The 57671-nt window shown below is 56.7% G+C and carries 51 protein-coding genes and 2 tRNA genes (2 of these 53 cut by a window edge); 30 read left to right on the top strand and 23 right to left on the bottom strand.

The genetic code is table 11. The features are described 5' to 3' along the window. Both typA and thiI read right to left on the bottom strand, forming a co-directional pair. Window positions 1-1312: the 5' portion of a translational GTPase TypA gene (gene typA, locus TU86_RS12440; protein WP_048364608.1), read on the bottom strand. The gene continues 509 nt to the left of window position 1, outside the view; 1312 of the gene's 1821 nt are visible here — the first part of the coding sequence; the start codon lies at window positions 1310-1312; its stop codon lies beyond the left edge, outside the window. A 140-nt stretch (window positions 1313-1452) separates the two neighbouring features. After that, entirely contained in the window at window positions 1453-2907 is a 1455-nt protein-coding gene (gene thiI / locus TU86_RS12445) for a tRNA uracil 4-sulfurtransferase ThiI (protein ID WP_048364609.1), read from the bottom strand. A gap of 335 nt (window positions 2908-3242) precedes the next feature. On the opposite strand from thiI, the gene glnA reads away from it, so the two are divergent. From glnA to ntrC, 4 genes are all read left to right on the top strand, one after another. Continuing rightward, window positions 3243-4649 (top strand): glutamate--ammonia ligase, encoded by a 1407-nt coding sequence (gene glnA, locus TU86_RS12450; RefSeq protein ID WP_048364610.1) that lies wholly within the window; start codon window positions 3243-3245, stop codon window positions 4647-4649. A 185-nt stretch (window positions 4650-4834) separates the two neighbouring features. Continuing rightward, the gene (locus TU86_RS12455; RefSeq protein ID WP_048364611.1) at window positions 4835-5257 is read left to right on the top strand and encodes a cupin domain-containing protein; all 423 of its coding nucleotides are present in this window, start codon (window positions 4835-4837) and stop codon (window positions 5255-5257) included. A gap of 398 nt (window positions 5258-5655) precedes the next feature. Further along, a complete protein-coding gene (gene glnL, locus TU86_RS12460) occupies window positions 5656-6741 on the top strand; it encodes a nitrogen regulation protein NR(II) (protein ID WP_048364612.1) in 1086 nt (361 codons plus the stop codon). Continuing rightward, window positions 6738-8171 carry a nitrogen regulation protein NR(I) gene (ntrC, locus tag TU86_RS12465; protein ID WP_048364613.1) on the top strand — a complete coding sequence of 478 codons (1434 nt, stop codon included), beginning with the start codon at window positions 6738-6740 and terminating at the stop codon, window positions 8169-8171. Before glnL ends, ntrC begins: the two co-directional genes overlap by 4 nt. 369 nt (window positions 8172-8540) lie before the next feature. Here the strand turns inward: ntrC and TU86_RS12470 are convergent, their stop codons facing one another. Next, complete coding sequence (locus TU86_RS12470) at window positions 8541-8978, bottom strand: hypothetical protein (RefSeq protein WP_048364614.1); 438 nt, start codon at window positions 8976-8978, stop codon at window positions 8541-8543. Between TU86_RS12470 and trmL the strand changes: the two genes are divergently transcribed. Then, complete coding sequence (gene trmL / locus TU86_RS12475; protein ID WP_048364615.1) at window positions 8977-9432, top strand: tRNA (uridine(34)/cytosine(34)/5-carboxymethylaminomethyluridine(34)-2'-O)-methyltransferase TrmL; 456 nt, start codon at window positions 8977-8979, stop codon at window positions 9430-9432. The genes TU86_RS12470 and trmL overlap by 2 nt on opposite strands. Before the next feature lie 65 nt (window positions 9433-9497). Here the strand turns inward: trmL and secB are convergent, their stop codons facing one another. Genes secB through TU86_RS12490 form a run of 3 tightly spaced genes read right to left on the bottom strand, consistent with a single transcriptional unit; the run spans window position 9498 to window position 10692 of the window. Further along, window positions 9498-9980, bottom strand: coding sequence for a protein-export chaperone SecB (secB, locus tag TU86_RS12480; RefSeq protein WP_048364616.1), 483 nt, complete (start codon window positions 9978-9980; stop codon window positions 9498-9500). 41 nt (window positions 9981-10021) lie between these two features. Beyond that, complete coding sequence (gene grxC, locus TU86_RS12485) at window positions 10022-10276, bottom strand: glutaredoxin 3 (RefSeq protein ID WP_048364617.1); 255 nt, start codon at window positions 10274-10276, stop codon at window positions 10022-10024. A gap of 2 nt (window positions 10277-10278) precedes the next feature. Next, on the bottom strand, window positions 10279-10692 hold the full coding sequence (locus TU86_RS12490; protein ID WP_048364618.1) for a rhodanese-like domain-containing protein: 414 nt from the start codon (window positions 10690-10692) through the stop codon (window positions 10279-10281). Window positions 10693-10841: 149 nt separating this feature from the next. Between TU86_RS12490 and gpmI the strand changes: the two genes are divergently transcribed. The 4 genes from gpmI to TU86_RS12510 all read left to right on the top strand — a co-directional run bounded on the left by gpmI (window position 10842) and on the right by TU86_RS12510 (window position 15995). Next, window positions 10842-12374, top strand: coding sequence for a 2,3-bisphosphoglycerate-independent phosphoglycerate mutase (gpmI, locus tag TU86_RS12495; protein ID WP_048364619.1), 1533 nt, complete (start codon window positions 10842-10844; stop codon window positions 12372-12374). A gap of 195 nt (window positions 12375-12569) precedes the next feature. Then, entirely contained in the window at window positions 12570-13856 is a 1287-nt protein-coding gene (locus TU86_RS12500; protein ID WP_048364620.1) for a murein hydrolase activator EnvC family protein, read from the top strand. A gap of 35 nt (window positions 13857-13891) precedes the next feature. Then, entirely contained in the window at window positions 13892-15205 is a 1314-nt protein-coding gene (locus tag TU86_RS12505) for a S41 family peptidase (protein ID WP_048364621.1), read from the top strand. Window position 15206: 1 nt separating this feature from the next. After that, complete coding sequence (locus tag TU86_RS12510; protein ID WP_048364622.1) at window positions 15207-15995, top strand: divergent polysaccharide deacetylase family protein; 789 nt, start codon at window positions 15207-15209, stop codon at window positions 15993-15995. A gap of 88 nt (window positions 15996-16083) precedes the next feature. On the opposite strand, the gene TU86_RS12515 is transcribed toward TU86_RS12510, so the two are convergent. Further along, on the bottom strand, window positions 16084-16839 hold the full coding sequence (locus TU86_RS12515; protein ID WP_048364623.1) for a substrate-binding periplasmic protein: 756 nt from the start codon (window positions 16837-16839) through the stop codon (window positions 16084-16086). Window positions 16840-17837: 998 nt separating this feature from the next. Between TU86_RS12515 and TU86_RS12520 the strand changes: the two genes are divergently transcribed. Further along, entirely contained in the window at window positions 17838-21044 is a 3207-nt protein-coding gene (locus tag TU86_RS12520; RefSeq protein WP_048364624.1) for a hypothetical protein, read from the top strand. A gap of 143 nt (window positions 21045-21187) precedes the next feature. On the opposite strand, the gene hisF is transcribed toward TU86_RS12520, so the two are convergent. The 5 genes from hisF to hisB are packed head-to-tail and all read right to left on the bottom strand — an operon-like array spanning window position 21188 to window position 24234. Beyond that, on the bottom strand, window positions 21188-21958 hold the full coding sequence (gene hisF, locus TU86_RS12525; protein ID WP_048364625.1) for an imidazole glycerol phosphate synthase subunit HisF: 771 nt from the start codon (window positions 21956-21958) through the stop codon (window positions 21188-21190). 10 nt (window positions 21959-21968) lie between these two features. Then, on the bottom strand, window positions 21969-22706 hold the full coding sequence (gene hisA, locus TU86_RS12530) for a 1-(5-phosphoribosyl)-5-[(5-phosphoribosylamino)methylideneamino]imidazole-4-carboxamide isomerase (RefSeq protein WP_048364626.1): 738 nt from the start codon (window positions 22704-22706) through the stop codon (window positions 21969-21971). 39 nt (window positions 22707-22745) lie between these two features. Beyond that, entirely contained in the window at window positions 22746-23003 is a 258-nt protein-coding gene (locus TU86_RS12535) for a DUF2164 domain-containing protein (RefSeq protein WP_048364627.1), read from the bottom strand. Beyond that, window positions 23003-23641 (bottom strand): imidazole glycerol phosphate synthase subunit HisH, encoded by a 639-nt coding sequence (hisH, locus tag TU86_RS12540; RefSeq protein WP_048364628.1) that lies wholly within the window; start codon window positions 23639-23641, stop codon window positions 23003-23005. The genes TU86_RS12535 and hisH overlap by 1 nt, the downstream gene beginning before the upstream one ends. Continuing rightward, the gene (gene hisB / locus TU86_RS12545) at window positions 23641-24234 is read right to left on the bottom strand and encodes an imidazoleglycerol-phosphate dehydratase HisB (RefSeq protein ID WP_019411757.1); all 594 of its coding nucleotides are present in this window, start codon (window positions 24232-24234) and stop codon (window positions 23641-23643) included. Before hisB ends, hisH begins: the two co-directional genes overlap by 1 nt. 282 nt (window positions 24235-24516) lie before the next feature. Between hisB and TU86_RS12550 the strand changes: the two genes are divergently transcribed. Beyond that, the gene (locus tag TU86_RS12550) at window positions 24517-25167 is read left to right on the top strand and encodes a hypothetical protein (protein WP_048364629.1); all 651 of its coding nucleotides are present in this window, start codon (window positions 24517-24519) and stop codon (window positions 25165-25167) included. A gap of 454 nt (window positions 25168-25621) precedes the next feature. Here the strand turns inward: TU86_RS12550 and TU86_RS12555 are convergent, their stop codons facing one another. After that, the gene (locus tag TU86_RS12555) at window positions 25622-27283 is read right to left on the bottom strand and encodes an OFA family MFS transporter (protein ID WP_048364630.1); all 1662 of its coding nucleotides are present in this window, start codon (window positions 27281-27283) and stop codon (window positions 25622-25624) included. 366 nt (window positions 27284-27649) lie between these two features. Between TU86_RS12555 and TU86_RS12560 the strand changes: the two genes are divergently transcribed. The 6 genes from TU86_RS12560 to TU86_RS12585 all read left to right on the top strand — a co-directional run bounded on the left by TU86_RS12560 (window position 27650) and on the right by TU86_RS12585 (window position 33016). Continuing rightward, on the top strand, window positions 27650-29869 hold the full coding sequence (locus tag TU86_RS12560; RefSeq protein ID WP_048364631.1) for an AsmA family protein: 2220 nt from the start codon (window positions 27650-27652) through the stop codon (window positions 29867-29869). Then, complete coding sequence (gene mutY, locus TU86_RS12565) at window positions 29866-30933, top strand: A/G-specific adenine glycosylase (RefSeq protein WP_048364632.1); 1068 nt, start codon at window positions 29866-29868, stop codon at window positions 30931-30933. Before TU86_RS12560 ends, mutY begins: the two co-directional genes overlap by 4 nt. Beyond that, complete coding sequence (locus TU86_RS12570) at window positions 30930-31202, top strand: oxidative damage protection protein (protein WP_048364633.1); 273 nt, start codon at window positions 30930-30932, stop codon at window positions 31200-31202. The genes mutY and TU86_RS12570 overlap by 4 nt, the downstream gene beginning before the upstream one ends. Window positions 31203-31306: 104 nt before the next feature. After that, window positions 31307-31382: transfer RNA gene (locus TU86_RS12575), tRNA-Phe, on the top strand. A 243-nt stretch (window positions 31383-31625) separates the two neighbouring features. After that, complete coding sequence (locus TU86_RS12580) at window positions 31626-32096, top strand: hypothetical protein (RefSeq protein WP_048364634.1); 471 nt, start codon at window positions 31626-31628, stop codon at window positions 32094-32096. Between the two features lie 5 nt (window positions 32097-32101). Further along, a complete protein-coding gene (locus TU86_RS12585) occupies window positions 32102-33016 on the top strand; it encodes an alpha/beta hydrolase family protein (protein WP_173426986.1) in 915 nt (304 codons plus the stop codon). A 188-nt stretch (window positions 33017-33204) separates the two neighbouring features. On the opposite strand, the gene TU86_RS22470 is transcribed toward TU86_RS12585, so the two are convergent. Beyond that, entirely contained in the window at window positions 33205-33453 is a 249-nt protein-coding gene (locus TU86_RS22470; RefSeq protein WP_048400717.1) for a DUF1272 domain-containing protein, read from the bottom strand. Window positions 33454-33667: 214 nt separating this feature from the next. On the opposite strand from TU86_RS22470, the gene TU86_RS12590 reads away from it, so the two are divergent. Together TU86_RS12590 and TU86_RS12595 are read left to right on the top strand one after the other, a co-directional pair. Further along, window positions 33668-34273, top strand: a complete 606-nt coding sequence (locus TU86_RS12590; protein ID WP_048364760.1) for a biliverdin-producing heme oxygenase — start codon at window positions 33668-33670, stop codon at window positions 34271-34273. After that, window positions 34270-36507: an ATP-binding protein gene (locus TU86_RS12595; protein ID WP_048364636.1), complete on the top strand. Its 2238-nt coding sequence runs from the start codon at window positions 34270-34272 to the stop codon at window positions 36505-36507. Before TU86_RS12590 ends, TU86_RS12595 begins: the two co-directional genes overlap by 4 nt. Before the next feature lie 125 nt (window positions 36508-36632). Here the strand turns inward: TU86_RS12595 and gltS are convergent, their stop codons facing one another. The 4 genes from gltS to gabP all read right to left on the bottom strand — a co-directional run bounded on the left by gltS (window position 36633) and on the right by gabP (window position 41168). After that, window positions 36633-37841, bottom strand: a complete 1209-nt coding sequence (gltS, locus tag TU86_RS12600) for a sodium/glutamate symporter (RefSeq protein WP_048364637.1) — start codon at window positions 37839-37841, stop codon at window positions 36633-36635. A 57-nt stretch (window positions 37842-37898) separates the two neighbouring features. Further along, on the bottom strand, window positions 37899-38837 hold the full coding sequence (gene hutG, locus TU86_RS12605) for a formimidoylglutamase (RefSeq protein ID WP_048364638.1): 939 nt from the start codon (window positions 38835-38837) through the stop codon (window positions 37899-37901). A 19-nt stretch (window positions 38838-38856) separates the two neighbouring features. Next, a complete protein-coding gene (locus TU86_RS12610; protein WP_048364639.1) occupies window positions 38857-39582 on the bottom strand; it encodes an IclR family transcriptional regulator in 726 nt (241 codons plus the stop codon). Between the two features lie 194 nt (window positions 39583-39776). Beyond that, window positions 39777-41168, bottom strand: coding sequence for a GABA permease (gene gabP, locus TU86_RS12615; RefSeq protein WP_048364640.1), 1392 nt, complete (start codon window positions 41166-41168; stop codon window positions 39777-39779). Window positions 41169-41712: 544 nt separating this feature from the next. On the opposite strand from gabP, the gene TU86_RS12620 reads away from it, so the two are divergent. From TU86_RS12620 to TU86_RS12640, 5 genes are read left to right on the top strand one after another with little or no spacing between them, the layout of a single operon-like run. After that, on the top strand, window positions 41713-42486 hold the full coding sequence (locus TU86_RS12620) for an ABC transporter ATP-binding protein (protein ID WP_048364641.1): 774 nt from the start codon (window positions 41713-41715) through the stop codon (window positions 42484-42486). 13 nt (window positions 42487-42499) lie between these two features. Beyond that, a complete protein-coding gene (locus tag TU86_RS12625) occupies window positions 42500-43255 on the top strand; it encodes an ABC transporter substrate-binding protein (protein ID WP_048364642.1) in 756 nt (251 codons plus the stop codon). 58 nt (window positions 43256-43313) lie between these two features. Continuing rightward, complete coding sequence (locus TU86_RS12630) at window positions 43314-44006, top strand: ABC transporter permease (RefSeq protein WP_048364643.1); 693 nt, start codon at window positions 43314-43316, stop codon at window positions 44004-44006. Further along, entirely contained in the window at window positions 44006-44695 is a 690-nt protein-coding gene (locus tag TU86_RS12635; RefSeq protein ID WP_048364644.1) for an ABC transporter permease, read from the top strand. The genes TU86_RS12630 and TU86_RS12635 overlap by 1 nt, the downstream gene beginning before the upstream one ends. Next, window positions 44676-45947: a methyltransferase gene (locus TU86_RS12640; RefSeq protein WP_048364645.1), complete on the top strand. Its 1272-nt coding sequence runs from the start codon at window positions 44676-44678 to the stop codon at window positions 45945-45947. The genes TU86_RS12635 and TU86_RS12640 overlap by 20 nt, the downstream gene beginning before the upstream one ends. Here the strand turns inward: TU86_RS12640 and uraH are convergent. Both uraH and TU86_RS12650 read right to left on the bottom strand, forming a co-directional pair. Then, window positions 45910-46320, bottom strand: coding sequence for a hydroxyisourate hydrolase (uraH, locus tag TU86_RS12645; RefSeq protein ID WP_048364646.1), 411 nt, complete (start codon window positions 46318-46320; stop codon window positions 45910-45912). The genes TU86_RS12640 and uraH overlap by 38 nt on opposite strands. Before the next feature lie 24 nt (window positions 46321-46344). Continuing rightward, on the bottom strand, window positions 46345-46824 hold the full coding sequence (locus TU86_RS12650; RefSeq protein WP_048364647.1) for a GlcG/HbpS family heme-binding protein: 480 nt from the start codon (window positions 46822-46824) through the stop codon (window positions 46345-46347). Window positions 46825-46959: 135 nt separating this feature from the next. On the opposite strand from TU86_RS12650, the gene TU86_RS12655 reads away from it, so the two are divergent. From TU86_RS12655 to TU86_RS12685, 6 genes are all read left to right on the top strand, one after another. Next, a complete protein-coding gene (locus TU86_RS12655; protein ID WP_048364648.1) occupies window positions 46960-47634 on the top strand; it encodes a heavy metal response regulator transcription factor in 675 nt (224 codons plus the stop codon). Continuing rightward, window positions 47627-49018 carry a heavy metal sensor histidine kinase gene (locus TU86_RS12660; protein ID WP_048364649.1) on the top strand — a complete coding sequence of 464 codons (1392 nt, stop codon included), beginning with the start codon at window positions 47627-47629 and terminating at the stop codon, window positions 49016-49018. The genes TU86_RS12655 and TU86_RS12660 overlap by 8 nt, the downstream gene beginning before the upstream one ends. 72 nt (window positions 49019-49090) lie before the next feature. Then, window positions 49091-49166, top strand: a tRNA-Thr gene (locus TU86_RS12665). Between the two features lie 172 nt (window positions 49167-49338). Further along, complete coding sequence (locus TU86_RS12670; protein ID WP_048364650.1) at window positions 49339-50661, top strand: tyrosine-type recombinase/integrase; 1323 nt, start codon at window positions 49339-49341, stop codon at window positions 50659-50661. A 908-nt stretch (window positions 50662-51569) separates the two neighbouring features. Beyond that, window positions 51570-52550 carry an integrase domain-containing protein gene (locus TU86_RS12680; protein WP_048364652.1) on the top strand — a complete coding sequence of 327 codons (981 nt, stop codon included), beginning with the start codon at window positions 51570-51572 and terminating at the stop codon, window positions 52548-52550. Continuing rightward, a complete protein-coding gene (locus tag TU86_RS12685) occupies window positions 52547-52831 on the top strand; it encodes a hypothetical protein (RefSeq protein ID WP_048364653.1) in 285 nt (94 codons plus the stop codon). The genes TU86_RS12680 and TU86_RS12685 overlap by 4 nt, the downstream gene beginning before the upstream one ends. A 189-nt stretch (window positions 52832-53020) precedes the next feature. Here TU86_RS12685 and TU86_RS12690 read toward each other — a convergent pair whose 3' ends face one another. The 3 genes from TU86_RS12690 to TU86_RS12700 all read right to left on the bottom strand — a co-directional run. Continuing rightward, on the bottom strand, window positions 53021-55189 hold the full coding sequence (locus TU86_RS12690; RefSeq protein ID WP_048364654.1) for a family 16 glycosylhydrolase: 2169 nt from the start codon (window positions 55187-55189) through the stop codon (window positions 53021-53023). Beyond that, entirely contained in the window at window positions 55186-56034 is an 849-nt protein-coding gene (locus TU86_RS12695) for a glycosyltransferase family 32 protein (RefSeq protein WP_048364655.1), read from the bottom strand. The genes TU86_RS12690 and TU86_RS12695 overlap by 4 nt, the downstream gene beginning before the upstream one ends. A 135-nt stretch (window positions 56035-56169) precedes the next feature. Continuing rightward, a protein-coding gene (locus TU86_RS12700; RefSeq protein ID WP_048364656.1) for an AAA family ATPase crosses the window boundary here: on the bottom strand, window positions 56170-57671 show its 3' portion. 826 nt of this gene lie beyond the right edge of the window; the window shows 1502 of its 2328 coding nt (coding positions 827-2328); the start codon falls outside the window, past its right edge — the gene reads right to left on this strand; the stop codon is at window positions 56170-56172.

Here is a 57671-nt window from a genome sequence, read left to right on the forward strand (position 1 = left end):
GCACACGGCCTTTGCCATCCGGCACCATGTTGGTCAGGTCGCCTTTACGCAGACCCATCTCTTCCATCACCTTGCCCTGAGATTCTTCAGGCAGGTCGATGGTGACGTTTTCGAACGGTTCGTGCTTAACGCCGTCAACCAGGCGGATGATCACTTCTGGACGACCAACGCCCATTTCGAAGCCTTCACGACGCATGGTTTCGATCAGTACGGACAAGTGCAGCTCGCCACGGCCCGATACTTTGAATTTGTCAGCCGAGTCGCCTTCTTCAACGCGCAGTGCAACGTTGTACAGCAGCTCTTTGTCCAGACGTTCCTTGATGTTACGGGACGTCACGAACTTGCCTTCTTTACCGCAGAAAGGCGAGTCGTTTACCTGGAAGGTCATGGAAACGGTTGGCTCGTCAACGGTCAACGGCTTCATCGCTTCAACGTTCAGCGGATCACACAGGGTGTCGGAGATGAACAGCGAATCCATACCGCTGATGCACACGATGTCGCCTGCCGAAGCTTCTTCAACGTCTACACGGTGCAGACCGTGGTGACCCATCAGCTTCAGGATACGACCGTTGCGGCGCTTGCCGTCAGCGTCGATGGCAACCACCGGGGTGTTCGGCTTGACGCGACCACGAGCGATACGGCCAACGCCGATAATGCCCAGGAAGCTGTTGTAGTCCAGTGCCGAGATTTGCATCTGGAACGGACCATCACGGTCAACTTGCGGTGCTGGTACGTTGTCGACAATCGACTGGTACAGCGGGGTCATGTCTTCAGCCATGTCGGTGTGGTCAAGACCAGCAATACCGTTCAGGGCAGAGGCATAAACCACTTTGAAGTCCAGCTGTTCTTCGGTAGCACCCAGGTTGTCGAACAGGTCGAAGATCTGATCCAGAACCCAGTCCGGACGCGCGCCTGGACGGTCAACCTTGTTGATTACCACGATTGGACGCAGGCCGGCTTCGAACGCCTTCTTGGTCACGAAACGGGTTTGCGGCATAGGGCCGTCTTGAGCGTCAACCAGCAGCAGAACGGAGTCAACCATCGACATTACGCGTTCTACTTCACCGCCGAAGTCGGCGTGGCCCGGGGTGTCCACGATGTTGATGTGGTAGCCGTTCCAGTTGATCGCGGTGTTCTTGGCAAGAATGGTAATGCCGCGCTCTTTTTCCTGGTCGTTGGAGTCCATCACGCGCTCGTCGTTGAGCTCGTTGCGCTCCAGAGTGCCGGATTGACGCAAGAGTTTGTCTACCAGGGTGGTTTTACCGTGGTCAACGTGAGCAATGATGGCGATGTTACGTAGATTTTCGATCACTTGTGTATCTCGATCAGAGGATTCGGTGTGCTGACTGAGTCCAGGCAGCGATTAACAGTAGAGTCCGTGCAAACCATTACAGCTTGACGGCGGCGTCGGGGGGCCGGTGACGCAGGCCACAGGCATACAGCCCCGGGCTCTTAGCTCGGTCGATAAACGCGCACATTGGCATGTCCCTCACTGAGCAAATGGTGAGCATGCAGGCGACTCATCACGCCTTTGTCGCAATACAACAGGTACTGACGGGTATCATCCAGTTCCTTGAAGCGGCTGTTCAAAGCATAGAACGGCAACGCTTGTACTTCGATGCCAGCCAGTTCCAGCGGTCGATCTTCCTGGTCATCCGGGTGACGGATGTCGATGACGATCTGGCCCGCCAGCACGTCGCTGACTTCTTCGACTTGCAAGTCCTGGCCCAATTCATCGATTACCCGATCAATCGGCACCAGTTTGGCCCGCTCAAGCGCACGCTCAAGCACGGCCATATCAAACTGTTGTTCTTCATACTCCACGCGGTTGCGCTTGGCGTGGGTCTTGGGGTTGACCGAAATCACCCCGCAATATTCAGGCATATGCTTGGCAAAATCGGCCGTACCGATTTCAACCGCCTGATCAATGATGTCTTGCTTGTGGCTGACGATCAGCGGACGCAACACCAATTTGTCTGTAGCCGAGTCGATCAGCGACAAGTTGGGCAGTGTCTGGCTCGAAACCTGAGAAATCGCTTCTCCGGTGACCAACACCTCGATGTCGAGTCGCTCAGCAATACGGGTAGCAGCGCGCAACATCATACGCTTCAAAATGACGCCCATATGACTGTTATCGACTTTGCCGAGAATTTCGCCCAAAACTTCTTCGAACGGAACACTGACAAACAGCACGCGCTGGGAGCTGCCGTACTTCTTCCATATATAGTGCGCGACTTCCATCACGCCCAATTCATGGGCGCGCCCGCCCAGATTGAAGAAGCAGAAGTGGCTCATCAAGCCGCGACGCATGACCTGGTAAGCCGCCACGGTAGAGTCGAAACCACCGGACATCAGCACCAGGGTCTGTTCAAGCGCACCCAACGGGAAGCCGCCAATACTGTCGTGCTGGCTGTGAATCACAAACAACCGTTGGTCGCGAATTTCGATTCGGACTTCGATTTCCGGGTTTTTCAGCGAGATTCCGGCCGCACCGCACTCGCGACGCAGCTTGCTGCCCACGTATTTCTCGATTTCCATCGAGGTAAATGGGTGCTTGCCAGCGCGTTTGCAACGCACCGAAAAAACCTTGCCGGCCAGCGACTCGCCAAAGTGCAATTTGCACTTTTCTACCACGTCGTCGAAGTCGCCCAACGGGTACTCATCCACCTGAAGAAAATGCGCAATGCCTGGCATGCAGCTCAGGCGCGCAGTCATTTCTTTCAAGGCTTTGGGGTCGCTCACGCGCGTTTGCAGCTCGATGTTGTCCCACACACCCGTCACCACCACAGCCGGGTCAAGATCGCGGAGCACAGCACGGATGTTTTTAGCCAATTGACGGACAAAACGCATCCGAACCGGACGGCTCTTGATAGTGATTTCGGGGAAGACTTTAACGATTAGTTTCATGAAAACAGCGCGCGAGCAGCCTGCCAAAAAAGGGGGGCGCGGATTATAGCGGAAATTGCTCAAGGTTTAACCAGTTATCGTACAAACGGTTTTGCGCGCACCAAAATAGAGCAAAACCACGGTTTTTCGCTTCATTTGAGTGCGATAACGGACGCTAATCGGTAGGCTGCACCGCTTACCGGCTTGAGTTTGGCGCATTACACCCAACTCGGGGCACTGGCATGCAATTTGCTCCCTTGTGAGGCAGGTTGCCTTGGCAGAGTATTCGCGCCGGCATCAAGCACATTACTAAGGGCGCACCACTACTACCCGCCCGAAGCCACCCCGGAGGACATATGTCGAAGTCGGTTCAACTCATCAAAGATCATGACGTCAAGTGGATTGATCTGCGCTTCACGGACACCAAAGGTACTCAACACCACGTGACCATGCCGGCTCGTGATGCGCTGGATGAAAACTTCTTCACCGACGGCAAAATGTTCGACGGCTCCTCCATTGCGGGCTGGAAAGGTATCGAAGCGTCCGACATGATCCTGCTGCCAGACGACAGCACGGCCGTTCTGGACCCGTTCACCGAACAGCCAACGCTGATCCTGGTGTGCGACATCATCGAGCCTTCGACCATGCAAGGCTATGACCGCGACCCGCGCGCTATCGCCAACCGTGCCGAGGAATACCTGAAGTCCACCGGTATCGGTGACACCGTGTTCGTGGGCCCGGAGCCTGAGTTCTTCATCTTCGACGAAGTGAAGTTCAAGTCCGACATTTCCGGTTCCATGTTCAAGATCTACTCCGAACAAGGTTCGTGGATGTCCGACCAGGACGTAGAAGGCGGCAACCGTGGCCACCGTCCAGGCATCAAAGGCGGCTACTTCCCGGTGCCACCGTTCGACCATGACCACGAAATCCGTACCTCCATGTGCAACGCCATGGAAGAAATGGGTCTGGTTATCGAAGTTCACCACCACGAAGTGGCAACCGCAGGCCAGAACGAAATCGGCGTGCAGTTCAACACCCTGGTGAAGAAGGCTGACGAAGTTCAGACCCTCAAATACTGCGTACACAACGTGGCTGACGCCTACGGCCGTACCGCGACCTTCATGCCCAAGCCTCTGTACGGCGACAACGGCTCGGGTATGCACGTCCACATGTCCATCTCCAAAGATGGCAAAAACACCTTCGCAGGCGAAGGTTATGCCGGCCTGTCCGACACCGCCCTTTACTTCATCGGCGGCATCATCAAGCACGGTAAAGCACTGAACGGCTTCACCAACCCGGCTACCAACTCCTACAAGCGTCTGGTGCCAGGTTTCGAAGCGCCGGTCATGCTGGCCTACTCGGCCCGCAACCGCTCTGCCTCGATCCGCATCCCTTACGTGTCCAGCCCTAAAGCTCGCCGTATCGAAGCGCGTTTCCCGGACCCGGCTGCCAACCCGTACCTGTGCTTCGCAGCCCTGATGATGGCTGGCCTGGACGGCATCCAGAACAAGATCCACCCGGGCGACGCTGCTGACAAAAACTTGTACGACCTGCCGCCTGAAGAGGCCAAAGAGATCCCGCAAGTGTGTGGCAGCCTGAAAGAAGCCCTGGAAGAGCTGGACAAAGGTCGTGCGTTCCTGACCAAAGGCGGCGTTTTCAGCGACGATTTCATCGACGCTTACATCGCCCTGAAAAGCGAAGAAGAAATCAAAGTGCGCACCTTCGTGCACCCTCTGGAATACGAGCTGTACTACAGCTGCTGATCCCGTCACCCCGGTGATCGCCGCGTGATGTAAAAAAACCTCCTTCGGGAGGTTTTTTATGCCCGCGGTCTTACGCACATCCCATCCTTTACTCGCACGCCATATTGCTTCGACTGACAGCCATTGCATGCCTCCCTGCGTAGTTTGAGCGCCTCATACGCGTTTAATCACCTCAGGACTCGCCCATGCTGCCAGCACGCCTTATCAAGCCCTTATTCTTCGCCACCCTCTGTACGAGCCTGCTGGGCTGTACGCATGGCCCCCAGGAAGTCCAGACCGAACAACTGCTCAAAACCAGCCACTCCTGGGATGGCACAGCCTATGAGACCTACCCCGGTACAACCCCAGAACTCACGGTCCTGAAAATAACCATTCCCGCCAACACCACGCTCAAGTGGCATACCCACCCCATGCCCAACGTGGCGTATGTGCTCAGCGGCGAGTTAATGGTTGAAACCCGCAGCGGCCATCAAACCCGGCTTAAACCCGGACAAGTACTGCCCGAACTGGTGAATATTCCACACCGTGGTACGAGCGGTAACAGCCCCGTGGAACTGATTGTTTTCTATGCAGGCGCTCCCGGCTTACCCCTCTCGAAACCCGACTGATCTCACCCTCCGCGGCCATCCGCCCCTGCTGATGTCAAAACGTGAACAACACATGACTGGCCGACAGCGGGATGTGGCCGTTGCCGTCACGGATGGGCAAGCCGCCCCCGGCCATACAGTGATCAACATCAAGCTAACGACCTTCTGCCCCATGAACATGCAGCCGAGACTGAAACCTTTCACTTGATTTGCACTATATTGGTGCAATAGAAACATCACCGCCCACCTCGCCAGCCCAATTTGGTTCAAAACGACTCACTCCGTGAGCATCTACACCCTGTTGATGAGCTGTAACGTCTTATTTCAGGCGATTAGCGCTTCTTTTCAGAGCCTTGGTTTGGTTTTTGCATTTTCCTTGTCTCAGCGTGTAACCCACGCACGTAATCCGGGATCGGCCCATGATCATCAGTGATGCCTTGCACCGACTGCTACTCGACAATCTGACCACCGCAACCCTGTTGCTCAATGCCGACTTGCGCCTTGAGTACATGAACCCGGCGGCAGAGATGCTATTGGCCATCAGCGGTCAACGCAGCCACGGGCAATTCATCAGCGAATTGTTTACCGAGTCCACTGAAGCCCTGCATTCATTACGTCAAGCCGTTGAGCAAGCGCACCCTTTCACCAAGCGTGAAGCCATGCTGACCTCGCTCACGGGGCAAACCTTGACCGTGGATTACGCCGTGACACCGATCTTGAGTGCCGGCACGACCTTGCTGCTGCTCGAAGTACACCCCCGCGATCGCCTGCTGCGCATCACTAAAGAAGAAGCCCAGCTGTCCAAGCAAGAGACCAGCAAAATGCTGGTGCGCGGCCTGGCTCACGAAATCAAGAACCCCTTGGGCGGCATTCGTGGCGCGGCCCAACTCTTGGCCCGTCAACTGCCCGACGAAGGCTTGCGCGACTACACCAACGTCATCATCGAAGAGGCTGACCGCCTGCGTAACCTGGTGGACCGCATGCTGGGATCCAACAAATTGCCTTCGCTGGCCATGACCAACGTGCATGAAGTGCTGGAGCGCGTGTGCAATCTGGTCGAAGCCGAGACACAGGGCGGCATCACCCTGGTGCGCGATTACGATCCCAGCCTGCCCGACCTGCTGATCGACCGCGAACAGATGATTCAGGCTGTGCTCAATATCGTGCGCAATGCGATGCAGGCCATTGGCAGCCAAAACGAACTGCGGCTGGGGCGCATCAGCCTGCGCACGCGGGCCATGCGTCAGTTCACCATTGGCCACATCCGCCATCGCCTGGTGACCAAAATCGAAATCATCGACAACGGGCCGGGCATCCCGGCCGAGCTGCAAGACACCCTCTTCTTCCCTATGGTCAGCGGCCGCCCCGACGGTACCGGGCTGGGCCTGGCCATCACCCAGAACATCATCAGTCAGCACCAGGGGTTGATCGAGTGTGAAAGCCACCCTGGCCACACGCTCTTTTCGATCTTTCTGCCACTGGAACAAGGAGCCGCATCGACATGAGCCGAAGTGAAACCGTGTGGATCGTCGACGACGACCGTTCAATCCGCTGGGTCCTGGAAAAAGCCTTGCAGCAGGAAGGCATGACCACACAAAGCTTCGACAGCGCCGATGGGGTGATGAGTCGTCTGGCTCGCCAGCAACCCGACGTGATCATTTCCGACATCCGCATGCCCGGTGCCAGCGGCCTGGACTTGCTGGCCAAGATCCGCGAACAGCACCCGCGCTTGCCGGTGATCATCATGACGGCACACTCCGATCTGGACAGCGCCGTGGCGTCCTATCAGGGCGGCGCATTTGAATACTTGCCCAAGCCATTTGACGTTGATGAAGCCGTGTCGCTGGTCAAGCGCGCCAACCAGCACGCCCAAGAGCAACAAGGCTTAGCCGTGGCGCCCACGCTGGCACGCACCCCGGAGATCATTGGCGAAGCCCCCGCGATGCAAGAAGTGTTTCGCGCCATTGGCCGCTTGAGCCATTCCAACATCACCGTACTGATCAACGGCGAGTCGGGCACCGGTAAAGAGCTGGTTGCCCATGCGCTGCATCGCCACAGCCCGCGTGCTGCCTCGCCGTTTATTGCGTTGAATATGGCGGCCATTCCTAAAGACCTGATGGAGTCCGAGCTGTTCGGCCACGAGAAAGGCGCGTTTACCGGTGCTGCCAACTTACGCCGCGGGCGCTTTGAGCAGGCTGACGGCGGGACCTTGTTTCTGGATGAAATCGGCGACATGCCTGCCGACACACAAACCCGACTGCTGCGGGTTCTGGCTGATGGCGAGTTCTATCGCGTGGGCGGGCACACTCCGGTCAAGGTCGACGTGCGCATCATTGCGGCCACGCATCAGAATCTCGAAACACTGGTGCAGGCAGGCAAGTTTCGTGAAGACTTGTTTCACCGCCTGAACGTGATCCGCATCCATATACCGCGCCTGTCGGATCGACGCGAAGACATCCCGACGCTGGCCCGCCACTTTCTCAGCAGCGCGGCGCAAGAGCTGTCGGTGGAGCCAAAACTGCTGAAGACCGAGACCGAGCAATACCTGAAAAACCTGCCGTGGCCGGGCAACGTGCGCCAACTCGAAAACACCTGCCGCTGGATCACCGTGATGGCATCCGGGCGCGAAGTGCATATCAGCGATTTGCCGCCCGAATTGCTCAACCTCCAGCAAGACGCATCTCCCGTGACCAACTGGGAACACGCACTGCGTCAGTGGGCCGATCAAGCGTTAGCCCGTGGTCAATCCAACCTGCTGGACAGTGCGGTGCCAACATTTGAACGCATCATGATCGAGACTGCCCTCAAACACACCGCGGGCCGCCGTCGCGATGCCGCCGTGTTGCTGGGCTGGGGCCGCAACACCCTGACCCGCAAGATCAAAGAACTGGGCATGAAGATCGACGGCGACGAGGAGGATGCTGACGAAGCTTAAGGCAGATCAAAAGCCCCTCACCCCAGCCCTCTCCCTGCGGGAGAGGGCTGGGGTGAGGGCGTTTTTGAACACGGCTGCACCATTAACGCGCACAGCTCTGGCTCAAGGGTTCCAGCCGCAGCCGCCCCTCAAACCTGCTCCACAGACAAAAAGCCCCGGAATCCGGGGCTTTGCATTTGCATAAGACATTTTCGACAAAAAATCTAAAACTGGCACGCGCCCTGCAATAACCCTGACAACGCTTTAGGGGACCCTGGTACAGGCAGGCCAGGACTCCCCACTTTTACACCCGCAGCCTTGATGCCCCGCGCATCAACGCGCAGCCGTTTTGGGGAACCCGGTACAGGCAGGCCGGCATTCCCTCTTTTATTACTCGCGCAGGTTCACCTGCAACCGCCAGCGGCCATCCTGTGGCGCTCCGGCCCAGTCGCCTTGCAGGGCACGGGCCGCCACCAACGTCAGCAGCACCCCCCCATCGGTGCGCTGCACCCGCCAATTCACATCTTTGCCATTGAGCTTGAACTGACCGTTCTGCGCCTTACCCTGCGCATCGAACAGCAAGCCGACTGTGCCATCGACCATTTCACCGTGCAGTTTGGGCTCATCGCTGAACCACACCACCAACGCCCCCGGCAAGACCTCAACCTGCTGCAACTGCACAGGCTCAGGCGTCGTCAGCCGGCCGATCATCATCCCGACCATAAACCCCACAATCGCCAAAGAACCTAAAACACGCGGCCAGAGTTTAGGTCGCGGGTCCTCTTCGGGAGTAGAATCCTCGCCATCTTTAAGTTCGGAGCCGTGCATGTTTCACGTCATCCTTTTTCAACCAGAAATTCCGCCGAATACCGGCAACATTATCAGGCTGTGCGCCAACAGCGGCTGCCACCTGCATTTGATTGAACCCATCGGCTTTGAACTCGACGACAAGCGCTTGCGCCGCGCCGGGCTCGATTACCACGAGTATGCGCCACTCAAGCGTCACGCCGACCTGGCCAGTTGCCTTGAACACCTGGGGCATCCGCGCTTGTTTGCGTTTACCACCAAAGGTTCGAAGCCATTCCATGACGCGCAGTTTGCCGAAGGTGATGCTTTTATCTTCGGCCCTGAGAGTCGTGGCTTGCCGCCCGAGGTGCTGGATGCGCTGGACGGCGAACACCGCCTGCGCTTGCCAATGCGCGAAGGCTGCCGCAGCCTGAACCTGTCCAACACCGTGGCTGTCGCCGTGTACGAAGCCTGGCGCCAGTTAGGCTTCAAGTAAGCACACAGCTTCAACGCCCAATAAAAAAGCGCCTTACGGCGCTTTTTCAATCCAGCAGCGGCTGTTTATTGAACAGTCGGCGTGCCTTCTTCTTGCATGCGTTGCAGCTCTTGCGCGTACAGGGCATCGAAGTTCACCGGGGACAGCATCAGCGCCGGGAACGAGCCACGGGTGACCAGGCTGTCCAGGGTTTCGCGTGCGTACGGGAACAGGATGTTGGGGCAGAACGCGCCCAGCGTGTGGTTCATCGAACCCGCATCCAAGTTTTTGATCAGGAAGATGCCAGCCTGTTGCACTTCAGCGATGAACGCCACTTCGTCAGCATTCTTGACCGTGACCGACAAGGTCAGGACCACTTCGTGGAAATCACCTTCGAGCGGCTTCTGACGCGTGTTCAAGTCCAGAGCCACGGTCGGCTCCCACTGCTGACGGAAGATTGCCGGGCTTTTCGGCGCTTCGAACGACAGGTCACGCACATAGATACGCTGCAACGAGAATTGTGGAGAAGTATCGTCTTCAGTCGCAGCGGTATTCTGTTGGTCAGTCATCACAGATCCTTGTTGATCTTGGGGCTTATAGAGAATGAGAGTCAGACGTTCAGCAGCGCATCCAATTTACCGGCGCGCTCCAAAGCAAACAGGTCATCGCATCCACCAACATGCTGGTCGCCGATCCAGATTTGCGGCACCGAGGTGCGACCCGCTTTCTGGGCCATCTCGGCACGCGCCTGAGGCTTGCCGTCGACTTTGATTTCTTCAAAGGCAACGCCCTTCTTCTCAAGCAAGGCCTTGGCCCGCATGCAGTAAGGGCAATAGTCGCTGGAGTAAACGATGACCTTGGACATAGTTACTTCACCACAGGCAGGTTATCGGCGCGCCAGCTGGCGATACCACCGGACAGCTTGGCGGCGTTGTAGCCGGCCTTGAGCAATTCACGGGCGTGGGAGCCAGAATGCTGGCCCTGGGCATCGACCAGAATGATGGTTTTGCCCTTGTGCTTGTCCAGCTCGGCAATGCGCGCCATCAGCTTGTCTTGCGGGATGTTCAATGCACCCACGATGTGGCCGGCGGCAAAATCCTTGGCCGGACGAATATCAATCACCACACCTTCGTCGCGGTTAACCAGACCGGTCAACTCGCCGGTGCTGATGCTACGTCCGCCACGGCTCATTTCGTGGGCAATCAACAACGCCAGCAGGATGACAAACGCGCCCACCAACAGGTAGTGAGAAGTGGCAAATGCAATCAGGTGATCAACCATCAGAAGGTTCCAGGGTCGTAAAATGTGGGCCAGTATACACAGCCGCCTTGGTCGGCCAAACCCCGCCCGGCGGTGACGCCACATGAACTTCGCTTTAAACTGCCCGTCTTCTGCATACCTTCTTTTTAAACCAGCCACGAGTGGGATCTATGACTACCACGCCTAAACCTTTGGTCCTGATCATCCTGGATGGCTTCGGTCACAGTGAAAGCCACGACTACAACGCCGTTTATTCAGCCAAGAAACCGGTGCTCGATCGCCTTTGTGCAAGCATGCCCAATGGCCTGATCTCAGGTTCGGGCATGGATGTCGGCCTGCCGGACGGGCAAATGGGCAACTCCGAGGTCGGCCACATGAACCTGGGCGCTGGCCGCGTGGTGTATCAAGACTTCACCCGTGTTACCAAGTCGATCCGCGACGGCGAGTTTTTCGAAAACCCGACCCTTTGCGCCGCCGTCGACAAAGCCGTCGCCAATGGCAAGGCCGTGCATATTCTGGGCCTGCTGTCTGAGGGTGGCGTTCACAGCCATCAAGACCACCTCGTGGCAATGGCCGAGCTGGCGTACAAGCGTGGTGCCGAAAAAATCTACCTGCACGCCTTCCTCGATGGCCGTGACACACCGCCTAAAAGCGCCGCGTCCTCTATAGAGCTATTGGACGAAGCCTTCAAAGATCTCGGCAAAGGCCGCATCGCCAGCCTGATCGGCCGCTATTTCGCTATGGACCGCGACAACCGTTGGGACCGTGTCGAGCAAGCCTACAACCTGATCGTTGACGGCAAAGGCGAGTTCAACGCCGCCACCGCGCAAGAAGGTCTTGAAGCCGCTTATGCCCGTGGCGAAAGCGACGAGTTTGTCAAAGCCACCACCCTGGGCGAGCCGGTCAAGGTCGAAGACGGCGACGCGGTGGTGTTCATGAACTTCCGCGCCGACCGCGCCCGCGAGCTGAGCCGCGTGTTCGTCGAGGACGACTTCAAAGCATTCCCACGTGTGCGCCAGCCAAAACTGGCCGGTTTCGTGATGCTGACTCAATACGCCGCCAGCATCCCGGCGCCCAGCGCGTTTGCGCCGGGCAGCCTGGAAAACGTGCTGGGCGATTACCTGGCCAAAAACGGTAAAACCCAACTGCGGATTGCCGAAACCGAGAAATACGCCCACGTCACCTTCTTCTTTTCCGGTGGGCGCGAAGAACCGTTCCCCGGCGAAGAACGCATTCTGATCCCGTCGCCTAAAGTCGCCACCTACGACTTGCAGCCAGAAATGAGCGCGCCCGAAGTCACCGACAAAATTGTCGATGCCATCGAACATCAACGGTATGACGTGATCGTGGTCAACTACGCCAACGGCGACATGGTCGGCCACAGCGGCGTGTTTGATGCAGCGGTCAAAGCGGTTGAGTGCCTGGACGCCTGCGTGGGCCGTATCGTTGAAGCGCTGGAAAAAGTCGGCGGCGAAGCCCTGATCACAGCCGACCATGGCAACGTCGAACAGATGGAAGACGAGTCCACCGGCCAGGCGCACACCGCTCACACCTGCGAGCCGGTGCCGTTTATTTATGTCGGCAAGCGCAAGTTCAAGGTTCGCGACGGCGGTGTACTGGCCGACGTGGCCCCCACCATGCTCAAACTGCTGGATATGGAAAAACCAGCAGAAATGACCGGCACCTCTATTTTGGTGGACTAATGTAAACCTTGTGATCGCTGCCACAGGCGACGAACAAGGCTGCCCGCCCGCCACGTCATCGCGTGGGTTTGAGAAGACGGGCAGCTGCGCTGCCCTTCGCAGCCTGCGCCAGCGACTATTTCATCTCACGGATTTCTCATACTCAACGAGGGCGGGCATACTAGGCCGTCCCATTCCCCAGGTGTCGCCCGCCCCATGCTCCGCGCCCTTATAGCCCTGACTCTCACGTGCCTGCTGCAACCGGCCTTTGCCGATGAGCGCGCGCAAACCCAACAACAGCTCGACGCCACGCGCCAGGATATCGGCGAGCTGAAAAAGCTCCTCGGCAAACTCCAGGCAGAAAAGTCCAGCGTGCAAAAAGACCTGCGCGGCACCGAGACAGAAATCGGCAAGCTGGAAAAACAGGTGGAGGAACTGCAAAAAGAACTAAAAAAGAGTGAAGGCGAGCTGCTGCGCCTTGATAGTGAGAAAAAAAAACTCAACAGCGCAAAAGTTGAACAGCAACGCCTGATCGCCATTCAGGCCCGTGCCGCGTATCAAGGCGGTCGTCAGGAATACCTGAAAATGCTGCTCAACCAACAAAACCCAGAAAAGTTCGCCCGCACCCTCACCTATTACGACTACCTGAGCCAGGCCCGCCTGGAGCAGCTCAAGGGGTTCAATGAAACCCTGCGCCAACTGGCCAACGTTGAAGCGGATATCAACCTGCAACAGGCCCAGTTGCTGACGCAAAAAAGCAGCCTGGACAGCCAGCGCGCCGAACTCGACAAAGTGAAGGCTGAACGTCAGCAAGTGCTGGCCAAGCTCAGTACCGACGTCAAAGATCGCGACCAAAAATTGCAGGCCCGCGAGCAGGATCAGGCCGATCTGGCTAAAGTCCTCAAGACCATTGAAGAGACACTGGCACGCCAGGCTCGCGAAGCCGAAGCCGCGCGCCAAAAAGCCCTGCTCGCTCAACAAGAAGCCGAGCGCAAACGCCAACGCGAGGCTGAATCGGTTGTGACCGACGCCCCGCGTAAACCCGTCAAATCCACACCCGGCGCATTGGTTTCAAGCGCCGGCGTTTCATACGGCGGGCCTTTTTCTCAGGCGCGGGGAAAACTTCCTTGGCCAGTTGATGGTCGACTGCTTGCACGCTTTGGTGAAACCCGCGGCGATGATGCCCGTACCAAGTGGGACGGGGTCATGATCAGTGCGGGAGCAGGCACCCAAGTGCACGCCGTACACGGCGGTCGCGTAGTGTTTGCCGACTGGCTGCGCGGCGCTGGCCAACTGGTGATTCTGGACCACGGCAACGGCTACCTGAGCTTGTATGGCCACAACCAGACACTGCTCAAGTCTGCCGGCGACATTGTTAAAGCCGGGGAAGTGATTTCCACCGTGGGCAACAGCGGTGGCCAAGCCACTGCGGCGCTGTATTTTGCTATTCGTCAGCAGGGCCGCCCCAGCGACCCTGCACAATGGTGCCGTGCTCAAGGATGAGCCCATCACCTTTAATACGTAGGAGTTCGTTCAACATGCCGCATTTGTCCCGCCTCAACTCGCTGGCCCTGACGATCGCCCTGGTGATTGCCGCGCCTTTGGCACTGGCCGCCGGGCAAGCCGCCCAGCCAGTCGCCGCAGCCAGCGCCAAGGCCCCGCTGCCACTGGATGAGCTGCGCACCTTCGCCGAGGTCATGGACCGAATCAAAGCGGCGTATGTTGAACCGGTCGACGACAAAACCCTGCTGGAGAACGCTATCAAAGGCATGCTCAGCAACCTCGACCCGCACTCCGCGTATCTGGGCCCTGAAGACTTCGCCGAGCTGCAAGAAAGCACCAGCGGCGAATTTGGCGGGCTGGGGATCGAAGTCGGCACCGAAGACGGCAATATCAAGATTGTCTCGCCTATCGACGACACGCCTGCCAGCAAAGCCGGCATCCAGGCCGGCGACTTTATCGTCAAGATCAATGGCCAGCCCACACGCGGCCTGACCATGACCGAAGCCGTGGACAAAATGCGTGGCAAAGTCGGGCAAAAAATCACGCTTACGCTGGTGCGCAATGGCGGCACACCGTTTGATGTGACCTTGACCCGCGCCAATATTCAGGTCAAAAGCGTTAAGTCTCAGCTGCTCGAGGACGGCTACGGTTATATCCGCATCACCCAGTTCCAGGTCAAGACCGGCGAAGAAGTCGCCTCAGCCCTGTCCAAGTTGCGCCGCGAAAACGGTAACAAGAAGCTCAAGGGCATCATCCTCGACCTGCGCAACAACCCCGGCGGCGTGCTGCAATCGGCCGTTGAAGTGGTCGACCACTTCATCACCAAAGGGCTGATCGTTTACACCAAAGGCCGGATCGCCAATTCCGAATTGCGTTTCTCGGCCACCGGTAAAGACCTCAGCGAGAACGTGCCGCTGGTGGTGTTGATCAACGGTGGCAGCGCCTCGGCTTCAGAAATTGTCGCCGGTGCCTTGCAAGACCAAAAACGCGGCGTGGTGATGGGCACCACCAGTTTCGGTAAGGGTTCGGTACAAACCGTACTGCCACTGAACAATGACCGCGCCCTGAAAATCACCACCGCGCTGTACTTCACGCCCAACGGACGCTCGATTCAGGCGCAGGGCATCGTGCCGGACATCGAAGTCAGCCGCGCCAAAATCACCCGCGAGCAAGACACCGAGTACTTCAAAGAGGCCGACCTGCAAGGTCACTTGGGCAATGGCAATGGCGGTGTCGACAAGCCAACGGGTTCCAGCCCTAAAGCCAAGCCAATGCCGCAGGATGACGACTTCCAGTTGAGCCAGGCCCTGAGCCTGCTCAAGGGCCTGAGCATTACGCGCGGCAATTGAGATGCGTTTTTCGCTGCTCATCAGCCTGCTTTGCTGCCTGATCGGTGCCGCCCACGCGGCGCCGGCCAGCCCTCCAGCCGCCCCGCACAAGGCTTATTTGAGCCTGATCATTGATGACCTGGGGCAAAACCTGCCACGCGACCGCCGCGTGCTGGGCTTGCCCGGCCCGGTCACTGCTGCCGTGATGCCCGACACCCCGCACGCGGCCCAATTTGCCCGTGAAACTTACAAAGCCGGAAAAATCGTAATCCTGCACATGCCTATGGACCCGGCGACGGGGCCGTTTGCCTGGCACCCCGACTTACCCGTCGAAGAACTCGAAAAACGCCTCAATGCGGCCTTCAAGGCCGTGCCGTATACCAGTGGCATCAACAACCACATGGGCAGCCGCATGACCTCCCAGCCGCAGGCGATGGCCTGGCTGATGGGCGACTTGCAGCGCCGTCACAAATTCTTCGTCGACAGCCGTACCAGCGCACAAACGGTGGCGGCGGCCCAAGCACAAAAAATTGGTTTGGCCAGCGTCTCGCGGGATGTGTTTCTGGACGACGTACGCACCGAGCAAGCCATCACCACACAACTTGAAACCGCCATCAAACTGGCCAGGAAACAAGGCTCGGCGGTCATGATTGGCCACCCCTACCCGCAAACCCTGGCAGTGCTTGAGCGTGAACTGCCCAAGCTCAAGGCCCAAGGCATTGACTGGATCGACATTCGGCAAATGATCGGCGTGCGCAGCAACAAAGCGATGGCCGGGCATGGTGAAAATGGCGTGTATCGCCAGCCATAAGTACCGCACATACCCTGTAGGCGTTGCCAAGGCACGCAAGCTGCAACCGGTCGTAAACCCATCGCTGCGCTACCGGCTTTTTCGAGCGTTACAGGTACTTGGCAACGATCTTTTCGACCACACCTTCAGCGCGCAGCTCATTCAGCGCTTTTTGCAGCTTGGCCACTACGGCATCCGGCACTTCTTTATTCAACGCCAGATACAACTCAGCCTGATTGAAACGCAGCACCGTCTTGAACCCTGAAATTCCGACCTGACGCGCTAAAAAACGCCCCGCCGGATCGCCTGTGGCCCAGAGGTCAATCTGCCCGGCTTGCAGTTTTTTCGCGTTGTCCTGATCGCGCAACACGATCACCGGGCTCAGCCCTTTTTGCTCCAGTGACAATGCAATGACATCGCCTTTGTAGGCGCCGATGCGGTATTGGCTGGCTTGCTCCAGAGACGTGACGGTGATCGGGCTGTCACCGCGTGCCAGCAGCACCCAGTCATCTGGCCCAATGGGGCCGACCCATTTGAACAGGGCTTCGCGCTCTGGCACGCGCGCCGTTACAAATACCCCGTAGCCGGGGTTTTCAAGGGCGAGGCGATAAATGCGCTCCCATGGAAAGCGCAAGGTCATGCTGTAGGAAATACCGGCCCGTTTGAAAGTTTCGCGCAGTACATCGACGGCGATGCCTTCGATATTTTCGTTTTGCGCAAAGTTTTTGCCATTTTTCGCCATGTTGTAGGGCGGAAAATTCTCTGTCAGCAAGACCATCGAATAAGCCGAGCTTTCGGCGGCTGAGGCCGCATTCGCCAACAGCAGTGAAAGGCTGGCGAAGACTGGCAAAAGACGTTTGAACATACGGGCAACCTAAATCCATGGCGTGCCCAAGAGTGCCGCGAGCACGCCATGCTGTCCAGTCGCCTTTGGACTCAGTCTTTTTTACGCACTGCCAGCGTGCATCCGTCGCTAACCCTATTTAACTCACTCAACGCGTCGCATTGACCTGATTTAATGCCGCGAGTGATTTTGAAGGAAAGAAACAATGACTTACTCGCAGGTCAACCTGATGTTTATTAACGTCCACCCCTTTTTATTGCTGACGTTAAGTACGCCCTATTCATACACCACGGCCCATGCCTCTGAGTCCCCTTACACTGGTAGACGCCCTGTACATTTTTCAGCACAAGTCGATCATTCTGAAAAGGCGCGATGATTGAAAACAATCATGAATTAAGCGCAAAAAAAGTGTGATGACTCGACCCCACTTGATTGAGCGAGTTTCAGGCAGCGAGGGCATCATAAAGCGGAGAGCACTTCAGACCATTCTTAAGTGATAGGCCACTCCCTAAGAACTCGTTGGATGGGCTATAGGCCGCAGCCAGTCAAAGCTATAGCAATAAGGGCAGCTCTACTGAGGACAGTTCGGCATACCAACATTTGTAAACTCATGGGCGGACATAGAGCAGGGGTTCTTACTACGGAACAACCACCCATAACTTCGCCACTCAACTGTGAAATTCACACAAATATGAGACCGGAGTTCCTCAATGATCACGTCACTCACACCCCCTGCTTCCCATCATCCTTACCCAACAACATCACCTGAAAAAAAAGTCGAAAAAGCCCTGAGTCCCACACTCAACACCGCCAATAATGCAGACGCTGAGCCCCAGTCCAACGCAACACACCAGGCACCCCCTTTCGCCTCTCAACCCTTGCCCCCTCCCCGAGTCCGGCGGAGTCCGAACCCTGAGACAGATCGAGAATTACCCTCTTCATCACCCTCCTCCCCCTCCAGGCAACGGACTCAGAATGGAGCCACCTCTGGGTCGAGAAACATATCAAAATGGGCGTCTGTGGCCACGCATGAGGAGTACCACGCTCCAGACGCAACTAAAATCGCAATTAAAAACGCACTCGTACAGGCATATAAACACGTCATCCAAAAAACAAATGCCTATGCCCAAGCAAAAGCAACAAATAACGTTGCCGAACTTTCTAAAAGCCCGGCTTACTGGAAAAGAGTCACCTCAACGAGCGACAGCCTGCGAGATAGGCGGATTACCCTGCCCACCGACTCTCCCCTGCAACTCAATGGCGAGCCAATGGCTGGAAAACAAATTAGCCTGGAGCAATGTATTCTCGCCAACGACTGGATCCTGCCTCAAAACCTCGCGGATATTCAAAACCTCGCAAACGCCTTATCCCGGCCCCCGCTTCAATCTGCACCCTACGGTAACTTCGGTGGGGGACTGTCCTGGTCTGCGCCACCTTTGAGCCAAGAGATGAAAAAAAACATCCTGGCATCGGTGAGAAACAACGCCATAGCGCTCGACGAGTTTGAATATCTGCGCCGCAGCAAAGATGCACTGGGTTATCTGACACAGTCACGGCAATGGTCGCCCGAAGAGTTGAGCGACCCACGTGCATTTCTGACTAACCTCCTCAACACCCCTGAAGCCTATGCATTGGGTAAAGCCCTTCAAACCCAATTCAAAGGCGCACCCTCAGCGACCAGCATTAACGATTGGGCCATGACAGCCATTGCCATCGGTATCGACGCAAAGAGCATCCTCGACCCGGACAACAGCACCAACAAGGTCGCAGGCTTTGATCTTTCAAGCCTCGACCTCGGGGGTAAACCTCTGCGCGAGGTGGTCAAGGCACTCACTGAACACTTGGCGAATCCTGAAACGCCCGCTGCTGACTTTGCGCCTGTCAGAGCCTATGCGTTATTAGCCCGTCATGCGCCGGAACTGCTGGTAAAAGAGGTTCCGGATAGCGTGACCTACGGCTCACCAAGCTGGATCAGCCTGAAGGCTGCCGTCGCCCGAATAGAGGCGCAAGCGCCTGGCCAGGCGTTGAGCATGAATTACGGAAAAATCATGCAATACGCCAACATCTCGCCCATTACAGCGGCCGAGAAACAGGTCGAACAACAGGCCTCTCTACAGGCCATGATGTATTGGGCGATCAACGAGGGCATCCTCAAGAAAAACGACAACAACCGCTACACCGCTGCACAGGTTGAGCACGTACGAGGAAAAGCCAAAGAGCGATTCATTGCCTTAGAAAAAGCATCTTCGGCGAAAGACACTGAGTTACTTACACGGGAAGACATGGCCGTTAAGATACTAAAAGAAAAGTTTGGAGAGGGTATTGATTTCAAGAAAAAATGCATCATACCCATTGAAAACTGGAACCACCTTAAAGGTCCTTACTCGGTCATTGATCTTGTTCTTTCGGGTGAACTTTCCCGTGGCATTTTTCGATCATTCGACACCACAATCCCTGTCGACACGATTGCCCGGAGTCGCCATGAAATTCCTGATATTCAAGAGGCTTTCAAAAAATCCTTCTCCCACTATTACGAGGGCAAAAAAAACGCCACCTCCACCGCCGTTCGACACCTTATATCCCAACTTCCGCTGAAAGACCGTGAGCGTCTGGAGTTTGGGGCTATTAAAGTATATGAACAACACAATGCCACCAGTTCGATCAGTAACCTCGGACTAAACGGTTTTGGTGATACAACACCTGGGCGATACGGCGTTCAACGGAGCCTTGACGAAAACCACCTTGGATTAATGATAGAAACCCGGTACGACGGCAAAACCTACCACTACGAAATCAACCCCCCACAAGGTTTTATTCGCCCCATCACACACTTTAAGCCGGGGTTACAGGGTGAGTGGACAAAACTGCCCCCCAAGGACAACAACAGCTTTTCAAACTATACGACGTACTCAAATAAGGAGATAAATGAAGTTCACGCCAAAAGCGACGCAGAACGCCGCCAGCGTGAATCCACCCCAAAAACCGACGAGCCGCTCCAATCGTTCAACAGCAGCCGAACGCAATACATTGCCCAGCTCATGGCGAATAAGTTCTTCCCGAATGACAGCCGGAATTTATTCGAACAAACCCAAGGCCTCACTACCTTGGACACCGAAGTCACTGACTTTGAAAAAATCCAGAACTTCACACGCATCATCGTCCCCTTCGCATCGGCCATTCACAGTTTTTCAAAAGGTCATACTCGGGACGGGGTTGAGAGTCTGGTGCTGGACATTTTTGGATTTTTATTCGTGGGCGCCAAAGCCGCTGGCGGAATAGCCAAAGTGGCAGGCCAGGCTGGCAGCTTCGCCAGCAAAATTCAAAAAGGGGCGAATATCCTGAGCCGGGCGGTGGCCAGCGGAGCCAACCCATTTTCTGGCGGGAGAGCGCTATTTTCCGGCACCGTAAAGCTGGTGAATACGGGAGCATCCCTGGCCAATCAAGGTTTCCAATTCCTTCGTCGTGGAGCCAATAGTGCGGACCTTCTTTCGCCGATTAAAAGAACCGACGTTATCGAGGGAAGCATTAAAACTACAAACAATGCCGACCCCCTAAAAGTGATCGCAAAACGCGATGACTCAGGCCTCTTATATGCCTACGACCCAAAAACCGAAAACCTCTTTGGGCCACCTCTGAAAAACTTCCAGCCCGACAATACGTTCAGCACATTGCAAACGAACGCACAAAAACTGCCTGTGCCGGCACCTGTAAAGCCTGCCCTCCCGGCACACACATCACAGCCAGTTGATATTTTCATGGGGAACTCGCAGACCCTTAACCAGGGCAACGAATCAATACTGACGACTCGCAGTCTGACCGATTGCTCGGCCATCGCGGTGCTGACGGACTGGGATGGCAAAGTTTATCGCACAAGAACACTGATGCACTTGAGCGGTAGCAACGTGGAGCACGGATTAATAGGTGAAGATGCATCAAAACTGCTGAGCTCATTAGACGGCTCTTTGAACCGTGGAGGAAAAGTCATTCTGGTGGCCGGCATAGACTCTCATTCCACTGTCGGAATGGGGATTATCATTGGGCAAACGACGAATAACCAACGGCCGCTGATGAGCTTGTTAAAAGATCGAGAAGGTGTTTCCGTCACCGTGGCCAGCTCACTGGGCGTCAGTATTTACCCCGATGGAACATTCAAGCTGATAGAGGATACGGGTAAAGGGGTATTTACCAAGGAGATGCTCAAGCCTGTGTATGACTTCATAGACTAAGCCCCTCAAACTACGCACGAATTTCTCTGTAAGCGCTGTCGAGCACCCACGAGGCTCTACATCGCTTACCGTTGATTGTTATACCCCTCAGCGCAGCACTGTCAGCGCCAGAACAAAGGACGCTGACAGTTGCAACAGTCGGCCTAACGCACCACGATCCCGCGTTCAGCCATGTACGCTTTGGCCTCAGGCACGGTGTATTCGCCAAAGTGGAAAATACTCGCCGCCAATACTGCACTGGCGTGACCTTCAAGGATGCCGTCAGCCAAATGCTGCAAGTTGCCGACGCCGCCCGAAGCAATCACCGGGATACCCAGTGCATCGCTGATGGCATGGGTGACGCCCAGGTCGAAGCCGTTTTTCATGCCGTCCTGGTCCATGCTGGTCAGCAGGATCTCACCGGCGCCCAAACCTTCCATCTTCATCGCCCACTCGACCGCGTCTAGGCCGGTAGGCTTGCGTCCGCCGTGGGTGAAGATTTCCCAGCGCGGGGTTTCGCCCGGTTGGGAGACTTTTTTCGCATCAATGGCGACCACAATGCACTGCGAACCAAAATGCTGCGCCGCTTCGCCCACGAATTCCGGGTTAAACACCGCTGCGGTATTGATCGAGACTTTGTCCGCACCCGCATTGAGCAGGTTGCGAATGTCCTGAATACAGCGTACGCCGCCGCCTACGGTCAGCGGGATAAACACCTGGCTGGCCATGCGTTCCACCGTGTGCAGCGTGGTGTCGCGACCATCGACGCTGGCGGTGATGTCGAGAAAGGTAATCTCGTCAGCGCCTTGCTCGTCGTAGCGACGGGCAATTTCGACCGGGTCGCCCGCATCGCGAATATTTTCGAACTTGACGCCCTTCACCACCCGGCCGTTATCCACGTCCAGGCAAGGGATGATGCGTTTGGCTAACGCCATGACGTTCTCCTCAGGCCTTGTAGCTGTCGCAGAAGGCTTGGGCCTGGGCCACATCCAACGTGCCTTCATAGATTGCACGGCCGGTGATGGCACCTACGATACCGGGTGCCTTGGCGTCCATCAGGGCCTTGATATCGCCCAGGTTATGAATGCCGCCCGAGGCGATCACAGGGATGGTGGTCGCTGCCGCCAGTGCTGCGGTGTAGCTCACGTTGCAGCCCTGCATCATGCCGTCTTTGGCGATGTCGGTATAAACGATGGCCGACACGCCGTCCGCTTCAAAACGCTTGGCCAAGTCGATCACTTGCACGGTGCTGACTTCTGCCCAGCCATCGGTAGCCACGAAACCGTCTTTGGCATCCATACCCACGATGATTTTGCCGGGGAAGGCACGGCACGCCTCTGCCACGAACTCAGGGTTCTTCACCGCTTGGGTGCCCAGGATGACGTAGCTCACGCCCGCTTTGACGTAGTGTTCGATGGTTTGGAGCGAGCGAATCCCGCCGCCGATCTGGATCGGCAAATTCGGGTACAGCTTGGCAATCGCCGTGACCACTTCGCCATTGACCGGCTGGCCTTCAAATGCACCGTTCAGGTCGACCAGGTGCAAGCGGCGGCAACCGCCTTCTACCCATTTGGCGGCCATGCTCACCGGGTCATCGGAGAACACCGTGGAATCTTCCATGCGGCCCTGGCGCAGACGTACACAGGCACCGTCTTTAAGATCGATAGCGGGGATAATCAGCATCTGGCAAACCTTTAAATTCGGGAGTCAGTGACTCGGAAATCAATTCTTTTCGAGCGCCCACACGTCGCTTTCGATGCTCTCGAACCTCTCTTTGAGGTGCGCCTGCACATCGAAAATCGCGCGATTGTAGTAATGCGGCGCGATTTCACGCGTGAACAGCTCAAGGATTTCAGCCGCTTCGAACGAACCCAGGTCCAGTTCGAAACGGTCTTCCATAAAGCGTTTGATCTTGCTGTTGGCTTCGTTCTCTTGCTCGGGGGTGAGCGTAAGAATCGGCGGCTTTTTGCGAGGCGCCATTACCAGCGACCGTCCCAGGCCACGAAGTTTTCCAGCAACTGCAAGCCGTGGGTATGGCTCTTTTCGGGGTGGAATTGCACCGCGAAGCGCGAACCTTCGGCCAGCGCCGCCGCAAAGTCGACGCCGTAATGCCCGCCACCGACCACTTGGCGAGGATTGCCCGCCGCAATGTAGTAGCTGTGTACAAAGTAGAAACGCGCCAAGTCCGGGATGCTGTGCCACAGAGGGTGATCGACCTTCTGTTGCACTTCGTTCCAGCCCATGTGCGGCACCTTGAGGTGCTCGCCGTCTTCGTGCAGGGCTTTACCGAAGAACTTCACTTGCCCCGGGAACAGACCGATGCACTCCACGCCGCCGTTTTCTTCACTGCTGTCGAGCAAGGCTTGCATGCCCACGCAGATGCCGAGAAACGGGCGGTCCTGACTGACTTCACGCACCAGCGAATCGAAGCCCAGACGACGGATCTCCGCCATGCAGTCGCGAATTGCACCCACACCGGGAAACACCACGCGGTCAGCTTCACGAATCACGTTGGCATCGCTGGTAATCAGCACCCGACCGGCGCCCACGTGCTCCAGCGCCTTGGCCACCGAGTGCAGATTGCCCATGCCGTAATCGATTACCGCCACGGTCTGCATCAGAGCACGCCCTTAGTGGAAGGCATTTGCCCGGCCATGCGCTCATCGAGCGTAATCGCCATGCGCAGCGCACGGCCGAAAGCCTTGAACACGGTTTCGATCTGGTGGTGGGTATTGGTGCCGCGCAGGTTGTCGATGTGCAGCGTCACGTTGGCGTGGTTCACGAAGCCCTGAAAGAACTCCTGAAACAGGTCAACGTCGAAACCGCCAACGGTGGCACGGGTATACGGGATATGCATTTGCAGGCCTGGACGGCCGGAGAAGTCGATGACCACACGCGACAGCGCCTCATCCAGCGGCACATAAGCGTGCCCGTAACGGGTCATGCCTTTTTTGTCGCCAACGGCCTGGTTGAAGGCTTTACCGAGGGTAATACCCACGTCCTCGACGGTATGGTGATCGTCGATATGCAGGTCGCCTTTGCACTCGATGTCCAGGTCGATCAGCCCATGTCGGGCGATCTGGTCGAGCATATGCTCAAGAAAAGGCACACCGATATCGAATCGGGCCTTACCGGTACCATCCAAGTTGATCGAGGCTTTGATCTGGGTTTCCAGAGTATCGCGCTCGACTGACGCCTTACGTTCGGCCATCACCAGCTCCGCAAAATCATTGGGCGAAAAAGGTGGCCATTATAGGCACGGGTCTGACAAACAGAAACACGATATGACTGACGGAATGCGCGCTGACGGGCAGCGGCTGCCGCAGGCGGCGTCCGGTGGCAAAGCCGTCGTAAACCCATTCACCGTGCCCGCAGGCAAAAAACAGGCTTCACTGAGAACGAGCCGCTGATGTCCGCCCCTGTCACTTATGACAGTTGCCAAGCGAGAAGAGTGCGCATAATTTCAAAACCTCTATCCAAGGAGGAACGTGACATGAGCATTGACAGAATTGATAGTCTTATTCTTTTCACCGAAGGTGAAACATTTGAATGCCGTCGCCAAGGCCAGACTTTTAAAAAAGGGGAATTTGTCCGATTTCGCATTTTCAAAAACGACTTTGAAATGGAGAAAAAATTTCACGAAGGAAGAATCTATCTGGAAAACGACACCTTCGAAAGTGATGAAATTAAAGACACGGACACCATACTGCCCAGCAAAGCTTTAATAGAGATAGAACAGGAAATCACTCGCTCCGCAACAGAGGCGTATGACGCGATCAAGCATAACTTTGCAGCTGAAGAAAGTGCGGCGTACAAGGCAAATACAGAACTTAAAGATTTTATAACAACAGAAGAGGAAAAGCTTAGAAAAAAATTTAAAGACGAAAACGCGCAGGGATATTCACCTGAATATAAGCAAGCACTTAAAGACTTAAAGCTTCAACCGGAATATACATCGTTGCAACGCGCCGTTAGCGCTTCTGAAAATGCACTTAAGGCCAAGGCAAAGCCTTATCAAGCTATCATTGATCGGTACAACTATATCTCTAACGCCAGTAACAGGCAAAACGCAATTGACCAAGCCGTCACCCAAGCAGTCGCTGACAAGTTAAAAAGCTGGAAGTGGGATGATCAAGATCTATAAAAACGGGTATAGCCAACACGTTCCAGGCAGTCAATAACAAACAACCGGCTGCCTTGCTCAGGAGAAGCCCAACCTAACACCAGCCGATCAGTCAAACGTTCTATAGGCGCGTTCGGATTAAACATCTGCGACCACGTGCGCGCCTACAAGAGAGCGTTTTAACTTAGTTGATCGGCGCTAGGCATTTAGCATCTCTTTTAATACCCATGCCCCGCTTTAATACAACTATGCACGCCCTCTACCCAACACGTCATTGCACAGAAACACGGGACTAATAAGGTGGCCATTACAGAGAGCCGTCAACACTTTGCTCTGACGCGTAGCCGCTGCCGCAGGCGGCGTCCGGCGGCGAAGCCGTCGTAAACCGGAGCGCTCATATTAGCCGCCCTCAGGTTTTACGATCGCTGCGCAATCAGACGCCGCCTTCGGCAACGGCTACGGGTGCGCGAGAGCCTTAGTGAAACAACACCGCTGTTTTCTGCACCGTCACCCACACACCCCACAGCAGTGGAATACCCACAGCCAACCAGGCGGCGACGGTTAATGGCAGGCTGCCCGGTGCGGCTTTCCATTCCAGCGAGGTGCTGGCGTGCGCACCTTTGTCGTGCCCCAGCGCCTGCTCGGCTGCCAGTTGCGCATCGGTCATGAAGTATTTGTCGGCCACCGGACGCACCAGCAAGTTGCAGACAAAGCCCAACACCAACAACCCCGCCAAAATGTACAACGTGATGTCGTAGGCCGCGGCGCGCTCAACACCGATGCTCAACTGGTATTCACGCAGATAGTTGACCAATACCGGCCCCAAGACTCCCGCCGCCGCCCACGCCGTCAACAAACGGCCGTGGATGGCGCCGACCATCTGGGTGCCGAACAGGTCGGCCAAGTAAGCGGGCACGGTGGCAAAGCCGCCGCCGTACATCGACAAAATGATGCAGAACGCTGCCACAAACAGCGACACGTTGCCCAAATGCCCCAGGTTTGGCACCAAAGCGTACAACGCAAAACCCAATGCAAAGAACACGAAGTAGGTGTTTTTGCGCCCCAGGTAATCCGAGAACGACGCCCAGAAGAACCGCCCGCCAATATTGAACAGGCTCAGCAAACCGGTGAAACCGGCAGCAATGGCCGCGATTTGTGCCAGTTGCGCCGCGTCCAATTGGCTGAAGGTCAGGTCATTACCCAGCAGCTTGCCCGCGAACACTTCCTGCAACAGCGGCGAAGCCATGCCCAAAATGCCGATCCCGGCTGAGACATTCAGGCATAGCACCAACCACACCAACGCAAATTGCGGGGTTTTCCAGGCCACGCTGACGTGAACGTGACGCTGGGTGATCATCGCATTCGCGGCTTTTTTTGCGGGCGCGGTCCAGCCCTCAGGCTTCCAGCCCGTCGGAGGCACGCGATACGACAACGCGCCGCCGATCATGAACACGAAATAAATCGCCGCCATCACCAAAAAGCTCTGCCACACGCCCACGCCATACGGCCCGGCGAAGTGGCCCATCAAGGCCGCTGCCAATGGCGCACCGACCATCGCGCCGCCGCCAAAGCCCATGATGGCCATGCCGGTGGCCATGCCACGCTTGTCCGGGAACCACTTGATCAAGGTCGACACCGGCGAGATATAGCCCAGGCCCAGCCCGATGCCGCCAATCACCCCGGAACCCAGCCACATCAGCCAGATCTGGTGGGTATAAATGCCTAACGCTGAAATCAGCAAACCGCCACACCAGCACAACGCAGACACCACGCCAGCCTTGCGCGGCCCGGCGTGCTCAAGCCAGCCACCCCACACGGCAGCCGAACAGCCGAGGAAGATAAAGAACAAAGTGTAGATCCAGCCGAGCATTGAAATCGGCCAGTCGCACTGCGACGAAAACACCTGCGCGATAAAGCTCATGTCCGGCGCGCACGCCACCGGCGCTGTCACGCCCAGCGCTTTGGACAGCGGCAACCAAAACACCGAAAAGCCATAGGCCATGCCGATGCACAAGTGGATGGCCAACGCGGCAGGCGGAACCAGCCAACGATTAAAACCGGGTTTTGCGATGATGCGCTCCTTGGACAGGAACGCGGGCTGTGAGGCAAGGCTGCCCGCAGCGGTGCTGGTGCTCATTGGTGTATCCCCCATGAATAAAAAAGCTCTCCAGGCACACTCAACCCTGGCTTTGGCGCCTTGCAGCGCACAGCCCTGTTATTGGCTTGAGTTCGAGACGCGACAATGCGCCGCAGAAAGCCCGAAAAACAGGCGCAGATTACCATTGGGTCGTGGGACAAAGATCAAACTGATGCGGTCTTTTTCGGCAAAACTGATCCTATTTTTCTCACTCAACTCTTTTCAAGTGTCTACACCGCGTAGTGCAGAGGCGATGCACCGAACGTGGACACACCACGTATCCAACTCCAGTCGGCCGACACGTGGCGCTATACTCTGCGGCTAACTTTAAAACTCACCTTCACACAGACCTACAAGGACCCGCCCATGAAAGCGTTCGGCAAAATCCTGGGTCTGGTGCTTCTCGGATTGTTGCTGATCATCGTGGCTTTGGGCTTTGCCCTGAGCCATCTGTTTGATCCCAACGACTATAAAGACGAGATCCGCCAGATAGCCCGTGACAAAGCCCACATTGAGCTGACTCTCAATGGCGACATTGGCTGGAGCCTCTTCCCTTGGCTCGGCCTTGAACTGCACGACGCCAGCGTGGCGACCCTCGCGGCGCCGACCAAACCGTTCGCTGACTTGCAAATGCTCGGTTTGTCTGTGCGCGTGCTGCCGCTGCTGCGCAAAGAAGTGCAAATGAGCGACGTACGCGTTGAAGGCCTGAACCTGCGTTTAACCCGTGACAAAGACGGCCACGGCAATTGGCAAGACATCGGCCAGCCCGCACCTGCGACCGCCAGCGCTCAGACACCGCCAGCCAGTCCGCAACCAGCGCCGCAGGCCAAGACCGACGCCTCCAGCCAGCCAATCAAGCTCGATATCGACAGCCTGACCGTGAACAACGCACGGGTGGAATACAACGACGAGCGCAACGGCCAGCAGTTCAGCGCTGAAAGCATTCAACTGAGCACCGGCCCGATTCACGAAGCCACCAGCACCCCGGTCAAATTGACTGCGTTTGTGGGCACCAACAAGCCAGTGATGCGAGTCAAAACCGAAGTCGACGGCAAACTGCGCTTTGATCGCGTGCTCAAGCGCTACCAGTTCGAAGACATGAAAGTCACCGGTGAAGCGTCGGGCGAGCCGTTACAGGGCAAAACCGTCACCTATGCAGCCCAAGGGCAACTTCTGGTTGATCTGGCAGCGAACGTCGCCGAATGGAGCAGCCTGAAGATCTCTGCCAACCAACTGCGAGCACTGGGCGAACTCAAGGCCCACAGCCTGGATACCACCCCGCAAATCAGCGGCGGCCTATCGATTGCCCAGCTTGATCTGGCCAAGTTCCTCGACAGCATCGGCCACACGTTGCCGCCGATGGCACCGGGCAGCCTGAGCACGTTTGAGCTGGTCAGTCGCCTGTCAGGCACACCTGCGAGCCTGACCTTTGACGAACTGAACCTCAAAATTGATGGCAGCACCTTCACCGGCCGCGTGGCCGTTGAAGACTTCGCCAATCAAGCCCTGCGTATTCAGCTCAAAGGTGACACGTTCGACGCAGATCGCTACCTGCCGCCTAAAACCGCAGAAGCCGCCAGCGCCACCGCCGCACGCCAGGCCGAAGTGCAAACGAGCGAAGCCGGTGCCCTGGCCGCGTCAGGCGACACGCCACTGCCTGCTGCGCCGACCAAAAGCGGCTGGAGCACCGCCAAGCTGATTCCTGTCACGCGCCTCAAGGCGCTGGACCTCACGGCTGACATCAGCTTTGGCCAACTGACCGTGAGCCAACTGCCGATTCAAAACGCTGCGCTCAAGGCCAACAGCAAAGACGGCCTGCTAACCCTCGAAACCCTGCGCGGCGATTTGTACAAAGGCAACTTTGCCGCCAACGGCAGCCTCGATGTGCGCCCGATGCTGCCCTTGGTGAACCTGCAAACCCACATCAACAACGTACCGGTGGAAAAAATCCTGCAAAGCCAGGGTCAAAAACCTCCAATCAACGGCTTGTTGACTCTCAACAGCAACGTGACGGGCAGCGGCAACAGCCAGAACGCGCTGATTGAAAGCCTCAACGGCACTGCCAACTTCGTGCTCAACGACGGCGTGTTGCTCAACGCCAACCTCGAACAGCAACTGTGCCAGGGCATTGCCACACTCAACCGCAAAACCCTGAGCGGCGCGCCACGGGGCAAAGACACACCGTTCAAGGAACTCAAGGGCAGCCTGATGTTCCATAACGGCGTGACCAGCAACCCGGACATGATCGTGCGCATCCCCGGCATGACCGTCAAAGGCAATGGCGACATCGACCTGCGCGTGCTGGGCATGGACTACCGCATCGGCATCACCGTCGAAGGCGACAAAGGCGCCATGCCTGACCCGGCCTGCCAGGTCGGCAAAAACTTTGTCGGAGTCGAACTGCCTCTGCGCTGCCGTGGCCCGTTAGAACTGGGTGCCAAAGCCTGCCGCCTCGACAAAGAAGGCTTGGGTAAAGTCGCCGCCAAAGTGGCCGGCAACAAAATCAGCGACAAACTTGAAGAGAAACTCGGCGACAAGATCAGCCCTGAACTCAAAGACGCCCTCAAGGGGCTGTTCAAGCGATGAGAGATGAGCAGTTCGCAAGCGTGGTGCTCGACTGGTTCGATCGCCACGGCCGCCATGACCTGCCCTGGCAACAGGGCATCACCCCTTACCGGGTGTGGGTCTCGGAGATCATGTTGCAGCAAACCCAGGTCAGCACTGTGCTGAACTACTTCGACCGGTTCATGGCGTCATTGCCCACGGTCCAAGCACTGGCCGCCGCCCCCGAAGACGAAGTCCTGCACCTGTGGACCGGGCTGGGTTACTACACCCGCGCCCGCAACTTGCAGAAAACCGCGAAAATCATCGTCGAGCACTACGCCGGTGAATTCCCGCGCGATGTCGAAAAACTCGTGGAGCTGCCCGGTATCGGGCTATCCACTGCGGGCGCGATTGCCAGTATCAGCATGGGCCTGCGCGCACCGATCCTCGACGGCAACGTCAAGCGCGTGCTTGCACGCTACACCGCGCAAGAGGGGTATCCGGGCGAGCCCAAGGTGGCTAAACAGCTGTGGGCCACTGCCGAGCGCTTCACCCCGCACGAGCGCGTCAATGCCTACACCCAGGCCATGATGGACATGGGCGCAACGCTGTGCACGCGCAGCAAACCCAGTTGCTTGCTCTGCCCGCTTGAAAGCAGCTGTGAAGCCCACCTGCTAGGCCTTGAGACGCGCTACCCGATCCCTAAACCGCGTAAAACCATCCCGCAAAGGCGCACATTGATGCCGATGCTGGCCAATGGCGAGGGCGCCATTCTGCTTTACCGTCGCCCCTCGACCGGCCTGTGGGGCGGTTTGTGGAGCCTGCCCGAGCTGGATGACCTCAACGACATCGAGCATTTGGCGCTGCAACACTCACTCAAGGTGGGCGCCCAACACCCCATGCCCGGCCTGACCCACACCTTCAGCCATTTTCAGCTGGCCATCGAGCCGTGGCTGATCCACGTCAAGGAGGCGGGTCATCACGTGGCCGAGGCCGATTGGCTCTGGTATAACCTCGCCACCCCACCGCGCCTGGGCCTGGCGGCCCCGGTCAAAAAACTGCTCAAACACGCAGCCGACCTATTGAACGCAGGAGAGTCGTCATGACCCGCACCATCATGTGCCGCAAGTACAAAGAAGAACTGCCCGCGCTGGAGCGCCCTCCGTTTCCGGGCGCCAAAGGTCAGGACATTTTCGATCACGTCTCGGCCAAAGCCTGGGCAGACTGGCAAAAACACCAAACCCTGCTGATCAACGAAAAGCGTTTGAACATGATGAACGCCCAAGACCGTAAATACTTGCAGGGCGAGATGGACAAGTTCTTCAGCGGTGAAGAATACGCGCAGGCAGAAGGCTATGTTCCGCCAAGCGAATAAACCCCGGTTTTAAAGGGTTTGGTCTGTAAGCGACGGTAATAATTAAATATTTTTCAAAAAAGTGTTTGACGACTTATCGAAAAAAGCTTCTAATGCGCCCCGTTGCCCAGATAGCTCAGTCGGTAGAGCAGGGGATTGAAAATCCCCGTGTCGGCGGTTCGATTCCGTCTCTGGGCACCACATTCAGCTTTGATGTGGTGTTTACACCACCGCAAAGCAAACAAAAAACCCGCCCAGTGCGGGTTTTTTGTTGGGCGCGATTTAGTGCCGCCTCACACTGCTTGCCAACACCCTCAAACACGGGCGCCCAGCCCACGGCCTGCCCGGCTTCAAGCCCGATAATTGACCCAATCCACGATCCACGCTTGGTGATCCCCGAAAGCTGAGGTTCAATAACCGCCTTAGCCCGTACAGGACACGTTCATGGCAACGCCAAAGAAACAGCACAAGCACGCACAGCGGGCCAAAACCAAAGCCAAGCAAAACCGCATCGGCAAACCGGCCAAGGCTTCGGCGTCTGCGCTGATCGACAGCCCGTTCGATGACGTCAAAATCGACCTCAGCACGTTCGACTTTCAGGACATCAAAGACAACGGCTTCGAACCCGCCGATTTCGACGATCTGTTTCAGGCCATGAAGGCCGCCGAAGCCATCAGCCTGCAAGCCCTGTGCAGCGTGTTCCTGCAATACCCGGTGCTGGAGCTGGTGATCAGCGAAGAAGAGGAAGAAGACGCGACCGATTTCCTGATGGGCCTGCTCATTGCCTTCCGCATGAGCGAGCACGGCGATGACGAAGACAGCGCGCTGGCGTGGGTCGAAACCCCGGCCTTCCAGACCGCCTACGTTGAAGCCTCGCGCTTGCTGGCCGAACGCAATGCGCGGAGCACGCACTGACGCACATCTGCAACCAAGCCATCAGCCGGGCGTTTTTCGAGCCTGCCGCTGACGGTTATCGGTTGGGCGGTTTTGAGTGGCGCCACGGGGTGCCCGACCCCTCCCGCGCTGTGGTGATCATCAGCGCCGCCACATCGGTGCGCTGCACCTACTACGCCCGTTTTGCCGACTACCTGTTCAATCACGGGTTGGACGTGATGCTGTATGACTATCGCGGCATCGGCGTGTCCCGCAGCGGTTCATTGCGCGGGTTTAAAGCCTCGTGGTCGGACTGGGGCGTGCTGGACGCGCACGCGATCCTCATGCGCGCCCAGCGTGAATGTCCAGGCCAACCGATTGATATGGTCGGCCACAGCTTTGGCGGCTGCACAGTGGGGCTGGCGGCGGGTGCCTCGCGAGTTCGGCGGTTAGTGACGGTGGGGGCGCAATTCGCTTATTGGCGCGATTACGCCGCCGCGCAACGCTGGCCCATGTTCGCCCGCTGGCACGTGGTCATGCCGCTGCTGACGCGGTTGTGCGGGTATTTCCCCGGCAAACGCCTGGGCTGGCTCGAAGACACCCCCGCTGGCGTGGTCAACGACTGGGCCGCCATGAACACGCGCTTTGAAAGGCTGCCCAGCGCACGCACGCTCCACTCCCTGGCCTTCGCCTCTGTCACGGCCAACACCCTCGCCATCAGCCTCAGCGACGACCCTTTTGGCACCGTGGCGGCCACTGAGCGCTTGCTGCGTTATTTCAGCGCCAGCGAGCGCACGCATTTACGAATAAACCCGGCAGACATAGGTGAAACCGCGATAGGTCATTTCGCGTTTTTCCATAGCCGGTATCAGCAAAGCTTGTGGCCGATTGCTTTGGGGTGGTTGTTAGACGGGGCGCTTGCGGACGATACGGCCGGAACCTTCATCGACCGGCCCTTGTAGTCGCTGCCGCAGGCTGCGATCGCGCCTGCGAGTTGTTGTCTGCCGCCACCGGCACGCGGTGCATCGACGCCCATCAAGCCTTTCTGTGGTGCCACGCCTTGCGCGCGGTCAAGGCCACCGTCGATGCACTGGGGCAAGATAACGCGCTGTAGACAGGCATGCCTGCCCAGCCACGGGAAGCCCCGGGATCATGTGCCGCTCACGCGGCCTTCGGGTGTGTGAACCCGCACGATCGATGCAGGGCTGTTGCCCAGTTTGTCGGCGGGCCGACGCGGACGCGCCAGCAATTCGCCAGCGCAATTGGGGCAGCGCCCGCCCAACTTTAGCTCCGCGCACGCCGCGCAGAATGTGCATTCAAACGAACAGATCCTCGCGTTAACCGCGTCGGGCGGCAGGTCGCAATCACAGCACTCACAATTAGGGCGTAGTTCAAGCATGACGTTTCCTTTAAGCATGTGCGGCCGTTAACAACCGCAGGCTGAAATGTGCCGTTGATCCTGCCGTGTGCCATTGCGTTCGCACAAGTGGCAGGTCATCTGCCAGAATTTCCCGACACAATCCAAGCAGATTTATTGCACTTTTTTCAGGCTCAGGCTTCATAAGGCCATGAGCGTTTATTTAATGCGCACGCAGAGAGCCCGGTTGTACGGCATGCCACAAGACCTTTCATCCCCGTTGACGCCAGCCATCCTGAGCGCGCTGCGCACCGGCACGCACACCCTGCATGTGGCGCTTGAACAACGTTTGCCTTTTTTCTCGGCAACGCTCGACCGCGCGCACTACACGCGCTTGCTGAGCGCCTACTTCGGGTTTTATCAGCCCCTGGAAGACGCGCTGCTCCACAGCGCGCTTATCCCCGAAGGGTTTGACCTGCAAGCGCGGCTCAAAACCCAGGCCCTGGTGCAAGACCTTAAGGCGCTGGGGGACGATCCCGGCGCACTGCCCCGCTGCCACACCTTGCCAGCGCTGCACAGTGAAGCCTGCGTACTCGGGGTTTTGTATGTACTGGAAGGCGCTACGCTGGGGGGCAATATCTTGCGCAAACAGATCGCCCAGCATTTGGGGCTTGATACCCACAACGGCGGCTCATTCCTGTACGTCTACGGTGAAGACACCGGCCGGCGCTGGAAAACATTTCTGGAGTTTTTGGGCAGCGTGCCACTCGACGAGCACGCACAACGCGAAGCCGTACACGCTGCCTGTTCAACGTTTAGCTGTTTCGAGCAGTGGCTCGAAGGTCAGGAGGTTTTGATATGAATCCACTCGACGCCCAGGCGTTTGAAGCCCTGCTGGATAATTGCGCCGATGAGCCCATCCGGTTTCCGGGCGCCATTCAACCCCACGGCCTGCTTGTCACGCTGTCGCTGCCCGAGCTGCGTATCCAGCAAATCAGTGCCAACGTCCAGACGTTGTTTGGTTTGAACCCCAATGCGCTGCTGGATCAGCCACTGGCGATGTTGACCGGCCCTGAGGCTGCGACCGTGGTGCAACAGGCCGCAGGCGTTGCCGAACAGATGGAGGTGCCCGTGCTGGAGCTAAACCTGCAAGGCATCCGCTACGAGGGTTTGTTGCACCGCGAACACAATGTGCTGGTGCTGGAACTGGAACTCAAACCCGACGAGGTTGAGTTCAATCACACGATGGCCAAAGTGCGCAACCTGAGTCGCATGTTGCAACGCCTGCAAGCCGCCAAGACGCTGCCCGCGCTCTACGACATTTGCGTCAAGGAAATCCAGGCGCTCACCGGCTACGACCGGGTGTTGATTTACCGTTTTCAAGAAGAAGGTCATGGCCAGGTGATCGCCGAAGCGTCTTCGCCTTCGATGGAGCTGTTCAACGGCATGTTCTTCCCCGCCTCGGACATCCCGGAGCAAGCACGCGAGCTGTATCGCACGCATTGGTTGCGCATTATCCCCAACGCTGACTATCAGCCGGTTGAACTGGTGCCGCGACTGCGCCCCGATACCTGTGAGGCACTGGACCTGAGCGGCGCCGTCTTGCGCAGCGTGTCGCCGATTCACTGCCAATACATGAAAAACATGGGCGTGCTGTCCTCCATGAGCATCTCGTTGATGGACGGCGAACGGCTGTGGGGCTTGATCAGTTGCGGGCATCGCCAGCCGTTGCACGTCCCCCATGAGCTGCGCATGGCCTGCCAAACCATCGGCCAGGTGTTGTCGTTGCAAATCAGCGCCCTGCAAACCCTGGAAATCAGCCGCCAGCGCGAGGCCAAAATGGGCGCACTGGAGCGCCTGAACACCGCCATGGTCAGCAACCCGAACACCGTGTTTGACGGGTTGGCCCAAGCGCCCGAACAACTGATGGCGCTGACAGACGCCAGCGGTGTGGCCATCCTGGAAGACAACGTGCTGCGCTGCTACGGCCAATGCCCGCCCGCCGATGACATTCGCGCGTTGTACCAGTGGTTTAAAGACTCGCAGCAATCGGTGTTTTCCACCCACTGCCTGTCGACGCTTTACACGCCCGCCGCGCAGTACAAAGACATCGCCAGCGGTCTGCTGGCCATGACCCTGCCTAAGCCCGTCGACAATGCTGTGCTGTGGTTTCGCGCAGAAGTGAAAGAGAGCATCCCGTGGAGTGGCGACCCCAGAAAGCCGCTCAACCTGGAGCCCAGTGCCACCGGCATGCGCTTGAGCCCGCGCACCTCGTTTGAACTCTGGAAAGTCGAAATGGATGGTATTTCCAGCAAGTGGAGCCACGGTGACGTGTTCGCGGCCAACGACTTGCGCCGCTCGGCGCTGGAAAACGACCTCTCGCGCCAGGTGGTGAGCGAGCAGCAAGCCGTGCGCGCCCGCGACGAGCTGGTGGCCGTGGTGTCCCACGATTTGCGTAGCCCCATGACCATCATTTCGATGCTCTGCGGCATGATGCAAAAAGCCTTCAGCAGCGACGGCCCGCACACGTCACGGCGCATTACCTCCGCCATCGACACCATGCAGCAAGCCAGTAGCCGCATGAACGTGCTGCTTGAAGACTTGCTCGACACCTCCAAGATTGAAGCCGGGCGCTACACCATCACCCCGCAGCCACTGGACGTGAGTCAGATTTTTGAAGAAGCGCTTTCACTGTTGGCGCCGCTGGCGATGGACAAGTCGGTGGACCTGACCTTCCATGCCGAGCCGGGCCTGAAAATCAACGCCGACCCCGAGCGTTTGTTTCAAGTGCTGTCCAACCTGATCGGCAACGCCATCAAGTTCACCCCGGCACAAGGCCAAATCGGTGTCGCGGCCATGTCCAATGGCCAGGACATCGTGTTCAGCGTGCGCGACTCGGGCAAGGGCATACCGGCCGAGCAATTGCCTCACATCTTTGAACGCTATTGGACGGCCAAAGAAGGTAATGCTTCTGGCACAGGCTTGGGGCTGTACATCTCGCAAGGCATCATCAAAGCCCACGGCGGCCAGCTCCTGGCTGAAAGCAAACCGGGAGAAGGCAGCGAATTCCGCTTCACCGTGCCGCAAATCGCCTGACAGTCCTTCAAACCTGTAGGCGCTGACAAGGCACGAGGCTGCGATCGAGTGCGCAGCGCTCGTAAATCTGATGACTGCGGTGCAACTGAATCACCGCGTTGAATGGTTTTTCGGCGACTGTGGCATTAGCTAAATGCGTTGATAAACCAGGTGATCATCGGGATGGCCACGATGTCGATCAACACGGCGCCACACAGCGGCACGATGATGAAGGCTTTGTACGAGAACACTTTGTAGTGGTCGCAGATCGCGCCCATGTTGGCCACGGCGTTGGGGGTTGCACCCAGCCCGTGCCCCATGAAGCCTGCGCACAACACTGCGGCGTCATAGTTGCCGCCAAACAGGCGAAACAGCACGAAAACGCACAGCAACAGCATGATCACCACTTGCACCACCAAAATCACCAGCAGTGGCATGCCGAGCTTTTCCAGCTCCCAAAACTTGAGGCTCATCATGGCCATCGTCAGGAACATGCCCAGGCTGACGTCGCCGATAGTGCTAACGGCGTGGTCGGGTATGTCAACGGCCTGGGTGCGGTCATTGAGGTTGCGCAAGATGATCGCGACGAACATCGCGCCCACATAGCTCGGTAACACGATGCCTAAATGTTGTTGCAAGCTGGCACCCAGCCAAAAGCCAAGCACCATGATCACCACGATGCAGGTCAGCAAGCGCAGCAGCGTCGGTGCATCCAGCGCAGCAGGCGGGGTATGCACCACGTCTTCGAAGGCTTTGAGGTTACCCACCGCTTCTGCCTTGACCGTGAGTTTGTTGCGCTCGATCAACCAGCGCGCCAGCGGGCTGCCAAGCAAGCCGCCCGCCACCATGCCGAAAGTAGCCGCTGCCAGTGCCGCGGTGGTCGCGCCCACAGCACCGAGGTTTTCGGCAATCGGTCCAAAGGCTGCAGCAGCACCAAAACCGCCTTCCAGCGAGACCGCTCCGGCCATGATCCCCAGCAGCGGGTCGATGCCCAGCGCTTTGGCCACGCTCACACCCACCACGTTTTGCACCAGCGCCAGCCCCCAGCACGCCCCCAGGTAGATAAACAGCAATTTGCCACCTTTGCGCAGCAGGCCCAGGCTGCCGCCCAGCCCCACGGTGGTAAAAAACGCGACCATCAAGGGCGTTTGCAGGCTGGTGTCCAGGGTCAGGTCGAGCAGTTGGCGATCACGCAGCAACCAGATCAGCAAGGCAAAACCAAAGCCGCCAATCACCGGGGCCGGTACGCACAGTTGGCGCAGCCAGTAACTGCGTTTTTTCAGTTGGGCGCCCAGGCCCAGCAAGAGCAACGCGAGAGCGAGGGTGCTCAACGCATCCAGTTGAAATGTCAGCATGGCGAATTTCTCTTTTTTTTATGATTCAACAAGCGGTTTCAGGGATGAGCAAAAAACTTAATCAATCAGGCTGGCGAGCAAGCGCGCGCCAATGCGAGCAGTGCGGTTGTCGATGTCCAGAGCGGGGTTGAGTTCAGCGATGTCGGCCATGCGCAATTTGCCGCTGGCTTTGGCGCGACGCACCAGGTGCTCGACGATCTGCATATCGACCCCGTGCGCCGATGGCGCGCTGACGCCCGGCGCCTGACTGGCAGGTAACACGTCCAGGCAAATGGTCATGTACAGGTGATCGACGCCGCTCAGGAAGTCATCCAAAAAGGCTTCAAGGGCAGGCATGTCCCAGCTGTTCATGTGCCGGTCGAGGCGATAACGCACGTTCAGCCGTTGGGCCTGCTCGAACAGGGCCTGGGTGTTGTTCAGTTGGCTAACGCCGAGGCAGCAATAGGCGAACGGCATGTTCGCGCGCTGGCAATACTCGGCAATCTGGCGAAAGGGCGTGCCCGAGCTGCTTTGCTCGCTATGGCGCAAGTCAAAGTGCGCGTCAAAATTGAGAATGCCGATACGCGGCGGCGCGGTGTGACAGCGCAGGTGGTCGGCCAGCCCGCTGAAACTGGCGAAGGCGATTTCATGCCCCCCGCCCAGCCCTAGCGGCAGATGGCCTTGTTCCAGCAGGTGGCTGACCAGCGCCGCGTAGGTGTGCTGTGCGCCTTCGAGGTCACTGCCCGCACATGCCACGTCACCCACGTCGTACAGCGGCGCCGTGCCGTGCCAGGCCAGATTGGCCAGCGCTTTGCGCAAGGCGGGTGGCCCTTGGCGCGCGCCGGTTCGGCCCTGATTGCGTTTCACTCCTTCGTCACAGGCCAGGCCAATCAACGCCGCGCCCGTGGGCAGGCCCGGCGCCAGCGGCTTGATCCATTGGTGCCAGCGCAACGCGCCTTGCCCTTCGGCGGCGTCAATGCGCCCGGTCCACAGGGTCATGTCAGGTACAACGGTCATGCAAAAACTCCCATTACAGTCAGTCCAGTCGGGCGCTCAGACGCAGGGCTACGTCCTGCGTCCAACGGATCAGGCGCTCGCTGCGCGGGTGTGCGCGAAAGGCCGGGGCCATAAGGCTGATGGCGCCTTGCAGGCGCTGGCGGCTGTCGATCAGCGGGGCACTGACGCCCCAGATGCCATCATCGATTTCACTCACCCTTACGGCGTAACCCTGCGCCCGGATCGCCACAAAGCTGCGCAGGTAATCGGCGCAGGGTTCGTCTTCGATGCCTTGGCTGTGCAGCAACGCAAGGCTGTGTGCTGGCTCCATATGCGCCAGTAACACTCTGGCCGAAGCGCCCACCAACAACGGCTGGGCCAGGCCTTTTTGGTAACAGCAGCGCAAGGGCTGCGGGCTGTCGACCAGCTCAATGCAAATCGCCTGGCCGTTACTGGGAACCATCAGCGCCACGCTTTCCTGGCTCTGCTCGGCCAGGCGCCGGAGTTCAGGCTTGGCCAAGGTGACCAAGACGGCCTCGCGGTCGAATTTTTTCGCCAGTTGCAAACAGGCTGGCCCCGGCAAATAGCGGCCTTGGCCGTTTTCTTCAGCCAGGCCCCAGCGCAGCAGGGTTTTGAGGTGACGATAGGTGCTGCTCAGCGGCTGGCCCAGTTGCTCGGACAAGGCGCGGGCGGAGATGGCCTCGCCCGCTTGCCCCAGCGTGACCAGAATGTGCAGCAGGCGATCCGTTGGCGTGTTGTCGTTCATTATTGGCCCCATGCTCTTGGCTGCATGGTGCACGCAGTTTCTCATTAGCTGAAATACGATTCCCACGCAGTGAGAAAAAGCAGGCAGAAAGTGATCAACGGTCAGTGGCTCACCGTTTTCAAACGCAAAAAAAGGCCGCCATCACGACACGATGGCGGCCCGGGTTGTACTCAGCCGTTCAAGCCGTCCTGGCTTCAGTTGAGTACGGGTGCCCCCATTCTTTCAAGGCGCCGACGGCGGGCTACCAGCAAGCCTGCCGTGACTACAAAAATGCTCAGCAGGCCGGTGGCCATGATCTCAACCCGGTGGCTTTCTTGAAACAGCATGATGGTCAAAATCGCCACGATGAACACGATCACCGCCCAGGTCAGGCCCGGGAAGAGCCACATTTTGAATTCGATTTTCTCCCCCAGCACGGTCCGTTTTTGACGCATGCGCAGTTGCGACACGGCAATCACCAGGTACACCAACAGGGCAATGGCGCCGGAGCTGGCCAGCAAGAATTCAAACACCGCCGAAGGCGCGACATAGTTGGCGAACACCGCCAGGAAGGCTGCGCCGGTGGACATCATCACCGCCCAGTAAGGCGTGCCGCTGGCGTTGGTGCGTTTGGCCACCGCCGGGGCATCGCCCCGCTTGCTCAGGGAGAACAGCATGCGCGAGGAGGTGTAAAGCGCCGAGTTCAGGCAGCTGGTCACAGCAATCAACACCACGATGTCGACGATCAGCTTGGCATTCGGGATACCCATGCGGTCCAGCACGGTCTGGTAGGAGCCGAACTGTGCCAGGCCGGGGTCGTTCCAGGGCACCAGGGCCACCACGAGGAAAATCGACACCAGATAGAACAGGCCAATGCGCCAGATCACCGAGTTGGTGGCCTTGGTGATTTGCTTGCTCGGGTCTTTGGATTCGGCCGCCGCGATGGTGACGATTTCAGTGCCCATGAACGAGAACATGGTGGTCAACATGGCCGCCAGAACGGCGCCCATGCCGTTGGGCATAAAGCCCACAGTGTCGACCAGGTGCGACACGCCGCTGACCTGGCTGTTGGGCAACAAGCCGAAAATGGCCAACACACCCAAAATAATGAAGCCAATGATCGCCAGCACTTTGACCAGCGCGAACCAGAACTCGAACTCGCCGTAGTTCTTGACGCTGAACAGGTTGGTGGCGGTCAGCAATAAGGTGATGACCAGGGTAAACACCCAAATCGCGGTGTCCGGGAACCACGCATGCAGGATGGTGGCAGCGGCGTTGGCTTCCAGTGGAATCACCAACACCCAGAACCACCAGTACAACCAGCCGATGGTGAACCCGGCCCAGTGCCCGATGGCACGGTCGGCGTAGGTGGAAAACGAACCGGTGTCGGGCGAGGCAACGGCCATTTCGGCCAGCATGCGCATCACCAGTACCACCAGCGTACCGGCGGCGGCGTAGGCCAGCAGCACGGCGGGACCGGCTTGTGCAATCGCGTGGCCGGAGCCTACAAACAAACCGGCGCCGATCACGCCGGCAATCGACAGCATGGTCACATGCCGTGGTTTGAGCCCTTGCTCCAGGTGGTTAGAAGACTGCGTATTGCTCATTGCGACTACCTTTTATTGAAGCCATTCCGAGCACCTGTGTTGACGTTCGTAAAAAGTAACCAACACAGGCGTTTCGAATCCTTGACGCAATAAGTGCGCCAAAATGTGACAAAGTGCCGTTTTACGCGGGCTGCAACGCCGTTCTAAAAAAATCGCGATGGCTTTAGCGCAAGGCTTTCAATCAATTTGTTACCGTAACACTCAGTTACACCCGCCCAAACGCACCAAAATTACTCATTTGTGCCGCACAGGCCCAAAACCGGTGCGCATCTTTGACCTTTAGTAGGTTCGTGCTTCCAACGAGGGGCCAAAACTGGCACCATCGCGACCTTTTTTACGCGATACCTGTCTGGCCGAACGGCGAAACACGGGGTCGGTTGTTGTCTACGCGACAGTCTGCTGTCGCAATGCGACCCACAGCCACCCGTAAGCTTTTTTGTGCCAGTGAGGCAGTTGGTTGCCCTTGCGACCCTATGCTAGCTTGGCCTTCGCCAGGACGGCCGCCCAATAGCAGGATCGCACCCGAACACAATGAGGACCGCACATGGCTTTGGCCACGCCCGCGCTTGAAATCCGCAATTTGCACAAACGCTACGGCGAGCTTGAGGTACTCAAAGGTATCTCGCTGACCGCACGCGACGGCGACGTGATCTCGATCCTGGGTTCTTCCGGTTCCGGTAAGTCGACACTGCTGCGCTGCATCAACCTGCTAGAAAACCCGCACGAAGGCCAGATCCTGGTGGCCGGTGAAGAGCTCAAGCTGAAAAAGGCTAAAAATGGCGAGCTGATCGCTGCCGATGGCAAGCAGATCAACCGCATGCGCAGTGAATTGGGTTTTGTGTTTCAAAACTTTAACCTGTGGCCGCACATGAGCATCCTCGACAACATCATCGAGGCGCCACGCCGCGTGCTGGGGCAAAGCAAAGCCGAGGCCATCGAGGTGGCAGAAGCACTGTTGGCCAAGGTCGGGATCGCTGACAAACGCCATGCCTACCCCTCCGAGCTGTCGGGCGGCCAGCAACAACGTGCCGCCATTGCGCGCACGCTGGCCATGCAACCCAAAGTGATTCTGTTCGATGAACCGACATCGGCACTTGACCCGGAAATGGTCCAGGAAGTACTAAGTGTGATCCGCGCACTCGCCGAGGAAGGCCGCACTATGCTGTTGGTCACCCACGAGATGGGTTTTGCCCGTCAGGTGTCCAGCGAAGTGGTGTTTTTGCACCAGGGCCTGATCGAAGAGCAAGGGTCGCCTGAACAGGTTTTCGATAACCCGGTTTCAGCGCGCTGCAAACAATTCATGTCCAGCAACCGCTAACGGAGCAACACGCATGCAGAACTATAAAAAGCTTCTTCTGGCCGCTGCCGCCACGCTGGTGTTCAGCGCCAACGCCCTGGCTGTGGATAAGTACAAAGTCGGCATTGAAGGGGCTTACCCTCCGTTCAATAACAAAAACGCCAGCGGTGAAGTGGTCGGTTTTGACCCCGATATCGCGATGGCCTTGTGCGCCAAGATGAAAGCCGAGTGCGAAATCGTCACGTCCGATTGGGATGGCATCATCCCGGCACTGAACGCCAAAAAGTACGACTTCATCGTGTCTTCGCTGTCGATCACTGACGAGCGCAAACAGGCCGTCGACTTCACCGACCCGTACTACTCCAACAAGCAGCAGTTCATCGCCCCTAAAAAAGTCGACTTCAAAACAGATGTTGAATCCTTGAAGGGTAAGGCTCTGGGGACCCAGCGTTCGACCCAGGCCGCGACCTGGCTGGATGACAACCTGGGCACTGACGCCACCATCTCGTTGTATGACACTCAGGAAAACGCCTACCTCGACCTGACCTCGGGCCGTGTAGACGCGTTGCTGGCGGACAAGTACGCCAACTTCGACTGGCTCAAAAGCCCGGCGGGCCAGGCCTACGAGTTCAAGGGTGAGCCGGTCAACGAAGACGACAAGGTCGGCATCGCGCTGCGTAAAGGCGACAACGAACTGCGCGCCAAGCTGAACCTGGCCCTCAAGCAGATCGTTGAAGACGGCACGTACAAAAAGATCAACGACAAGTACTTCCCGTTCAGCATCTACTGACCTGCCTGACCGGCGCGCTTTCGGGCGCCGCCGGTCCCTAGCAAAGCCTGCCTAACCCATGACTATCGACTTATACGGATTCGGCCCCGCGCTTGCCGCCGGTGCGCTGATGACCGTCAAACTGGCACTCACTGCGCTGTGTCTGGGCCTTGTGCTCGGGCTGATCGGTGCACTGGCCAAAACCTCGCCCTACAAGCCCGTGCGCTGGCTGGGCGGTGCTTATTCGACGCTGGTACGTGGTGTGCCGGAGCTTTTGTGGGTGTTGCTGATTTACTTCGGCAGCGTGAATGCCGTGCGCGCCCTTGGCGAAGTCATTGGCATGCCCGAGCTGACCCTCAGCGCCTTCGCTGCCGGGGTGATCGCACTGGGCCTGTGCTTTGGCGCCTATGCCACCGAGGTGTTTCGCGGTGCCATTTTGGCCATCCCAAAAGGCCATCGCGAAGCGGGGCTGGCCTTGGGCCTGTCCAAACCGCGTATTTTTACCAAGCTGGTGCTGCCGCAAATGTGGCGCATCGCCCTGCCAGGCTTGGGCAATCTGTTCATGATCCTGATGAAAGACACCGCGCTGGTGTCTGTCATTGGTCTGGAAGAAATCATGCGTCAGGCACAAAACGCCGTGACCTTCGCCAAACACCCGTTCACCTTCTACATGGTGGCCGCCGTGATGTACCTGGGCCTGACCGTATTGGCCATGGGCACGATGCACGTGCTTGAAAAACGCGCGGCGCGCGGCTTCGTGAGGAGAACGTAATGGTGTGGGAACTCTTCCTCAAGTGGCTGCCCAAGCTGATTCAGGGCGCGACCCTGACGCTGGAGCTGACCGCGCTGTCGGTGATTGCCGGTTTGATCGTGGCCATCCCGCTGGGCATCGCCCGCTCGTCCAAGCTGTGGTACGTGCGTTCATTGCCGTACGCGTACATCTTTTTCTTCCGTGGCACCCCCCTGCTGATCCAACTGTTTTTGGTCTATTACGGCCTGGGGCAGTTTGAAGCGGTGCGCGAGAGTGTGTTGTGGCCCTATTTGCGCAGCCCGTTCTGGTGTGCGGTCATCACCATGACCCTGCACACGGCGGCCTACATTGCCGAGATCCTGCGCGGTGCCATTCAGGCCATCCCGCCGGGTGAGATCGAAGCCGCACGCGCGCTGGGCATGTCGCGTTTCAAAACCCTGGTGCATATCGTCATGCCACGCGCTGCGCGCATCGGTCTGCCGGCCTACAGCAACGAAGTGATCCTGATGCTCAAAGCCAGCTCGCTGGCGAGCACCGTGACCTTGCTTGAGCTGACCGGCATGACGCGCACCATCATTGCGCGTACGTATCAGACCGTGGACATGTTCCTGATTGCCGGGATGATCTACCTGGTGATGTCGTTTGTGCTGATTCAGGGCTTCAAACTGCTGGAGCGCTGGTTGCGCGTCGATGCCTGCCAAGGACGGTGAGCCTGGCGTGTTGCGCGGCGAGTCATTGCTCGCCCGCTTCCAGGCCCTGGATGCCTTTTTAAGCCAGCACCAGCACCTGTGGCGCCCGCGGCCCTTCACTGCGCTGAATATGCCGTGGGAGGCGCACCACCCCGAGCTGGGGCAGTGGTTGCGCCAGCGTTCGTTGCAAGACGCCGAAGCCAGCCACAACCGTCCCCACCATTTGCCCGCCCCGGCGCCGTTCCCTGAATGGGCAGCCACCTCGCACGCCTTAAGCACCGTGGGTGCCTTGACCACGCGGCCCGTTACAAGCGCACCCCCGCGCCTGCAGGTCGACGTGCCGGGGCGCAAATGGCAACAGATCGAAGCGTTCGCCCAATGCCTGACCTTCACCCGCACGCCCACGCACTGGCTGGACTGGTGCGCAGGCAAAGGCCATCTGGGCCGCCGTTTAGTCAACGAAGCGCAACAACTGACGTGCCTGGAGTACGACCCCGCGCTGATTGAGGCCGGACAGCAACTCAGCCAGCGCCACGCCCTCAATGCCCGGCATGTGCAGCAAGATGTGCTGTTGCCTCAGGCCGCCTCGCAGCTCACGGCCGACATGACCCCGGTCGCGCTACATGCCTGTGGCGACTTGCATGTGCGCTTGCTGCAACTGGCCAGCGCCGCAGGCTGTGGACAACTTGCCCTATCGCCCTGTTGCTACAACCGCATCAGCGCCACGCACTACCAGCCGTTATCCACAGCCGCTCGCGCTTCGGGCTTGAGGTTATCGCGTGACGATCTGAGTTTGCCCATGAACGAAACCGTGACCGCAGGCGAACGGGTACGCCGCCAACGCGACGAGTCGATGGCGCGGCGTTTGGGGTTTGATCTGTGGCAGCGCCACGTGCGGCAGTGTGATGAATACTTATCCACACCTTCGTTGCCCAGCACCTGGCTGAACAAGCCATACGCGCTGTATTGCGAGGCGTTGGCGGCGCTGAAAAACTTATCCACAACCGGCACCGAAGACTGGCCAGCGTTGGAGACGGCAGGATGGCAACGGCTGGCGCAGGTGCGCAATCTGGAGCTGGTACGCGGCCTGTTCAGACGCCCCTTAGAGCTGTGGCTGGTGCTGGATCGGGCGTTGTACCTGAGCGAAAACGGCTATGACGTGCAAGTGGGTGAGTTCTGCGACACCCACCTGACGCCGCGCAACCTGATGCTACTGGCGCAGCAACCTGCGAAACCTACGAACCCCGATACGTCGAGAACCCGTAGGGGCTGAGCAGCAGCGGGATGTGGTAATGCTGCTCGACATTTTTCACTTCAAAAATCACCGGGATCTCCGGGAAGAATGTGTCGCGGCCAACCTTTTTGAAATACTCGCCGGTTTTAAACACCACGCGGTATTCGCCCGCCTCCAGGGCCTGTTTGGCCGGGAACAGTTCACTGATTCGCCCTTGTTCGTTGGTCACGCCCTGCGCCAGCGGCTGCCACGTTTGAGCGACGTGTTTTTCCAGGGTCACGTTGACACCCGGCGACGGCAAGCCGTTTTCAAGGTTCAACACATGCACGCTCAAGGGGTTAGCCGCCGCCAGCGCCAGGCTGGACACAGCGCTAAGGCCCACAGCGGCCAAGGTCATGCGTAAAGTTTTCATCGTTCATCCTCCAAGTCATCACAATTAACGCGTAATGGTCAGGCCCAATGCTTGCGCGGCCTGCACTGCACAGGCTTCATCCTGCTCAGCCCCGCCAGCCCCGGCCACGCCCAAGGCACCCACCAACTCGCTGCCTGCAAACAGCGGCACACCGCCGCCCAACAGCAACAGTTCGGGGATGGAATTGAGGTTGGCCGCTTCAGGGTTATTGCGTGCCCGTTCGGCAAACAATCGGGTCGGGGTTTTGGTCGACAGCGCGGTATAGGCTTTGCGCTGACTGGCCAATAAGTTATGTGGCCCCACGGTTTCCGGGCGCAGGGCCACCAACGTATTGCCACCGCGATCGAGCACGCTTAACGCGCCGGTGCAGTGCTGCAACGTGGCATCGGCCAATTGCCGCGCCGTGCTCAAATCAAGATCGGCATGGCGCACCAGTGTGGGCGCGGCATGGGCCGTGACGGCGAGCGTCATGGCAACGCCTGACAGCAAGGTTTTCAGCATCATGGGCAAGCTCCTGAACGAATGAGGCCACCTTAACGGCTGCACCTCGTCAGAACCCCGTCAGTTGGATTACAAGTTTGTAATAGGCAATGCCCGCGAAGACGCCTAGCCTGTGCAGACGAATGATTGAGGTGTGCGATGCGTTTGTTAGTGGTGGAAGACGAAGCCAAGACCGCCGATTTTTTGGCCAAGGGCCTTAAAGAGTCAGGCTTTGCGGTGGATGTCGCGCTGAATGGTCTGGACGGGCGTTATTTTATTGAGCAGCAAGACTACGACCTGATCATCCTCGACGTGATGCTGCCGGGGCTTAACGGCTGGCAATTGCTGCAATTGATTCGCCAGCGCGGTGCGACACCGGTGCTGTTTCTGACCGCCAAAGATGCCATCGAAGACCGCGTGCGCGGGCTTGAACTGGGTGCTGACGATTACTTGCTCAAACCCTTCGCCTTCGCCGAACTGCTGGCCCGCGTGCGCACCTTGTTGCGCCGTGGCCCGATGCGTGAAGCCGAGTCTTACAGCATCGCCGACCTAGAAATCGACGTACTGCGCCGCCGTGTCAGCCGGGGCGGTCAGCGCATCAGCCTGACCAATAAAGAATTCGCCCTGTTGCAGTTGCTCGCCAGCCGTCAAGGCGAAGTGCTGTCGCGCACCTTGATCGCCTCGCAGGTGTGGAACCTCAATTTCGACAGCGACACCAACATGGTCGAAGTCGCTGTGCGCCGCCTGCGCTCCAAAGTCGACGACCCGTACATGCCAAAACTTATCCACACCGTGCGCGGCGTGGGTTATCAACTCGAAGCCGCGGATGAGTAAATCCATTGCCTGGCGTCTGGCACTGGCGATTGCGCTGACCTGCGCGCTGGTCCTGAGCGTGATCGGGGTATTTCTGTACCGCTCGCTGGCCGCGGAGCTGGCGTTTCGCGACGATCAGGCCCTGCTCGGGCGCCTGGAGCAGATGCGTGCGTTGTTGCATGACAGCGACAGCCTCACGGCCCTGCAAGCGCGCCCGCGCCTGTATCAGAACATGCTGGGCAATCAGGACAGCGTGCTGGTGGTCAAACGTCAGGACGCCAGTCAGGTCATCGCCATCAACCCGCACCGGCAAGTCCTGCCGCAGGTGCAGCCCATTGCTCTGGACCGGGCGCCTGCGCGGGACGACATCCAGACCCTCGACTCGCTGGCCTTGCTCGCCGGTATGGCACAAGGCCCGGCGGGCGAACGCTTGAGCATCATCGTGGGCAAACGCCTGGATGAACGCGAACACATTCTCGCCAGCTATCGCCTGCGTTTATACGCAGCGGTGATCCTGGGCGGGTTGCTGGCGTGGGGGCTGGGCTGGTTGTTATTACGTCGCGGGCTGCGACCGTTGCGCGAGCTGACGCAGGCCATGCGCGGCATCAACCCGCGCAGCCTCGACCAGCGCATGCCTGTGGATAACGTGCCCACTGAACTCAAAGAACCGCTCCAGGCGCTCAACGCCATGCTCATGCGCCTTGAAGGCAGCTTTGAGCGACTGTCGCAGTTCTCGGCCGACCTGGCCCATGAAATCCGTACACCGCTGCACAACTTGCTGGGCAGCAACAGCCTGGCTCTGAACCAGTCGCGCAGCCCGGCCGAGTATCAGGACGTATTGGCGTCGAACATCGAAGAATACGAACGCCTGAATCGCATGGCTGAAAACCTGATGTTTTTGGCCCGGGCCGAACACGGCCAACGCCCGCTGAACCTGCAATCACTGAACCTGCGTGAGATGGGCGACGAACTGTGCGACTACTTCGAAGCCTTGGCCGAAGACCGTCAGCTACGCCTGGGCAACCAACTGCATGGATCGCTGACGGCCGACCTGCACCTGCTACAACGGGCGCTGAGCAACCTGATGGCCAATGCCGTGCGCCATGCACAAGCGGGTTCAAACGTGCAATTAATCAGCCGCAGCGATCCCCATCATCAGTGGGTGGGCGTGCATAACATCGGCCCCCCGATTGACCCGCAACACCTGGATAAACTGTTCGACCGTTTCTACCGGGTTGATCCCTCACGGGCAGCACCGGGTGATTCGGGCGGGCTGGGTTTAGCCATCGTGCGCTCGATTATGCAGCTACATGGCGGCGACGTAGAGGTGCGCAGCGACGCTCAAGGCACCGTGTTTGAATTAAGGTTTTTACGCCAACCTGCAAGCCCGTCGAACGCCTGCTGAAAGACTTCGAAAAATAGTCTGTTATCAGGGGTTTACAAGCTCAAACATCCGGGTATACTCGTCGCCCATAACGCCGGTATAGCTCAGTTGGTAGAGCAACTGACTTGTAATCAGTAGGTCCCGAGTTCGACTCTTGGTGCCGGCACCATACAAGGTTCCAGAGAAGGCTTTCAAAATCTCTGAAACCCCCGAAAAACCCGCCCTCCGGCGGGTTTTTTCGTTTTGGCGTTCCATCGGTTTCCGTTAGAAACTGGTGGATTCCAACCGTTTTAAGGGTAGAGTTTGGGATACAGGTCACTTCGATAAAAGGGAGTACCCTTATGTCGCGCACCACAGCTCCGCTCTCCGACGCAGCTTGCCGCTTGGCAAAACCTACAGACCGCGCCTATAAGCTTTTCGACGGCGATGGCCTCTACCTCCTAGTCCAACCCAATGGCCGCAAAGGCTGGCGGCTCCGTTACGTCAAACCTGACGGACGCGAAGGACTGACCTCGTTCGGTAACTACCCCGTCATTGGCCTCGCCGATGCGCGCCGCAAGCGCTTGGAAGTTAAGCGAATGCTGGCGGATGGCGTTGATCCTATAGAGACCAAGCACCAAGCCAAGGCGGAAGCCGTAATCAAAGGCAGAACCTTTGAAAGCGTTGCGCTCGACTGGCATACGGAAATGTCGGCCAAGTGGGCACCAGGCCATTCCAAGACTGTGATGAGCCGCCTCAAAACCCACGTGTTCCCGCTGATCGGCGCCCGCGCCATTGTCGACCTCGACACCCATGACCTCATGCAGCCCTTGGAAGCGATCAAGAAGCGCGGAACGATAGACGTAGCTTTAAGGGTACAAAACTACCTGCAGAGCATCATGCGCGAGGCAAAACGCCTCCGGCTTATCACCGCAAACCCTGCTTACGACCTCGAAGGCTTGATCAAAGCCCCGCGGGTGGTACATCGCCCGGCTCTACCCTTATCGCGACTGCCGGAACTACAGGAGCGGATCGACACCTATAAAGGCCGCGCACTTACCCGTCTGACGGTGATGCTATCGCTGCATGTGTTTGTACGATCCAGCGAGCTGCGTTTCGCACGCTGGAGCGAGTTCGACCTCAAGCGCGGCACCTGGGAGATACCGGACACTCGACCCGCGCTGGAAGGAGTACCCTTTTCCACAAGGGGTACGAAGATGGCAGGGGATATCCATTTAGTACCCTTATCGCCGCAAGCAGTGGCGCTACTCGAAAAAATCCATGCACTCACAGGCAAATTCGCATTGGTCTTCGCAGGGGATGCCAAACCCTGGAAGCCCATGTCCGAAAATACGGTGAACAACGCGCTTCGGACGATGGGATACGACACCAAAACCGATATCTGCGGGCATGGATTTCGTTCGATGGCCTGCAGCGCACTGATCGAGTCAGGATTGTGGTCGGAGACAGCCATTGAACGGCAGATGAGCCACAAGGAGCGCAACAACGTCCGCGCCGCTTACATCCACAAGGCCGAGTTCATCGAGGAGCGCAGGCTGATCATGAACTGGTGGAGCCGGTACCTGGAGGCCAACCGGCAGGAGCATGTCACTCCACACGAATTCGCGAACCAGACAGGAGCGAACGTCACTCGCCTAAAAGCAAAACGTGGCGCAATTGAGTAAGCACCCGGTCTTCATATCTCAGCGATCAGCTTGTCCACGCGGGTCCATCCAAACAGGGCTGCAAAGCCGCCCTGCTTGGATGGACCTCACTTAAAAATCTAAAGCCCACACAACTGTCTGTGGAAAACCACTGATTTCCACCGGTGGATAATTTCATCCACAGCCGCAGAACTCCCGAAAATTGTAGTCTTGACCCGAATTATCCACAGGCGTAGAAAAGATCGGGCAAAGCGCTGTCGTCGACAGCAACCCAGGTAGCCCGAACCTTTAAGGCTACGCCACACCGTGGTGGTTCTCCCAAAAGTGCGATTAGCGTCCGGCGGCTCGCATGGTCACAGCAATGTGATGGATGCCTACTTTTAGCAACGTGCCCACTGCGGCAACTTATCCCTTTTCATAGCTGCCCTGCAGCAACCTATCCGCTTGGCCATTTCCTTGCGCCAACCTGCGCCCGTCTCTTTCTTCTGGAAAGAGACGGGCGCTCCTACCGCTGCTGCAGCCCAGCTCGTACAAGGCTTTGCGGCATCCCACCTCGTGACAATCGGCGTGACAAACACCGAAGTCACCAGCAACAGCGATGCAGATGATGGTGCCGCAGCCCACGGAATGGACTGCACCTGACTGACAGTCAGGCATGCCCCGGTCATCGCTTCACTGCCTTCACCTGACTCGGATCTCGCGGCGCTGGTCTCGTCAGCCAGTACAGCCTCCACCCGCCCACTTCTTCGGAAGTGCTCAGGAGGTCAGATCATGAGATGCCCAAGCTCCCGGTCGTAAGGAGCCGCCAGTCCCGCGTTAGTGGACAACCCTCACAGGTCGCAGGGGCCTTGATCCCTGATAACACTCAACATTCTTGGCGGGATGACGTGGGGAAGGTTTTAAGAGTTGGCTTCGAGAGGAGTTTGATCATGGCACTGGTGGGTAGACGGGACGGGCGCAATTTTGGCTATGGCCGGCAATTGAGTTATGCCGGGCCGCAGGCGTTAAAAGACATGTTCGGCGGAGGGCATTACGGGACCGTCAAAGCGCACAGTGATCGTTGGCAGGCATTCGTGCGCTGGTGCCGCTCAGACGATGGACCAGGACTCAACGATGCACGGCAGATAGATCGCCAGATCTTGTCGGATTACGCGGCGCATCTGCGTCACTTAGTCGAGCACGGCGACATCGCTATCGTCACCGCACAAAATCGATTATCCAGCGTCAACCGGACCATGGCTGCGCTTCGCGGTGATCAGTATGTGAAGGTCGTGAGTCCGAGCAAGGCGTTGGGAATGCGGCGCACCAGTGTTCGTCAATCGGTGCCGCAAGGCCAAGATCGCGAACATGTGAAACGGATCGTCGACGTACTCTGCGAACACCAAATGCAACGCGCTGCCGCCATTGTGTACTTGGCGCGAGCCGCCGGAATGCGCTTGCGCGAGGCCATTTTGGCCGACCTTCCTCGACTGCAACGGGAAGCCGAGCAACTCGGGAGGATCAACATCCAGGACGGCAGCAAAGGTGGCCGCTCGGGAGCCTCGGCCCCTCGATGGATAACGGTGGATGAGCGCATCCGCGACGCACTGGCATTCGCCCTTCAAGTCTCGCCTGATGATAGCCGCAACCTGCTTGCAGCAAATGAACGCTACCTCGATTTCCAACAGGTAATCGTTCGCCCTGCACGGGAGATTCTCCATACGCACAACCTCAAGGGCTTCCACGAAATGCGGGCGACCTATGCGTGCGAACGCTATGAGCAAATCACCCAGCATCCTGCGCCCATCAATGGTGGCAATTGCTACCAACTCGATCATCACCTCGATCAGGAGGCCCGAGCACAAATCAGCTATGAGCTGGGACACGGTCGTATCGACGTGGTGTCGGCTTACATTGGTGGTCGAGCATGAGTAAGGCATTCGATATGGAGCTGTTCCTGACCGGCGTCCTGACTGGATCTCATACCACACGCCAACGCCACCTGCGTCAGGCGAAAGCTATCCAAACAGCAATAGCTGATCACTGGCAACGCGACAATCCTTGGACTTGGCAGAAAAAGCATCTCACATGGTTCCTAAATCACCACGTGAACCTGCATGCCGAATCGACGCGCTATTACTATCTGCTGACTATGCATTTGGTCGTCCTTCGCTTAGGAAAGACCTGGCAGTTCACCATTAGGCAAAGGTGAACTACCGGCCAAGAGCAGTCGCTGGACAATGTTGTGGCTCAACAGTAGCCTAGCCTACCGTCATAGATGAATACGATTCTTATGCCTAAGGATCATAGATACTACTTAAAAACTAAAATTAGATGCCATTGAAAATTGAACATTCCGACTACACCTAAGCGCATATTTCCAATGTCTCAGGGTTATAGCCTATGAATCATTAACTGTCGCCTCTACAGATATCGATCTAACAACTGCGAAACTAGGCAATGCCTTTCTCGTAATACGTCCTGCGAGCTCACGTGAGCGAGTCGGCCAAGTATTTACATGTAACGTCATGGGAAGATGCGGAATAGGCGTAGGATCCCAGTTACCTCGCCGGTGAACCAGTCGATCATCCACGAACCACCTTATTTCAGTAGAGTCCCATTCAATTGCATACCTGTGAATAGCGTCTGCAGCATCGAAACCAAGAGCAATGCTGCTGGGAGCCCCCCTATATCCGTAGTCGAACTTCGCTCCGTCCCCTCCTGGGTTGTAAAAAACGTTAACTAAGAGATGGTCCGACCGATTCCCTACTATCTCGATATCAATCTCCTGTCGAGGCGAATCACGGTGCAAGAAAAAACCAGTAACCAAACCAGGAACTCTGGTTGCTTGCATTGCAACCTCAAACCGTCCAAAAAGAAACCTTTGACAGCTTGAAATAGCTGCCGCGCTGAAGCTTCGAACGCCGAGCGATTCCTCTTTAACCGTTAAGCTGATACCAATACCGGTTTGTAAATTTATATTCGCAGGGCGAAACAACCCCAAATTTCCAGAAAAAGTATCGTCTCGAAGCATCCAGCGCTCTATATCAATGTTCTCTAATGAATCATTGAACCTCACGTGTAAATCTGGGTTTTGTTCCGGCGGCAAGACTGATCTCGATAGAATTCCCGCCCAATCGAACCTTGGATCAACTACCCAAGGAGAAGAGTCACGCTGAAGATTTTTTCCTTTTTTAAACGGTTTTGGTTCTGAATTATGGTGTAAAAGCTCTTGTTGCCCAAGATCTTTGATCTCGGGATACGGGCATATTGGCGGCGCACACATCAGGTGCTCGCAAATGACTCGCCATTTTCGTTCTTCACCGGTATTTAATATGACTATATCTGAGCCTTTGAGGCTTTTTTGCACCGCGCGGATATCGGTATTGATCTGGGTAAATGCGTTCGTAGTAACGATAAATTTGGCCTTCGGGTATATAGCTCTCAGTGTAGCTATATGCTCAATCAAGCCACCAACGTTAACGTAAGCATTGAAAACGCGATTTTCGGCTCCAGACAGTAAACTCTCGAGTTCACCACTTGGCAACTGATCAAGATCGCTGCAGCAGCGATATCCAAGCATAGATAGCGCCATGCCGAGCGATGAGGCTCCCGACCCAACTGAACAAAAAGCAAAGACTGGATATTTTCTTGGTCGATCTTTGAACAGTGCAGCACCTTCACAATCTATAACCCCTATTTTAGTCAAAGATGGAAGAATAGAGTAGGAGTTGGTTGAGTTTAGGTCGCGTCGTTGGCTAATTATAGATCGACGAATCGCCCTTACATCAAGGCTACTAAACTGGTGATTTATCCAAAGGTCGATTGGGCCGCGACATGGTAGAAGCTCAAGTAGTTTTCGCGCGCCTTTACGCGAAAGCACGTATCCCGAAAAGTACCAGAGCCCACGCTCTGGTCGGAACACGCTATCAGAAATAAAGTGTTTTCGAGCACCGTGCTTCACTTCTTTGTACGACAAGTAGAGCATATCAAATTTAGGATCCCCTTGGTCAGCAGCCTCCATTTCATGCCACGCTGTATCTAGAAGACCACTGAAGCCGCGCTCGATCAAAATATCGTCCTCTAGGACGAGCGCATACGAATGAGGGCCTTCAGCAATACGCTTCCAGGTGTCAATATGCGATTGGGCGACCGCTATCTCAGCGGGGCTCATTCGAATAGGTCGATCAAGCTCAAATTCATCGGGTAGAGCATTCGGTTGAGGTTCTACAAATAACTGATCGCCTAGGGTATAGAACGGGTATACCTTAGCGTCGGAAGGAGTAACCTCTGAATATATCCTTGCGTCCACAGCGGAACATCTTGTTGTTTGCTTCGCGATTTCTACGCCGGAAGCATCTATTACATGATTTAGCTCGCGAGTGACGTCGGTCCACCGCACCGATTCTCTATCTAGATTTATGACATAGACTTGCCCAATGCGACCTCTATCTACGAAATGTGATGAAGTGAATGTATGGGAACGCTGCCGCGGCATAAGAAAACGACTGCGCAGATAGGCGGCATAGAAGAAACTTGTTAAAGCACGAAGAGGTTTGACTAGGTTCATTCTGATTCTCGCCCTTCATTTTTGAGTTGTTTTTGATTTGATAGCCTCCAGTTTCTCGAATCATGCCTGTAACTAAGATCCCATTTCGTAGTCGCGATATTTTCCCAGTCTGAAAGAACATGTAAAATCGATTTGAGTTGAACATAGTTTATATCCAACTCAAAGATAGATTTCGTAAGATTTCCTGGCCCGGTCGTTGACTGAATTTCAGGAAGCACCTCGCCACTTGAATACTCCAAAAACAAGGTTGCCTGCGTTAGTGCTTTATCAATTATAGGATGGCGCGCAGGGGCGATTATAGGGTTATTATTGAAGTAGAAGATCCACTTAGGAGAGTGAGCTCCTAACGTGGTAAATATTGAAGGCTTTACCATTAGCCCCGTGGCTATGTCATAGCACAGAGGTTGAATTTTTAGCCGCCCATCCATAAATAGATGATCGATTTCTATTTCGCGGTAAACATCGTCCGCATCGACATAGAAACCACCATTTATGTATATGTAGCAGAGCCTGAAATAGTCTGACTGCATAGCTGGGTGATAGCACTTATCGAACGCTCTACTGTGACGTTCCCCTAGTTTGTTACTAATAAATAATTTGGCTTCTTCTTGATTGAAAAGAAGATGTTTATATCCCCGCACCTCTAGAGCCTTCCAAGTTCCTATGCAGTCCTCTACGTCCGTTGGAAGTTGGTAGCTATTATCCCAGAACTGGACGATTGTTTTTGGAATTCCGTTGGGGTGTCCAACTAGCGGCGTCTCTTTCCCGGTAGAACTTTGAACCAATCTCTTAACAAACCTAGACCGTCTTTTATGATCCTCCGGAGTATCTTCCTTTGGCTCCATGATGACTGATTCCTCCTGGATAACGTGCTGGTACTATTATTGCTAGCCCGTGAATGATATTAGTTCGTCTAGAAAAATCGCAACATGGAATTAAGCAATGCACCTCAAAGGCAGACCTTTAAGGCACATTTCTCGTTATGCTGACAGATTTTGCGGCAGCATCCCAATAGATGCCTGGGTCAACCCAGCGCGCTTGAACTTATATCGCATATATGTCGACACTTCCATTTCATGACTCGACAACAATATCTGACGATCTGAAAGTTCCACCCTTAATAAATCACTTAGAGAAGCAATGTTAATCTCATCCATTGACTGCACCGGGTCATCAATCAGGATGAACGGATTCAGCGCGTACACTCTATTCAACGTTAGAAAAAAGGCCAAGCCTAAAGAAGCTATTTGCCCACTGCTCATAGATAGAATCGCATCGTGATCCGACTTTTCTGCAGTATTGAACTTTAATATATCTCCTTTACCGCTCATAATAAACAGCCCCAAACCACGCTGATAATTCTGTATAAGCCTCCCACTATAAACATGAAACAGCAATTCTATATCAGCAATAGTTTTCTTCGCGTACTGCTTTGCAGTTTTATCCAACTCTTTCCTGAGCTTAACAATTTTGGCTTTTATTTTTTCACCAGCAGCGATTTTAATAGTCAGCTTATCAAGCTCTGTCGCCGTAGTTTTGTATTCTTCGCTTTTAAACTTTGAATAAGCGACCCTGAGATAAGATTCCTTACTCTCAAAATCCGAGACACTTAGCAAGGTTATATCTGACGCATTTAAGAAAGCCACCTCTAAAATAGACGACCAATTCAAAGGTAGAACGTCACTTTCTGGCTGTTTAACCGCCGCGATCATGTCCTTAGTTTCGTTGTATCTCAAAAGTAAAGTAGCTTCATCAGCCGTAAACTTAAGCTCTGGCAATACACCATAACCTGCCAACTGCGAAGCCACTTCACTGATGATGGAAAACTTAGCCTGCACAGCTGTAAGGGCCTTAAAAAGACCACCATCAAAATCCTTTAAAATTAGATCACGTCGCTGCGTGAATGCTGTTATCTGAAAATTGAGAGAGTCCTGTAATGACTTGATTGTTTCCTCTAATTTCTTTGCTGACACATCTATTTCTGCTCTGATTCTTTCCGCGTTACTTTTAGCGGCATCCTCTAGTGCGGAGTAGGTCTCCCATGAAAGCCCACAGAATGGACAGTCGGACATATCCAAGCTATCGCATTCTTTGTGTCGCTGTAACAGTTCCGCATGAGCATTTAGCAAATTAACAAGCTTAGTGTTTTTTTCCGAACTATCAGTCTGAATTACATCCCGCGCCTCAATAAGAATTTTAATGCCGACTACATCCACAGTATTCTTGAGACTCTCCAGATCTGTTTCTTTTATCTCTGAAGCTGGCTTTTTGAATATCAAAACATCATGATCTAAGCCAATTACTGATGAATCCTTAACCTTCAGCTCTTCGTATCCAGCTATTCCGCCCCCTAACTGGAGAGCTAATTTTATTTCTGTTTCTTTTTTTAAAAACTCATCAATTTTTCTGTTTGCCTCTCTAATCAAAACCTCATCAAAATTTTGATAAACTCTAAACATATCCCGTAAGTCACGTATTAGTG

It is taken from the genome of Pseudomonas weihenstephanensis, from assembly GCF_001043055.1.
Taxonomy (GTDB): Bacteria; Pseudomonadota; Gammaproteobacteria; order Pseudomonadales; family Pseudomonadaceae; genus Aquipseudomonas; species Aquipseudomonas weihenstephanensis.

Coding starts and splice junctions, on each gene's coding strand:
- thiI (WP_048364609.1), bottom strand. CDS start 2,907: ATGAAACTAATCGTTAAAGTCTTCCCCGAAATCACTATCAAGAGCCGT.
- glnA (WP_048364610.1), top strand. CDS start 3,243: ATGTCGAAGTCGGTTCAACTCATCAAAGATCATGACGTCAAGTGGATT.
- TU86_RS12455 (WP_048364611.1), top strand. CDS start 4,835: ATGCTGCCAGCACGCCTTATCAAGCCCTTATTCTTCGCCACCCTCTGT.
- glnL (WP_048364612.1), top strand. CDS start 5,656: ATGATCATCAGTGATGCCTTGCACCGACTGCTACTCGACAATCTGACC.
- ntrC (WP_048364613.1), top strand. CDS start 6,738: ATGAGCCGAAGTGAAACCGTGTGGATCGTCGACGACGACCGTTCAATC.
- trmL (WP_048364615.1), top strand. CDS start 8,977: ATGTTTCACGTCATCCTTTTTCAACCAGAAATTCCGCCGAATACCGGC.
- TU86_RS12470 (WP_048364614.1), bottom strand. CDS start 8,978: ATGCACGGCTCCGAACTTAAAGATGGCGAGGATTCTACTCCCGAAGAG.
- secB (WP_048364616.1), bottom strand. CDS start 9,980: ATGACTGACCAACAGAATACCGCTGCGACTGAAGACGATACTTCTCCA.
- grxC (WP_048364617.1), bottom strand. CDS start 10,276: ATGTCCAAGGTCATCGTTTACTCCAGCGACTATTGCCCTTACTGCATG.
- TU86_RS12490 (WP_048364618.1), bottom strand. CDS start 10,692: ATGGTTGATCACCTGATTGCATTTGCCACTTCTCACTACCTGTTGGTG.
- gpmI (WP_048364619.1), top strand. CDS start 10,842: ATGACTACCACGCCTAAACCTTTGGTCCTGATCATCCTGGATGGCTTC.
- TU86_RS12500 (WP_048364620.1), top strand. CDS start 12,570: ATGCTCCGCGCCCTTATAGCCCTGACTCTCACGTGCCTGCTGCAACCG.
- TU86_RS12505 (WP_048364621.1), top strand. CDS start 13,892: ATGCCGCATTTGTCCCGCCTCAACTCGCTGGCCCTGACGATCGCCCTG.
- TU86_RS12510 (WP_048364622.1), top strand. CDS start 15,207: ATGCGTTTTTCGCTGCTCATCAGCCTGCTTTGCTGCCTGATCGGTGCC.
- TU86_RS12515 (WP_048364623.1), bottom strand. CDS start 16,839: ATGTTCAAACGTCTTTTGCCAGTCTTCGCCAGCCTTTCACTGCTGTTG.
- hisF (WP_048364625.1), bottom strand. CDS start 21,958: ATGGCGTTAGCCAAACGCATCATCCCTTGCCTGGACGTGGATAACGGC.
- hisA (WP_048364626.1), bottom strand. CDS start 22,706: ATGCTGATTATCCCCGCTATCGATCTTAAAGACGGTGCCTGTGTACGT.
- TU86_RS12535 (WP_048364627.1), bottom strand. CDS start 23,003: ATGGCGCCTCGCAAAAAGCCGCCGATTCTTACGCTCACCCCCGAGCAA.
- hisH (WP_048364628.1), bottom strand. CDS start 23,641: ATGCAGACCGTGGCGGTAATCGATTACGGCATGGGCAATCTGCACTCG.
- hisB (WP_019411757.1), bottom strand. CDS start 24,234: ATGGCCGAACGTAAGGCGTCAGTCGAGCGCGATACTCTGGAAACCCAG.
- TU86_RS12550 (WP_048364629.1), top strand. CDS start 24,517: ATGAGCATTGACAGAATTGATAGTCTTATTCTTTTCACCGAAGGTGAA.
- TU86_RS12555 (WP_048364630.1), bottom strand. CDS start 27,283: ATGAGCACCAGCACCGCTGCGGGCAGCCTTGCCTCACAGCCCGCGTTC.
- TU86_RS12560 (WP_048364631.1), top strand. CDS start 27,650: ATGAAAGCGTTCGGCAAAATCCTGGGTCTGGTGCTTCTCGGATTGTTG.
- mutY (WP_048364632.1), top strand. CDS start 29,866: ATGAGAGATGAGCAGTTCGCAAGCGTGGTGCTCGACTGGTTCGATCGC.
- TU86_RS12570 (WP_048364633.1), top strand. CDS start 30,930: ATGACCCGCACCATCATGTGCCGCAAGTACAAAGAAGAACTGCCCGCG.
- TU86_RS12580 (WP_048364634.1), top strand. CDS start 31,626: ATGGCAACGCCAAAGAAACAGCACAAGCACGCACAGCGGGCCAAAACC.
- TU86_RS22470 (WP_048400717.1), bottom strand. CDS start 33,453: ATGCTTGAACTACGCCCTAATTGTGAGTGCTGTGATTGCGACCTGCCG.
- TU86_RS12590 (WP_048364760.1), top strand. CDS start 33,668: ATGCCACAAGACCTTTCATCCCCGTTGACGCCAGCCATCCTGAGCGCG.
- TU86_RS12595 (WP_048364636.1), top strand. CDS start 34,270: ATGAATCCACTCGACGCCCAGGCGTTTGAAGCCCTGCTGGATAATTGC.
- gltS (WP_048364637.1), bottom strand. CDS start 37,841: ATGCTGACATTTCAACTGGATGCGTTGAGCACCCTCGCTCTCGCGTTG.
- hutG (WP_048364638.1), bottom strand. CDS start 38,837: ATGACCGTTGTACCTGACATGACCCTGTGGACCGGGCGCATTGACGCC.
- TU86_RS12610 (WP_048364639.1), bottom strand. CDS start 39,582: ATGAACGACAACACGCCAACGGATCGCCTGCTGCACATTCTGGTCACG.
- gabP (WP_048364640.1), bottom strand. CDS start 41,168: ATGAGCAATACGCAGTCTTCTAACCACCTGGAGCAAGGGCTCAAACCA.
- TU86_RS12620 (WP_048364641.1), top strand. CDS start 41,713: ATGGCTTTGGCCACGCCCGCGCTTGAAATCCGCAATTTGCACAAACGC.
- TU86_RS12625 (WP_048364642.1), top strand. CDS start 42,500: ATGCAGAACTATAAAAAGCTTCTTCTGGCCGCTGCCGCCACGCTGGTG.
- TU86_RS12630 (WP_048364643.1), top strand. CDS start 43,314: ATGACTATCGACTTATACGGATTCGGCCCCGCGCTTGCCGCCGGTGCG.
- TU86_RS12635 (WP_048364644.1), top strand. CDS start 44,006: ATGGTGTGGGAACTCTTCCTCAAGTGGCTGCCCAAGCTGATTCAGGGC.
- TU86_RS12640 (WP_048364645.1), top strand. CDS start 44,676: ATGCCTGCCAAGGACGGTGAGCCTGGCGTGTTGCGCGGCGAGTCATTG.
- uraH (WP_048364646.1), bottom strand. CDS start 46,320: ATGAAAACTTTACGCATGACCTTGGCCGCTGTGGGCCTTAGCGCTGTG.
- TU86_RS12650 (WP_048364647.1), bottom strand. CDS start 46,824: ATGATGCTGAAAACCTTGCTGTCAGGCGTTGCCATGACGCTCGCCGTC.
- TU86_RS12655 (WP_048364648.1), top strand. CDS start 46,960: ATGCGTTTGTTAGTGGTGGAAGACGAAGCCAAGACCGCCGATTTTTTG.
- TU86_RS12660 (WP_048364649.1), top strand. CDS start 47,627: ATGAGTAAATCCATTGCCTGGCGTCTGGCACTGGCGATTGCGCTGACC.
- TU86_RS12670 (WP_048364650.1), top strand. CDS start 49,339: ATGTCGCGCACCACAGCTCCGCTCTCCGACGCAGCTTGCCGCTTGGCA.
- TU86_RS12680 (WP_048364652.1), top strand. CDS start 51,570: ATGGCACTGGTGGGTAGACGGGACGGGCGCAATTTTGGCTATGGCCGG.
- TU86_RS12685 (WP_048364653.1), top strand. CDS start 52,547: ATGAGTAAGGCATTCGATATGGAGCTGTTCCTGACCGGCGTCCTGACT.
- TU86_RS12690 (WP_048364654.1), bottom strand. CDS start 55,189: ATGAACCTAGTCAAACCTCTTCGTGCTTTAACAAGTTTCTTCTATGCC.
- TU86_RS12695 (WP_048364655.1), bottom strand. CDS start 56,034: ATGGAGCCAAAGGAAGATACTCCGGAGGATCATAAAAGACGGTCTAGG.